We start from the raw sequence: 56,618 nt of genomic DNA, 5'->3' as shown, positions 1-56,618 counted from the left end.
AACTCTCTTCATCTACTATTTTAGAAAAATTCTCATTGCTGGTAAGTTCTTTGAAAATCTGACTTGTAACCAGTAATTTAATCTCTACATATTCAGCTTTATTTTTAATTTTTTTATGTTGAGAGATATTGTCCTGATAAAGTTGCTGTAATTCATCAGTAGTCATCTTTTTCTTTTTCTTAGCAACTCCAAAATTGTTATTAATGAAACCTTTAAGACCTTCATCACGCGAGTCGAGAATTTCGCGAATTTTACCAACATCTTTATGCTTTATCAGACCTTCATCAAAAGCTTTTAGCAATAGTTCTTGACCACCCTCGAAGTCCACTCTTGCAATCTCTACCGCAAAAGATATAGGTATGCATGCTGATTCAACAGCCGATAAAAGTTTGTTTTCACCTTTATTAATAAGCATGGTTAAACTTGTAATCCAGTGCAAAGATAGGCCGGTAGAGCTTGATATCTCCTTATTAGTTAATCCTTGCTCAGTCATTTCTTTTATTCGTTGAAACTGTTCCCCCGCTCTTGGAATTACTCGGGCCATATTTTCGACCAAACTCATGATGTAAGCCTGGTTTTCGTCTATATCCAATATAAAAGCGGGAATTAACTCCTCACCTAATGCAGTCAACGATTCAAGTCTACCTTGACCGCATATTAAAGCGAAATCGTATTTTTTATCAACGATCCTTCGAATCGTTATGGGTTTTCTTAGCCCACTTGCATCAATGCTTTCAGTTATTTCTGCATGACGAAATTTGTTCCTCGACCGAGGTATTACCACCTTAATAGAAGATATTTTAACCATATGAACATTTTGATCTTGCATTTATATGACATCCTTATTATCAGTTGATAGCATATTAAAGAATGGTTTGATATCATCAAAACGATACATTTCAAACAAAAGGTTATTGTTATCTTTGAGTTTTAATTCATTTTCAAAAAAATCTAATGACGGTAATATGTAATAATCAACAGGCTCTGTGTTGAGACTGTTCATTCTTGCAATGATACTAATTTCTGGATTTAGACTCCTGTCCAATCGCACTATCCATCTATGCTTGTTTAAACCTGCTTTTTTACATCGTGAAAGCACTATAGAGAAGCTTAAAGCTTTATTAACTGAAACCAGTTTGTTTTCAAGTATACTCACTTCACTACTTAGAATTTCATTTTGTATTTTGTTAACAATATCACCGTGTTTTTTTCGTAGGTAAGAGTTTATCTCTAAGTATTGATAATCTCGATCAGGGGTATAATCTATTAATTTATAAGCATTGAGAAGACCTCCAAAGCGGTTTGCAATTACACTGCTTGATGGACTACCATCCTCCTCATCTATAATAAAGCCTGATATTTTTCCATGCTTGGAAAGAATTTTTCTCAAACAATCAAGAATTTTTTCATTGCTCATTTTGATAGAACGATTATCAATTATTTCCTTAGCTAATTTGAATTTTTCTTCTGAAATGATGGGTTTAAAAAAGGAACTATACTCAATCCATTCATCTTCAGGGTTTCTGACCTTTTTTGTCTTTAACTTTTGTGATGTTCGGTTGTATGTGTATTTTCCTGTATATCTGCTATTAATAAGAACGGAGTGAATTCGACCACGTGTCCATTCTGTTTTATCGCTGAATCTAAACCCTTCCTGATTAAGTCGTGAAGCGATAAGATACTCATTTAATCCGTCAAAAATGAACATATTGAAAATCTTCTTTATCAGCTCAATTTCTTTTTTTGTTCCAGGAACGAGAACTATTCTGTCTGTTTGAAGGCTCTTTCTCTCACCATGAGCGAGTATCATCTTTGATTTATTATTATTATCAAGTAACTTTCTTTTAAGCCCATATCCGGGTTTTCCTCCTTGATAGTATCCTCTTTTCACCAGGTTTACGTGTCCTGCAAATACCTTTATCGAAAGGTTTTTACTTAAGGCTCCCGCTGCGTACATAAGTGAAGAAAGTATGAATGTTTCAGTTTCACTATTTTCCGGGAGGTTTTCGGCACAATAAATGACATTCACATTGTTCATTTTGAGAAGATATTTATAGTAAATGCCTTCTTGAGGATCCTTGAATCGACCAAAACGACTTACATCGTATACAAGGACTGCATCGATATTAATAACCTTTGTTAGAACATCATTAACAAGTTTATTAAAGTCATGCCTTCCAGTAGTAGTTACACCACTCTTACCTGCATCGTCATAGGTATGTATGATTTCCATATTATGCTCATCAGCATATTTTTTTATGAATCGTGCTTGGTTATCTAAAGAAAACTCCTGGAGATTAGTAGACATCCGTAGATACTGGGCAACCCTAACCTTATGTATCTTATCAGTTTTATCAATCATTTTAGTGCCTTGATGAAACTACTTGAGAAATGAATTGGTTAAAAATTGATCATTTTTCAATCGCTTTCAACCTTTTTTTGTTTTCTGCAAGGCGGATTTTTGAGATATGGAATTAACATTTTCTCGGAAGGAACAAACGATGAGAGGTTTGAGGGTGCTAAAGAGTGGAAAGCTGGATTATCTCTTTGCGCTGGGAGTTAAACGGAACTTTTAAGTTTTGCCGTAAAAATTTTTCTTAAAAAGTATTTTATATGTAGCCTAAAAAAGAAAATTTTATAATTTTTACTTATAAAACAGAATATTAATAGATTTTTATAAGTACTGCTGCATCATCGGCGTATGGGAAGGAAAGTCCTTTTCGGTTGGCTCTTGCATAAGGTTTTAGCTCATCTTTAATGCGGTGAATTTCTGGCGGTCAACGCCCATGAAACCGAAAGGGATTCCAGGCGTGCAGGATAATCAGATGATAACGAATAGGGCAGGGCATATGCCAGCGTGATGCACAGCCGCGATCCTGACCGGGTGTAACCTGACAGGCATCCTGGCAAATGTGGCGGCGGCTGGCGACAAAAAAGTGCCTGTTCTCATGACTCTGATGCGGGGCTGCGAGGCGGCACGCGATTTTTGCGGCAGTTTACGGCCGGCAGGAGGGCACTGCGCCGCATCGGGGAAGGGAGAAGGGTCAGTGCAGCCCGTTCTGCAGCGCCCAGACGGCGGCTTCAAGTCGGGATTTAAGGTTCATCTTCTTCAGCAGATATTTAACGTGAACCTTAACCGTGCTTTCACTGATGGCGAGCTTGCGGGCAATCGCTTTATTGGTCATCCCGTCGCTGATCAGTTGCAGAATATCGCGTTCGCGCCGGGTCAGCTGATTGATGTCGCGCGTCTGAGCAGGCTGCGCTTCACGCAACCGGGCGACCAGAATCGGGGTTAACGCCTCGCTCAGCACAATCTGACCGGCAGCAGCCTGATGCAGCGCTTTCAGTAAGGCTTCCGGTTCCATATCTTTCAGCAGATAACCATCAGCGCCGCGCTTCAGCGCGCTGATTACATCCTCTTCATTATCTGAAACGCTGAACACCACCACCCGGCCAGAAAGAGCTATCTCACGCAGCTGGGTCAGGGTATCCAGTCCGTTCAGACCTGGCATATTAAGATCAAGCAGGATCAGGTCGGGATCATGCTGCTGCGCCAGCGCCAGGCCATCAACACCATTACCCGCTTCGGCAACCACCTGTAGCCTTTCATCCAGCGCAATCAGCTGCTTCAGGCCGTTGCGCAGCATGGGATGGTCGTCGATCAATAAAAGCGTAAATTTCTCTGCCGTCACAATGGCTCCTGTTCCTGTTACATACGCCAGCCCTGAGCGGGCGAAGAGCCTATCTTACCGGTGAAGCGGGGTCGCTATATACCCCCAATGGACTACTCCTTTATTTCCAGTCGGACACCCTTTTACAGAAGGCATGGGCGGCCGTGTTTAAACCTTATGATTTATAAGGGTTATCTCAATTCAGTCAACTACTTAACCGGGGTGAAGAGAGGGCGGCGTGCCTCTGTAACCTGCATTGCCGTTGATTTGTATCAAGCCCGACACCACGCCGGATGCGCAGGATACGCACAATTATTATTCTGCTGATGAGAGATTTATGACCCAATCCACCTCTTTGCAAACCCCGACGCGCGGCGCGTTAATTCAGGACTGGCAACCGGAAAACGACGCGTTCTGGCAGGCGCGTGGTAAACGTATCGCCAGCCGTAACCTGTGGATTTCTGTCTTCTGCCTGCTGCTGGGCTTCTGCGTCTGGATGCTGTTCAGCACCGTTGCGGTTAACCTGAATAAAGTTGGCTTTACCTTCAGCACTGAGCAGCTCTTTTTACTGACCGCGCTGCCGTCGGTTTCTGGCGCGTTGCTGCGTGTGCCTTACTCTTTTGTTATTCCCATCTTTGGTGGACGCCGCTGGACCGCCTTCAGCACCGGCATCCTGATTATCCCCTGCCTGTGGCTCGGCTTTGCCGTACAGGACAGCCAGACCTCATTCACCACTTTTATGGTGATTTCCCTGCTGTGCGGTTTTGGTGGCGCTAACTTCGCATCGAGCATGGGCAATATCAGCTTCTTCTTTCCCAAAGCCCATCAGGGCGGTGCGCTGGGCATCAACGGCGGCCTCGGTAACCTTGGCGTCAGCGTGATGCAGTTTGTCGCCCCGCTGGCGATCTCCTGTGCCATTTTTGGTTTTGCCGATGTGGGGCAGACCACCGTCACCGGCGACAGCATCTGGCTGGAAAATGCCGCCTGGATCTGGGTGCCGTTCCTGGCGATCGGCACGCTGGCGGCCTGGTTCGGCATGAACGACCTGGCGGCGGCGAAATCCTCGCTGCGTGAGCAGTTGCCGGTGCTGAAACGTCCACACCTGTGGGTTATGGCGCTGCTCTATCTGGCCACCTTTGGCTCATTTATCGGTTTCTCTGCCGGTTTTGCCATGCTGACGAAGACGCAATTTCCTGATGTCGTGATCATGCATTACGCCTTTTTCGGCCCCTTTATTGGCGCGCTGGCCCGTTCAGCAGGCGGCATCATTTCTGACCGCTTCGGCGGTACCCGCGTCACGCTTGTCAACTACGTGCTGATGGCGCTGTTTGCTGCGCTGCTGTTCCTCACCCTGCCGGGTGCCGGACATGATGGCTCGTTCGTTGCCTTCTTCGCCGTGTTTATGGGCCTGTTCCTGACGTCCGGTCTGGGCAGCGGCTCCACCTACCAGATGATTGCGGTGATCTTCCGTAAGCTGACGCTGGAACGTATCAAAGCTGAGGGCGGCGACGATGCGCTGGCACAGCGCGAAGCGGCAACAGAAACCTCTGCTGCGCTCGGCTTTATCTCCGCCATTGGCGCGCTGGGCGGTTTCTTTATTCCGCAGACTTTTGGCCTGTCGCTCGCCATGACCGGTTCACCCGCCGGCGCGATGAAAATCTTCCTGGTCTTTTATCTCTGCTGCATCGCGGTGACCTGGCTGGTTTACGGCCGAAAAGCACGCGCCTGATAACGACAAAGCCGGTGTGGCGCACCGGCACAATTTCACTTTCTGTGTCGGGACAGATGCAGAGTCAGCAATGTCACATTAAGCCTTCAGGAGTATTCCGGATGAGCAAGTTTCTTGATCGGTTTCGCTATTTCAAACAGCTGGCCGAGCCCTTTTCCGGCCAGCATGGCCAGACGTTAAACAGCAACCGCGACTGGGAAGATGGCTATCGCAGTCGCTGGCAGCACGATAAAATCGTGCGCTCCACGCACGGTGTTAACTGTACCGGCTCATGCAGCTGGAAAATCTACGTCAAAAATGGACTGGTCACCTGGGAAACCCAGCAGAACGACTATCCGCGTACCCGTCCCGATCTGCCAAACCATGAGCCGCGTGGCTGCCCACGCGGTGCCAGCTACTCGTGGTATCTCTACAGCGCTAACCGCCTGAAATATCCGTTGATGCGCAAGAAGCTGATTCAGCTCTGGCGCGACGCGAAAGCGCAGCACAGCGACCCGGTGGACGCCTGGGCATCCATCATCAGTAATCCTGAAAAGGCCAGAAGCTACAAACAGGCGCGTGGACGCGGCGGTTTTGTCCGCTCCAGCTGGCAGGAAGTCAACGAGATGATCGCCGCCGCGAACATCTGCACCGCGAAGACCTACGGCCCTGACCGCATTATGGGATTCTCACCGATTCCGGCAATGTCGATGGTCTCTTACGCTGCGGGCGCACGTTACCTGTCACTGATTGGCGGCACCTGTCTGAGCTTCTACGACTGGTACTGCGATCTGCCGCCGGCCTCACCGATGACCTGGGGCGAGCAGACCGACGTGCCGGAATCGGCTGACTGGTACAACTCCTCCTACATTATTGCCTGGGGCTCTAACGTGCCGCAGACCCGTACCCCGGATGCGCACTTCTTTACGGAAGTCCGCTATAAAGGGACGAAAACCGTGGCGATCACGCCGGACTATGCTGAAGTCGCGAAGTTGTGTGACCAGTGGCTGAGTCCGAAGCAGGGCACCGACAGCGCGATGGCGCTGGCGATGGGCCACGTGATGCTGAAAGAGTTTCATCTTGATCGCAAAGTTGGCTATTTCCGCGACTACGTGCGCCGTTACACCGATATGCCGATGCTGGTGCTGCTGGAACCCCGTGAGGGCGGTTTTTACGCAGCCGGCCGTCAGCTGCGTGCCAGCGATCTGGTGGATGGGCTGGGTCAGGAGAATAACCCTGAGTGGAAAACCGTCGCGATCAACGAGGCGACCGGGGAGTTGACCGCGCCGCAGGGATCTATCGGCTTCCGCTGGGGCGAAAAAGGCAAATGGAACCTTGAGCAGCGTGATGGGGCATCACATCAGGAAGTTGAACTGCAGCTCAGCCTGCTCGGGAGCCACGATGAGGTGGTCGAGGTCGGTTTCCCTTACTTCGGTGGTATTACCAGCGAGCATTTCAACAGCGTTGCGCTGGACGAAATCCTGCTGCACAAGCTGCCGGTGAAACGCCTGCAACTGGCGGATGGCAGTGAAGCGCTGGTTACCAGCGTCTACGATCTGACGCTGGCGAATTATGGTCTGGATCGCGGTCTGGATGATGCCAACTGCGCGCAAACCTACGACGACATCAAAGCGTACAGCCCGGCCTGGGCGGAGCAGATTACGGGTGTCTCCCGTCAGAACATCATTCGCATTGCCCGTGAATTTGCCGAAAACGCCGAGAAGACCCGCGGTCGTTCAATGATCATCGTCGGTGCCGGTATGAACCACTGGTATCACATGGACATGAACTATCGTGGCCTGATGAACATGCTGATTTTCTGCGGCTGCGTCGGTCAGAGCGGCGGTGGCTGGGCGCACTATGTCGGCCAGGAGAAACTCCGTCCGCAGACCGGCTGGACCCCGCTGGCCTTTGGTCTGGACTGGCAGCGTCCGCCACGTCAGATGAACAGCACCTCCTTCTTCTACAACCACTCCAGTCAGTGGCGCTATGAAACCCTGGCCACCAGCGAATTGCTCTCCCCGCTGGCGGATAAAAGTCGCTACAGCGGCAGCCTGATCGACCTTAACGTCCGTTCCGAACGTATGGGCTGGCTGCCTTCAGCGCCGCAGCTTAACGTCAACCCACTGCACATCGCGGCGCAGGCGAAAGCCGCCGGTCAGTCGCCGCTGGATTACACCGTGGAAAGCCTGAAGCAGGGCACCATGCGGTTTGCCGCTGAACAGCCGGACGATCCGCAGAACTTCCCGCGTAACCTGTTTGTCTGGCGCTCCAACCTGCTCGGCTCATCCGGTAAAGGGCATGAGTACATGCTGAAGTATCTGCTGGGCACGGAAAACGGCATTCAGGGTAAAGATTTAGGCCAGCAAGGCCGCGTGAAGCCGGAAGAGGTGGAGTGGCTGGATCAGGGTGCCGAAGGCAAACTGGATCTGGTGGTCACACTCGACTTCCGCATGTCGAGCACCTGTCTCTACTCCGATGTCGTGCTGCCAACGGCGACCTGGTATGAAAAGGACGATATGAATACCTCGGATATGCATCCGTTTATTCATCCGCTCTCGGCGGCCGTCGATCCTGCCTGGGACTCAAAAAGTGACTGGGAGATCTACAAAGGCATCGCCAAAGCCTTCTCCGATCTCTGCCCGGGTCATTTAGGCGTTGAAACGGACGTCGTTACTCTGCCGGTATTGCATGACTCGCCCGCGGAACTGGCGCAGCCTTTTGAGGCGAAAGACTGGAAAAAAGGCGAATGCGACCTGATTCCGGGTAAAACCGCGCCACACATTATGGTGGTGGAGCGCGACTATCCGGCGACCTGGGAGCGCTTTACCTCGCTGGGACCGTTGCTGGAGACCCTGGGTAACGGCGGCAAAGGTATCAGCTGGAACACCAGCAAAGAGGTCGATTTTCTCAAGCAGCTGAACTACGTCAAAGCGGATGGCCCGGCAGCGGGACGGCCGAATATCGACACGGCGATTGATGCGGCAGAAGTGATCCTGGCGCTGGCACCGGAGACCAATGGTCAGGTGGCGGTGAAAGCCTGGCAGGCGCTGGGCGTAATTACCGGGCGTGACCACACCCATCTGGCGCTCAATAAAGAAGATGAGAAGATCCGCTTCCGCGATATCCAGGCGCAGCCGCGCAAAATTATCTCCAGCCCGACCTGGTCAGGTCTGGAAGATGAACATGTCTCTTACAACGCCTGCTACACCAACGTTCATGAGCTGATCCCGTGGCGAACCCTGAGCGGCCGTCAGCAGCTCTATCAGGATCATGAGTGGATGCGCGCCTTTGGCGAGAGCCTGATGGTCTATCGTCCGCCAATCGATACCCGAGCGGCGAAACCGTTGCTGAACAGCAAACCCAACGGTAACCCGGAGAAGGCGCTGAACTTCCTGACGCCACACCAGAAGTGGGGCATTCACTCCACCTACAGCGACAACCTGCTGATGCTGACACTGTCGCGCGGCGGACCGATTGTCTGGATGAGTGAAGATGACGCCCGTGAGCTGGGTATTGTGGATAACGACTGGATCGAGGCGTTCAACGCCAACGGTGCGCTGACCGCACGTGCAGTAGTGAGCCAGCGTATCCCGGCGGGTATGACCATGATGTACCACGCGCAGGAACGTATCGTGAATATCCCTGGCTCGGAGATCACCAGCCAGCGCGGCGGGATCCATAACTCGGTGACGCGGACCTGCCCGAAACCGACCCATATGATCGGCGGTTATGCGCAGCTCTCCTGGGGCTTTAACTACTACGGCACCGTCGGCTCGAACCGCGATGAGTTCGTGGTAGTGAGAAAAATGAACAACGTTAACTGGTTAGATGGGGAAGGCAACGATGCCTGCCAGGGCAGCCAGCAGGAGATAAAACCATGAAAATTCGTTCACAGGTCGGCATGGTGCTGAACCTCGACAAATGTATCGGCTGCCACACCTGCTCGGTAACCTGTAAAAACGTCTGGACCAGCCGCGAGGGCATGGAGTACGCCTGGTTTAACAACGTCGAAAGTAAACCGGGCGTTGGCTATCCGCACGCCTGGGAAGATCAGCAGAAGTGGAAGGGCGGCTGGATCCGTAAGATCAACGGTAAGCTGGAGCCGCGCATGGGCAGTCGCATCGGTCTGCTGTCGAAGATCTTCGCCAACCCGGATGTGCCCGCGCTGGATGATTACTATGAACCGTTCGATTTTGATTATCAGCATCTGCACAATGCGCCCGCCGGTAAGCATCAGCCGATTGCGCGTCCGCGCTCGCTGATCACCGGTCAGCGGATGAAAAAGATCGAAAACGGCCCGAACTGGGAAGAGATTCTCGGCGGCGAGTTTGCCAAACGTTCGCAGGATAAGAACTTCGATAACATCCAGAAGGAGATTTACGGTCAGTTTGAGCACACCTTCATGATGTACCTGCCGCGCCTGTGTGAGCACTGCCTCAACCCGGCGTGTGTGGCGACCTGCCCAAGCGGCGCGATCTACAAGCGCGGCGAAGATGGCATTGTGCTGATCGACCAGGATAAATGTCGCGGCTGGCGGATGTGCCTCACTGGCTGTCCGTACAAGAAGATCTACTTCAACTGGAAAAGCGGCAAATCAGAAAAATGTATTTTCTGTTATCCGCGCATTGAAGCGGGTCAGCCCACCGTCTGTTCAGAAACCTGTGTCGGCCGTATCCGCTATCTCGGCGTGTTGCTCTATGACGCTGACCGGATTGAACAGGCGGCCGCAGCGGAAAACGAGAAAGATCTCTATCAGAGCCAGCTGGACATCTTCCTTGATCCCAACGATCCGGTGGTGATTGCCCAGGCGCTGAAAGATGGCGTTGCGCAGAGCGTGATCGATGCAGCACAGCGTTCACCGGTCTATAAAATGGCGATGGAGTGGAAGCTGGCGCTGCCACTTCACCCTGAATATCGCACGCTGCCGATGGTCTGGTATGTGCCACCACTGTCACCGATTCAGTCGGCGGTGGATGGCGGGGCGCTGGCGCACACCGGCGTGCTGCCGGATGTGGAGAGCCTGCGCATTCCGGTTGAGTATCTGGCGAACCTGCTGACCGCAGGCGACACCGCACCGGTGCTGCTGGCACTGAAGCGGATGCTGGCGATGCGTCATTACAAACGCGCAGAAAGCGTGGACGGTGAGCATGATATCCGGGCGCTGGAGCAGGTCGGCCTGACCGAAGCGCAGGCGCAGGAGATGTACCGCTATCTGGCGATCGCGAACTATGAAGATCGCTTTGTGGTGCCCTCCAGCCATCGCGAACTGGCGCGTGAAGCCTTCCCGGAAAGCAAAGGCTGCGGTTTTAGCTTTGGCGATGGCTGTCACGGCAGTGACAGCAAATTCAACCTGTTCAACAGCCGCCGTATTGATGCCATCGACGTCAGTAAGAAAACCATTCGTCCGGAGGATGCCTCATGATGACGTTACGGATTCTTTCGCGGCTGCTGGACTACCCGGACGAGGCGCTGTTCACCCACTCTTCCGACCTGATCGCGGCGCTGGATGACGCCAGTGAACTCAGCCTGCAGCAGAGCGCACGGCTGGTGCGGTTTATCAATCAGCTCTGTGCCCGGCCACTGCTCGACGTGCAGGCTGACTACTGCGAACTGTTTGATCGTGGCCGCGCCACCTCGCTGCTGCTGTTTGAACACGTGCACGGTGAATCACGCGATCGCGGTCAGGCGATGGTTGATCTGCTGGAACAGTATCGTGCCGATGGTCTGGAGCTGGACAGCAAAGAACTGCCCGATTTCCTGCCGCTCTACCTGGAGTATCTCGCCTGTAAAAGCGATGAGGCCGCGCGTCAGGGACTGGACGACATCGTGCCTATCCTGGCCTTGCTGGCGGCGCGGCTTGAAGAGCGTCAGAGCCCCTACGCCGATCTCTTCACAGTGTTACTGACGCTGTCCGGTAGCGCGGTTGATCCTGCGGCCCTCAAGCCACAGGTGGCGCAGGAAGCGCGCGACGATACGCCGGCAGCACTGGATGCTGTCTGGGAGGAGGAGCAGATTAAATTTCTCGGCGAACAGGGCTGCGCCTCGGCGCAGCAGGCGATGCATCAGCGTCGCTTCGCCGATGCGGTCGCGCCGCAGTATCTGGACATCGCCGCGGCGACGGCGCGTACCACAGGAGAATCAGCATGAATTTTATTAACACTTTCTTCTTCGATATTTACCCCTATCTCGCCGGAACGGTCTTCCTGGTGGGAAGCTGGCTGCGCTATGACTACGGGCAGTACAGCTGGCGTGCCGGTTCCAGTCAGATGCTGGACAAAAAAGGGATGCGTCTCGCTTCCAACCTGTTCCACATCGGCATCATCGGTATTTTCTTTGGTCACATCGTCGGGATGCTGACGCCACACTGGATGTATGAATCCTTCCTGCCGATCGACGTGAAGCAGAAACTGGCGATGATCGCTGGTGGCCTGTTCGGGGCGATGACCCTGCTGGGCGGTGGACTGCTGCTGAAGCGCCGCCTGACCAATCCACGGGTGCGGGCGACCAGTAGCGTCGGTGATATTCTGATCATGACCCTGCTGGTGGCGCAGGCGACGCTGGGCCTGCTGACCATTCCCTTCTCCGCCCAGCACATGGACGGCAGTGAAATGATGAAGCTGGTGGGCTGGGCGCAGGCGGTGGTGACCTTCCACGGTGGCGCTTCGCAGCATCTCGACGGCGTGGCGTTTATCTATCGCGTGCACATGGTGCTGGGAATGACACTGTTCCTGCTGTTCCCGTTCTGCCGCCTGGTGCATATCTGGAGCGCGCCGGTTGAGTATCTGACCCGTCGCTATCAGCTGGTGAGAAACCGCCGCTAAGCGCATGATGGCTGCGGGACAGAGAGAGACCCGCAGCCATTTTAGCCCACGGCTGCCTTGACGTTTTTTTAAGATTTTGCCCTGTATGTCATTGCGCTGAACGTCTACTATTACCGCATCTGAAATTACCCCTCGTTTATGGATAACCGATGCGCCTCAAGTTAGCCTTCCTTGCGTTCATCCCGCTTCTGGCCTCCTGCAGCAGCAAACCTGAAGTCCCGTCCCAGCAGAAGATGCTGGCTGCGCCACAGGGCGGTTTTTTACTGCAGCCGTCGCACAGCGGACAGGCGATGTTTGGCGACTTTGCCGGTAACCCGGCAGCAGAGCAATTTATCGATAAGATGGTGGAGAAGCATGACTTTGACCGTCAGCAACTGCACAACATCATCGGTCAGGCCAAACGACTGGATTATGTGCTGCGACTGATGGACCGTCAGGCACCAAGCTATACGCCAGCGCCAGGCCCTAATGGCGCCTGGATCCGCTATCGCAACAAGTTCATTACGCCCGATAACGTGCAAAATGGGGTGGCGTTCTGGAATCAGTATCAGGATGCCCTGCAACGCGCACAGCAGGTTTATGGCGTGCCGCCAGAAATTATTGTGGGCATCATTGGCGTGGAAACCCGCTGGGGTCGCGTGATGGGGAAAACGCGGATTCTGGATGCGCTTGCGACCTTATCCTTTAATTATCCGCGCCGCGCAGAGTACTTCAGCAGCGAGCTGGAAACCTTTCTGTTGATGTCGCGCAAAGAGCAGGATGACCCGCTGGCGCTGAAAGGCTCCTTTGCCGGGGCGATGGGCTATGGTCAGTTTATGCCCTCCTCTTACAATGATTATGCAGTTGATTTCAACGGTGACGGCCATGCAAACCTGTGGGATCCGGAGGATGCTATCGGCAGCGTGGCGCACTATTTTCAGAAGCATGGCTGGCGCAGCGGCGAAAACGTGGCGGTACCGGCCAGCGGTCAGGCACCGATGCTGGAAGATGGCTTCAAAACCCGTTACAGCGTGAGCATGCTGGCGGCGTCAGGATTGTCACCACAGGGCTCGCTGGACGATAACGATCAGGTCAGTCTGCTACGCCTGGATTTGGGCACCAGCTACCAGTACTGGTACGGCTTACCCAATTTCTATGTTATTACCCGCTACAACCACAGTACCCATTATGCGATGGCGGTGTGGCAGTTGGGTGAGGCGGTGAGCAAGGCACGTCAGGGCGGCCTGTTATAAAGGCTGTCCTTGTTAACTGTAAGGTTATATGATGGCGCCCTTTTTCAGGCCACACAGCCACTGATATTTCTGGAGTCATTATGTCTTTACCTGCCTGCCCGGCTTGTCATGCCGATTACACCTGGCAAGATGGCGATAACCTTAACTGCCCCTCCTGCGGTCACATCTGGACCGAGGGAGAAGGTGACAGCAGCAACGCAACACTGGAAGTGCGTGATGCCAACGGCAATCTGCTGGCAGATGGCGACAGCGTCACGGTGATCAAAGATCTCAAGGTGAAGGGCAGTTCTTCATCGCTGAAGATCGGCACTAAAGTGAAAAGCATTCGTCTGGTTGAAGGGGACCACAATATCGATTGTAAAATCGACGGTTTTGGCCCGATGAAATTAAAATCTGAGTTTGTGAAAAAGAACTGAGATCGGGGGCGCAGAGATGCGCCCGCTTTCCTGCTTAGCTGAACAGCTTATCAATTGCAGCACACTGTTCCGCATTCAGCGTGCCACCGTAGTTTCGTGAGCCGCTGCTCATCGAGTCATAGCGCCGTGCCACGGCCGTTTTAATCGTCGTCACGAAATCATCTCCGATACTGTAAATCGCCATCAAACGGCCGATCTGTTGCTGCAGGCGCGTCAGCTCCGGCAGATTGCCACTTCGCCACGCCTTCATCATCTGCGCAAAGTACTCCGGCACAATATTATTCAGTCCTGAAATTACGCCGGCTCCGCCCGCCAGCAGGTTCGGGAGCAGGTACTCGTCATACCCCGACAGTACGGCAAAATCGCTACGCACCTTGCGGGTCTCTTCAATCATCATCCGGTTATGCGACAGGCAATCCACCGTATCTTTAATGCCGGCGAAGTTGGGCAGCTTTGCAGCCAGGGCGGCAATCAGCGCGGGCGTCAGATCGCAGCCGGTGCGTGCCGGAAAGTTGTAGGCAAACCATTTACCACCCAGCTGCGCGTCCAGTGCTTCGAAGTAGTGCATCAGCTGGTTTTGCGTCTGGCCGTAATAGTAGGGCGGCAGCACCATCACCGCGTCAAAGTCATTTTTCCAGGCGGCTTCAGCCAGCTCCAGCATGTCAGGAATGCAGGTTGCCGAGACGTTCGCCACCATCTTCAGCGATGACAAGGGTCTGGCTTCCTGAATCAGTTGTAAGCGTTCCTGCTGCGTCAGTGAGGCGAACTCGCCAATGCTGCCCATCACCAGTATGGTATCGATACCGGAGTCATTGAGGCGGGAGAAATGTCGCCCGAGCGCATCAATATCGACCGCACCCTGCGCATTGAACGGGGTGACTGAAGGGCACCAGACACCGGCAAAGGGCGATTCTTCACTCATAGATGACTCCTGAAACGGATGTTAAAAAAATGAAACAGTGTTTTAACTTAATGACTCCGGCCGGTCTCTGCCAGCGCATGATTCAAAAATGAGCAACGGGTCGCACTTTTTCCTCTTTCATCCGTCTCAGTAAGCGGATGCATCTGATAACTGAGCGAGAGGTCATGATGAAAGAGTGGGATCCTGTGCTGTACCGTAAGTTTGAAGCGGAACGAACCCGTCCAGCCCGCGAACTTCTGGCGCGCCTCAGCCTGGAACAGGTTGAGCAGGTGACCGATCTGGGATGCGGGCCCGGTAACAGCACCGAGCTGCTCGCCGATGCCTGGCCACTGGCGCAGATTACCGGGCTGGACAGTTCCGCCACGATGTTAACTCAGGCCGCTGAACGCCTGCCGCACTGTCGTTTTATCCAGGCGGACATCCGCAACTGGCAGGCGGATGTGCCGCAGCAGGTGGTCTACGCCAACGCCTCTCTGCAATGGCTGGCTAACCACGCAACGCTGTTTCCCCATCTGGTCAGCCAGCTGGCGCCCGGTGGCGTGCTGGCGATCCAGATGCCTGATAACCTTAATGAGCCGTCACACCGGTTGATGCGCGAGGTGGCGGCAACGGATCGCTGGCGTTCACGCATCAATGCCGGTGCCGCTGAACGTACACAGCTGCTTTCCACGGGCGAGTATTACGATTTGCTGACGCAGGCAGGCTGTGAGGTGGATATCTGGCGTACCACCTATTATCACGTGATGGCCGATGCACAGGCGATTATCAGCTGGCTGCAGGCGACCGGTTTACGGCCTTTCCTGGCAACGCTGGATGAGACCGAACAGACGGCGTTTCTGACCGATTATCACAAGCGTCTGCTCGCGGCTTATCCGGCTCAGGCCGATGGTCAGGTGTTGCTCGCCTTCCCGCGTCTTTTTATGGTTGCGGTGAAAAATCGGTAAGCGCAGTGGAATGCTGGCCGCAAAAACAGCGTAATAATGGTGAGTGACCTTGAAAAAGCGGTTTTTCTGCACCACCTTCAACCCACAGCCAAAGGGAGAATCGCAATGGATGATCAGCAATTGCAGGCGCTTAGTGCGCAGATAGGTGAGAAGCTGAAGCAGCGCAATGCCACCGTAACCTGTGCGGAATCCTGCACGGGGGGATGGATTGCCAAAGTCTTTACCGATATCAGCGGCAGCTCCGCCTGGTTCGAGCGGGGTTTTGTGACCTACAGTAATCAGGCCAAACAGCAGATGGTCAGTGTTCAGGCTGCTTCGCTGTTGCAGTATGGTGCGGTAAGTGATGTGGTGGTGCGGGAGATGGCGCTGGGTGCCCGCAGGGCGGCCCATGCTGACTACGCGATCTCCGTCAGCGGTATTGCCGGTCCGGATGGCGGCAGTGAAGAAAAACCGGTGGGCACGGTGTGGTTTGGCTTTGCCGGGCCGCAGGATAACGTATTGACTTTTCAGCAGCATTTTAGCGGCGATCGTGATGCCGTACGCCGCCAGTCGGTGGCATGGGCCCTGCAGAAACTGTATGGCGAATTTCTGACAAATTAAACTTGATACTGTATGACTATACAGTATAATTGTCGGCAACATAAAGAGTACAGGCACCCTGAGTGCGTGTTTACCCGGCTTGATTAGGAGTTGAAATGGCGATTGATGAAAACAAACAGAAGGCTTTAGCTGCCGCGCTTGGCCAGATTGAGAAGCAATTTGGTAAAGGCTCCATCATGCGCTTGGGTGAAGACCGCTCAATGGATGTGGAAACTATCTCTACCGGCTCGCTGTCGCTGGATATCGCATTAGGCGCAGGCGGTCTGCCAATGGGCCGTATCGTTGAGATCTACGGACCTGAGTCTTCAGGTAAAACCACGCTGACTCTGCAGGTTATCGCATCTGCACAGCGTAAAGGTAAAACCTGTGCCTTTATCGATGCCGAGCATGCGCTTGATCCGGTTTACGCCAAGAAACTGGGCGTAGACATTGATAACCTGCTCTGCTCTCAGCCAGACACCGGTGAGCAGGCGCTGGAAATCTGTGATGCGCTGGCGCGCTCTGGTGCCGTTGACGTGATCATCGTCGACTCCGTCGCGGCGCTGACGCCTAAAGCGGAAATCGAAGGTGAAATCGGTGACTCACACATGGGCCTCGCGGCACGTATGATGAGCCAGGCGATGCGTAAACTGGCCGGTAACCTGAAGCAGTCCAATACCCTGCTGATTTTCATCAACCAGATTCGAATGAAAATTGGTGTGATGTTTGGTAACCCGGAAACCACCACTGGTGGTAACGCGCTGAAGTTCTACGCCTCTGTCCGTCTTGATATCCGCCGTATCGGTGCAATCAAAGAGGGCGATAACGTGGTCGGCAGTGAGACCCGCGTTAAAGTGGTGAAAAACAAAATCGCCGCGCCATTCAAACAGGCTGAGTTCCAGATCATGTACGGCGAAGGTATCAATACCTTTGGTGAGCTGGTCGACCTGGGCGTGAAGCACAAGCTGATTGAAAAAGCGGGTGCATGGTACAGCTACAATGGCGACAAGATTGGTCAGGGTAAATCGAATGCCGGCAACTTCCTGAAAGAGAATGCTGCTGTGGCAAACGAGATTGATCTGAAGTTACGTGAGATGTTGCTCAACGGCGCGGATGAAAAACTCGCAGCAGCCGACAAGGCTGCTGAGAAAGAAGACGCGGCCGAAGCGAACGAAGACTTCTAATCTCTGATGCGGGAGGGGCGAAAGCCTCTCTCGTAGTTTTTATCCCCCTCTATTGCCTTTCTTGCCTTCCCTCTGTCCTGTTCTGTCGCCATAATCTCCCTCTGTTTGTACAAGGTGCGCAGTATGACTGAACCCTCTCAGCCCCAACCTAATGTCGTCTCTTACTCCCGTCTGCTTGACCGTGCGATGCGTATTCTGGGTCAGCGCGATCACAGCCGTGCAGAGTTAGCGCGTAAACTGCAACAATCAGCGCAGCGTGCTGCGTGGGCGCAGAAAAAAGAGCCCGAAATTGTTACTGAAGCGTTGCTGGAACAGGTTCTTAACTGGTGTCAGGAAAGCGGCTGGTTAAACGACGAGCGTTTCACAGAACGATTTATTCAGAGCCGGAGCCGTAAGGGCTTTGGATCGCAGCGCGTGCGCCTTGAACTGGCCCAGAAAGGCATCGACCGTGAAGCCATTGATCTTGCAATGGAAGAGACAGAGGTAGACTGGGCGGCGTGTGCGGCTCAGCTGGCTGAACGGAAATTCGGACACCCGCTGCCCACAGAGTGGAAAGAGAAAGCGAAAGTACTACGCTATCTGCAGTCAAAGGGTTTTATGAGCGAAGATATCCAGTCCATTTTCAGAAATTTTGATGACTAAAAGCCGATGTAATTTTACTTCCCACTGAAGAAAATTTATCTTATTCCCACTTTTTGTTCCGCTAATCAGGCACCACCAGAATGTGGTCGCGCCGATCAGAGGGAACGTTCGTTAGCGTGATTCCAGGATATATATGAGCAAGAGCACTGCTGAGATCCGTCAAGCGTTTCTCGACTTTTTTCATAGCAAGGGACATGAGGTTGTAACCAGCAGCTCCCTCGTACCGAATAACGATCCAACGTTGTTGTTTACTAACGCCGGGATGAACCAGTTTAAAGATGTGTTCCTCGGTCAGGACAAACGCGATTACACACGTGCGACCACGTCACAGCGCTGCGTACGCGCAGGCGGCAAACACAACGATCTTGAAAACGTCGGTTACACCGCACGTCACCACACCTTCTTTGAAATGCTGGGTAACTTCAGCTTTGGTGACTATTTCAAGAGAGAGGCGATTGGTTTTGCCTGGGAACTGCTGACGAGCGAGCAGTGGTTCAGCCTGCCAAAAGAGCGTCTGTGGGTGACGATCTATGAAACCGACGATGAGGCCTTTGATATCTGGGCGAATGAAATCGGTGTGCCACGTGAACGCATTATTCGCATCGGCGACAACAAGGGCAGCGCGTATGCGTCAGATAACTTCTGGCAGATGGGCGATACCGGTCCTTGTGGTCCGTGCAGTGAGATTTTCTACGATCACGGCGATCACATCTGGGGTGGCCCGCCGGGCAGCCCGGAAGAAGATGGTGACCGTTACATTGAGATCTGGAACATCGTCTTTATGCAGTTCAACCGTCAGGCTGATGGCACCATGCTGCCACTGCCAAAACCGTCGGTTGATACCGGAATGGGCCTTGAGCGTATTTCTGCCGTTCTGCAACACGTCAACTCCAACTATGAAATCGACCTGTTCCAGAAACTGATTGAGGCCGTGGCACAGGTTACCGGTGCCACTGACCTCAGTAACAAATCGCTGCGTGTCATTGCCGACCACATTCGCTCCTGTGCTTTCCTGATTGCCGATGGCGTCATCCCGTCTAATGAGAACCGTGGCTACGTGCTGCGTCGTATCATTCGTCGTGCCGTACGTCATGGCAACATGCTGGGCGCCAAAGAGGCCTTCTTCTATAAGCTGGTTGCGCCACTGGTTGAGGTCATGGGTGCCGCAGGCGAAGAGTTACAGCGCCAGCAGGCTCAGGTTGAGCAGGTGCTGAAAAGCGAAGAAGATCAGTTTGCCAGAACCCTGGAGCGCGGACTGGCGCTGCTGGACGAAGAACTGGAAAAACTGCAGGGCGACACGCTGGATGGCGAAATCGTCTTCCGTCTCTACGATACCTTTGGTTTCCCGGCTGATTTAACGGCTGACGTCTGTCGCGAACGCAATCTGAAGATCGACGAAGCCGGCTTTGAGCGGGCGATGGAGCAGCAGCGTCAGCGCGCACGTGAAGCCAGCGGTTTCGGCGCTGACTACAGCAACGTTATTCGTATTGATGCCGCCTCATCCTTCAAAGGCTACGACCAGCTCGATTTAGCTGCCACGGTGAAAGCGCTCTATGTTGCAGGCGAGGCGGTTGATGAAGTGACCGCGGGTCAGGATGCCGTGGTCGTGCTGGATGAAACGCCATTCTATGGCGAATCGGGTGGTCAGGTAGGCGATACCGGTCTGCTGAAAGGGAAGAATGCTGAATTTAGCGTCCAGGATACACAAAAATATGGTCAGGCAATCGGTCATGTCGGTAAGCTGACCGCAGGGCAGTTGCGTATCGGTGATCGCCTTGAGGCGCAGGTTGATGCGGCACGCCGTGCGCGCATCCGTCTTAACCACTCTGCTACCCACTTACTGCATGCCGCCTTGCGTCAGGTTTTAGGTGAGCATGTGGCGCAGAAAGGCTCGCTGGTTAACGACAAGTACCTGCGTTTCGATTTCTCGCATTTCGAAGCGATGAAACCTCAGGAGATTCGTCAGGTCGAAGATATCGTCAATGCGCAAATTCGTCGCAACCTGCCGGTTGAAACTGAAGTGATGGATCTGGATGCGGCGAAGTCTAAAGGGGCAATGGCACTGTTTGGCGAGAAATATGATCAGCGCGTGCGCGTTCTGACCATGGGTGATTTCTCTGTTGAGCTGTGTGGTGGCACCCATGCTGCGCGCACGGGTGACATCGGGCTGTTCCGTATTCAGGCGGAGTCAGGTACCGCAGCCGGTATTCGTCGTATCGAAGCGATTACGGGTGAAGGCGCGCTGGCGCAGGTCAATGCGCAGAGCAGCCAGCTGCAGGATCTTGCGCAGCTGGTCAAAGCGAACAGCAGCAACCTGAATGAGAAAGTGCGTGGTCTGGTCGATCATGTACGGGCTCTGGAGAAAGAGTTGCAGCAACTGCGCGATCAGCAAGCCGCGCAGGAGAGCGCTTCACTGAGCAGCAATGCTATCGACATTAAGGGAGTGAAACTGCTGGTCAGTGAGCTCAACAATGTTGAACCTAAAATGTTGCGTACCATGGTTGATGATCTTAAGAATCAGCTGGGGTCGGCGATTATTGTGCTGGCAACGGTTACTGAAGGTAAGGTGTCGCTGATTGCGGGTGTGACCAAAGATCTGACTGACCGTGTTAAAGCGGGGGAGTTGATTGCCGGTCTGGCTCAGCAGGTTGGCGGGAAGGGCGGTGGCCGTCCTGATATGGCACAAGCTGGTGGTAACGATGCGGGTGCTCTGAAAGGCGCATTAGCAGGGGTTGAAGACTGGGTCAGCAGCCGTCTGTAAGTGAATTAAAACAAGGCATCGTAAAAAGCGTCAGAACGGTTGTTCCGGCGCTTTTTAATACGATGCTAAAGCAGCAAATGACAAAGTCAGGTTGATGTAGTGTATTTCGGCTAAACTAACTATCAGCAGAATGTATTGGCGCATCGATGTGCATTGGTGTATTTCTCATACACATTGTGCAGCGTTAAATGATGGATAATGCCGGGAGCCTGTACAAGCCCGACTCTTTTAATCTTTCAAGGAGCAAAGAATGCTTATTCTAACTCGTCGAGTTGGTGAAACCCTCATGATCGGTGATGAGGTAACTGTAACGGTGCTGGGTGTTAAGGGTAACCAGGTTCGTATCGGTGTTAACGCGCCGAAAGAAGTGTCTGTGCATCGCGAAGAGATCTATCAACGCATCCAGGCTGAAAAAACGCAACAAACCAGCGTTTAACGGATTCAGCGTCTCGCACTCGTGCGAGGCGCTACCGCTTTCTGTAAAAATCCTGCCTTTTCTTTCTACCTGTTCCTCCTCTGTTTTGTTAACGTCATCAGCTTTCATTGTTGATAATTCACTCTTTTTGTCGCCATTTTGTCCCAATTGTGTGTGATTTGCTCAATCAAACAAAGTTTCGGAAAAATTGTTTGACTTAAAAGTCCGGGAAAGTAATATGTGCGCCACGCAGTGCCGATGAGCAGAAACAACGTTCAGACGCACAGTTCGAAAGAAAGCGTAAGGTGAGGTGGCCGAGAGGCTGAAGGCGCTCCCCTGCTAAGGGAGTATACGGTCAAAAGCTGTATCGAGGGTTCGAATCCCTCCCTCACCGCCATTTTCGATGCATCCATAGCTCAGCTGGATAGAGTACTCGGCTACGAACCGAGCGGTCGGAGGTTCGAATCCTCCTGGATGCACCATCGAAAAAAAGAAACAAAGCGAATTAGCAACTCCTTTCATGGTGAGTAGTTAGCACCCTGCGTTGTACAAGAATTTGATTTATGCATCCATAGCTCAGCTGGATAGAGTACTCGGCTACGAACCGAGCGGTCGGAGGTTCGAATCCTCCTGGATGCACCATATTCTTCCCGAATATGGACAGTGCCTCAGTGTGTCATGACGTAATTATCGTTCAGGCCGCACTAAGGAGGATAACGTTGCATCAGCAACGGCCCGCAGGGCGAAGCGCAAGCTGAGTAATCCTCCTGGATGCACCATTCTTCGTAACATCCTCAGGTTGGTTTCTGAAAGTCCATAAAAAAGTGTGACCCCCAAAAGATAGACCCCAATGCATCCATAGCTCAGCTGGATAGAGTACTCGGCTACGAACCGAGCGGTCGGAGGTTCGAATCCTCCTGGATGCACCATCTTCTCGAATGTTGGCAGTTCCTCAGTGTGACATGACGCAATAAGCGTTCCGGCCGCACGAAGAGGGATAACGTTGCATCTGCAACGGCCCGCAGGGCGAAGCGCAAGCTGAGTCATCCTCCTGGATGCACCATCTTCTTCTTTAGTTTCAAAATCCCTCAAAGTATCATGGCGCGATGATCGCTAAGACCTCAATAAACACCATAGCGTTACTTCCGTAACCGCCCGTACAGCAAACGCTGAGTGAGTATCCTGAAAAAACCTCTGCAGTTTCTCTCTGGCTTCACACGCACGCTTTTCCTGTTTAATCTGCCCCATTGATTCATCATCCTGACTTAAGCGATCCGAAACGCCTGTTTCCCGCATCAACGTCTTCTGTTTTGCTCCCCATGCCCGTCCGCTGCCGCTTGTCTGCCAGAAGAATGTTAAAAAAACGCTGGAATTTCGTACGTTTATCGCTGGTCGTGCACGATAACCTTTATCTGAAAACAAAAATTGTTAATGCTTTCAAAGCATTTGCTGTTCATCCCCCTGGCGACAACCTGTCCACATTAGGCTAAAGTAATGTCTCATTTGATGAATGTCCGGAGTGACAATGTACGATCAATATGACGCCCTGATTTTCGATATGGACGGCACGATTCTTGATACTGAGCCGACACATCGAAAAGCGTGGCGCCAGGTACTGACGCGTTATGGATTAACGCTGGATGAAGCACGTATTATCGACTTCAATGGCGCACCAACCTGGCGGCTGTCGCAGTTCATCATTGAATCCAATCAGTCGTCACTCGACCCTCATCTTCTTGCCGCAGAAAAAACCGCTGCCGTGAAAGCGATGCTGCTGGAAAACGTGAAGCCACTGCCTTTAATGGAGGTGGTGAAAGCGTATTACGGGCGGCGTCCGATGGCGGTCGGTACCGGAAGCGAACACAGCATGGCAGAGGCGTTACTGACGCAGCTGGGCGTACGTGAGCTCTTTTCGGCCGTCGTCGGTGCTGACGACGTTCAGCGTCATAAACCTGAGCCTGAAACCTTCTTACGCTGCGCTGAGCTGATGGGTGTAACGCCGGCACGTTGTGTGGTGTTTGAGGATGCGGACTTTGGTATTCAGGCAGCGAAGGCAGCAGGTATGGCTGTGGTGGATGTCCGCTTACTGTGAGTGACGTTCTTACCTATGCCTCGATGTTCGGCAGCAGCTTTTTAAGTGCAACGCTCCTGCCGGGAAGTTCTGAAGCACTGCTGATAGCACTATTGATAGCAAAAAAGACATCAGTTTACGGGTTGCTTTTGGCCGCATCACTGGGAAACACCTTGGGCGGCTTAACCAACATTCTTATTGGTCGCTTGCTGCCGTTAAAACGTCAGGGGCGATGGCATGACACAGCAATGACGTGGTTGCACCGACTGGGACCTGCAGCACTGTTATTCAGCTGGCTGCCAGTGATAGGTGATCTGCTCTGCGTTCTGGCAGGCTGGTTACGTTTCGCCTGGCTACCTGCGATGCTGTTTCTCGCTGTCGGCAAAACACTGCGTTATATCGTTATCGCGACTGCCACATTACAGGGTATGCAATGGTGGCATTGATTCGCACAGATTCGAGGCTACGGTTAACATTATGCTGAACAAAAATAAATTATTATCACAGCGGGGGGGTAATGTGATCCCGGACGTATCTAAAGCGCTCTCCTGGCTGGAAGCGCATCCCAATGCCCTTAAAGGTATTGGCCGTGGCATCGAGCGTGAAACGCTGCGTGTACAGGCAAATGGCGAGCTGGCAAAAAGCGGCCACCCGGAATCTCTGGGGTCGGCGCTGAAACATGACTGGATCACCACTGACTTTGCCGAAACGTTGCTGGAATTTATTACGCCAGTGGATCACAGCATTGATCATATGCTGGCATTCCTGCGCGATATCCATCGTCACGTTGCCCGTGAACTGGGTGATGAACGCATGTGGCCATTTAGTATGCCGTGCGTGATTGACGATGCGGACAATATTGAGCTGGCGCAATATGGCACGTCCAATATCGGTCGGATGAAGACGCTCTACCGCGAAGGGCTGAAAAACCGCTACGGCGCGTTGATGCAGACCATCTCCGGCATTCACTATAACTTCTCACTGCCACTCTCATTCTGGCAGGAGTGGGCTGACGTGAAAGATAAGGAAAGCGGAAAAGAGACGATCTCGGCGGGCTATCTGCGGCTGATCCGCAACTATTATCGCTTCGGCTGGGTGATCCCCTATCTGTTTGGCGCATCGCCTGCTATCAGCTCCAGCTTCCTGCAGGGCCGTGAGAGCGCGCTGCCGTTCGAAACCAACGACAAAGACACGATGTGGCTGCCGTATGCCACCTCACTGCGTCTGAGCGATTTAGGCTACACCAATAAATCGCAGAGCTCTCTGGGCATCACGTTTAACTCGCTGGAAGGCTATGTCACCGCGCTGAAGAAAGCGATTAAGACGCCGTCAGAAGAGTATGCAGCGATGGGCACTAAAGATGCCGACGGTAACTGGCTGCAGCTCAACACCAACGTGCTGCAGATTGAAAACGAGCTCTATGCGCCAATCCGGCCTAAGCGTGTGACACGCTCGGGTGAAGCGCCTTCTGATGCGCTGCTGCGTGGTGGTATTGAGTACATTGAAGTGCGCTCGCTGGATATTAATCCGTTCTCTGCGATCGGCGTAGATGAGAATCAGGTTCGCTTCCTCGACCTGTTCCTGATCTGGTGTACCCTGGCCGATGCGCCGGAAATGAGTGCAGATGAGTTGCAATGCACCCGTATAAACTGGAATCGGGTTGTGCTGGAAGGGCGTAAACCGGACCAGAAAATTGCCGTAGGCTGCGGAGAAGCGGAACATTCGCTGGTTGAAGTGGGCAAAACCCTGTTTGCCGATCTGCGTCGGGTTGCTGAAGTGTTAGACAGTCATAATCAGGACAGCACGGAATATCAGCAGGTTTGCGATCAACTGGTAGCATCGTTCGACGATCCTGAGCTAACCTACTCGGCGCGCATCCTTCAGGCAATGAAGGACAATGGTGTAACCGGAACCGGCGTGGCGCTGGCTGAACAGTATCGCCATCTGCTCTGCGAAGAGCCGCTGGAAGTGCTGACAGAAGAAGATTTCACGCGTCAGGCGCAGGCGTCTGTTGCTGCACAGCAGCAGCTGGAAGCGAATGATAAGCTGGATTTTGAAGCGTATCTGGCGAGCCGGGAAGGGTAGAAAAGAAAAAGGCCACATCAATGTGGCCAAATTAACATCTCTGTTGTCAGGGATGATGATAACAAATGCGCGTCTTTCATATATTCAGACGTTGGGCGAACAGAAAAGTTTCATCGTTTTAAAAAAAATTCTCAGAACAGGAGGTGACGTATGCCACTACTGGACAGTTTTACCGTTGATCACACCATCATGGGCGCACCGGCAGTACGCGTGGCGAAAACCATGAAGACTCCGCATGGCGATACGATTACCGTTTTTGACCTGCGTTTTTGCCGCCCGAACATTGATATTCTCACTGAGCGTGGCATTCATACGCTGGAGCATCTCTTTGCCGGATTCATGCGTGATCACCTGAATGGTGACGGTGTGGAAATCGTCGATATCTCGCCAATGGGTTGCCGCACTGGCTTCTACATGAGCCTGATTGGTACACCAGACGAGCAGCGCGTTGCCAAAGCGTGGAAAGGGGCGATGGAAGATGTTCTGAAAGTGAAAGATCAGAACCAGATCCCTGAGCTGAATGAATACCAGTGTGGTAGCTACAAGCTACACTCACTGGATGAAGCGCAGCAGATCGCCCGCAATGTGCTGGCGCATGAGATCGGCGTTAACCGCAACGAAGATCTGAAACTGCCTGCTGAAAAGCTGAAAGAACTGCACATCTAGTCAGGGATTTGCTGCTAAAAAAAACGCCGCATCATGTCGATTGCGGCGTTTTTTTATCGCTTCAGGACCCTACCGATTTTTTCAGTGGCGTCTTTGGCGTGATACGCACCTGTTTAATCATATTGTCCTGCACATCCAGAATATCGATGTTGTAGTGACCGATCTGAACACGTGTGGCGATGACAGGGATCTCTTCCAGCGCTTCAAGCAGCATGCCATTAATGGTTCGGGCTTCCTGCTCTGGCAGCTGCCAGTTAAACGCCTTGTTAATTTCACGCACACTGGCGCTGCCTTCAATTAGTACGGATCCATCATTCTGCGGCATCACTTCTTCTGCCAGTGACGGAGACATGGAGGTGGTGAAGTCACCGACAATCTCCTCCAGAATGTCCTCTATCGTTACCAGCCCTTTGATGTCGCCATATTCATCCACCACCACGCCCGCTTTCTCTTTGTTGCGCTGAAACTTTACCAGTTGGGTGTTCAGCGGCGTTCCTTCCGGAATGTAGTAGATCTCATCGGCGGCGCGCAGCAGCATCTCTTTGGTGAACTCTTTTTTCTCCGTCATCATACGCCAGGCTTCGCGCACCCGCAGCATGCCGACGCAGTCATCCAGCGAGTCCCGGAATAGCACTATGCGGCCGTGTGGCGAGTGGCTTAACTGGCGAACGACTGACTTCCAGTCATCGTTGATGTTAATACCGACGATCTCATTACGCGGAACCATGATGTCGTCAACACTGACTTTCTCCAGGTCGAGCACCGATAAAAGCATGTCCTGATTACGACGTGATATCAGATTACGCGATTCATAAACGATGGTGCGCAGCTCTTCTTTACTCAGCGCGGAGTTAACCGAGCCATCGGTGCGAATGCCTGCCAGCCGCATCAGCAGCCGGGTAATGGTATTCAGTAACCAGACCAGGGGGAGCATGACGTACTGCAACGGACCCAGCAGAAAACTACTGGGATAGGCGACCTTTTCCGGATAGAGCGCCGCTATGGTTTTCGGTAATACTTCGGCAAACACCAGCACAACGAAGGTCAGTACACCGGTGGCTATTGCGACGCCGGCATCGCCGTAGAGGCGCATCCCGACGATGGTGCTGAGGGCAGAGGCAAGAATGTTGACCAGGTTATTACCGATCAGCACCAGACTGATCAACCGGTCAGGGCGACGCAGCAATTTTTCGACGCGACGGGCAGCACGGTGACCATTTTTAGCCTGATGGCGCAACTTATAGCGATTGAGGGTCATCATGCCGGTTTCGGAGCCAGAAAAATAAGCCGAAACCAGCACCATGATGATCAGCGTAATAATCAGCGTGGTGGTTGAAACATTCTCCAACGCAGAACTTCCTTTTTAACGAGAGGTGGGGACAAGCAGATGCTGCAGGATGCGACTGCCGAAGTAAGCCATGGTTAACAGCACCGCACCGCTGCAGTTAAACCAGACGACGCGGCGACCACGCCAGCCTTCATGATAGTGCCCCCAGAGCAAAACGATATAAACAAACCACGCGATGATGGAGAGCACGGCTTTATCGACGTTTTCTTCGCTGAAGAGATCCTGCATATAAAACAGCCCGGTGCAGAGCACCAGCGTCAACAGCACGACGCCCACCTGGGTGATGTGAAACATCTTACGTTCGATGGTCAGCAGCGGCGGCATATCCTGTGTGAATGCCAGGCGCTTGTTTTTTAACTGATAATCGATCCACGCCAGCTGCAGTGCATAGAGTGCGGCAATAATCAGCGTCGCATAAGCGAACAGCGACAGACCGATATGGATCATCATGCCTGGCGTGGTTTCCAGATGGGTGATGAACGCATTGGGCACAAAAGTGGCGAAGGCCAGATTGATCAGCGCGAAGCTGTAAACAATCGGCAGCAGCAGCCAGCCACGGTTGCGTGACGCCACAATGGTCATGATGGCGCAAATCAACAGGCTGACCAGCGAGCCTATGTTGAGCAGGCTTAAATTCTGTCCGCTATCAACAGCAAATATGCGTTGCTGCAAGGCCACCGCGTGTGTCACCAGCGCCACGCAGGCAGAGAGCATCGCCATTCGCCGCCAGCCGCCGTTACGTTTCAACAGGCTGGGAATGATCAGGGCAAGACTTAAGGAGTAGGCGAATAGCGCCACTATCGCGAAAACGAACATAGATCCTTTCAGGTTCAGTCAGATAAAGAAAAAGGCAGTATAGCGCCAGCCGAAGCAGGCTCCAAACGATCTGAGGGGCAATTGCAGAGATCGCTGAGGCTTCGTGTTATAATCCGCCGCATTCTGCCGATCAGGCGCCTCGCGATCTTTTTTTTAGTGAGAGACCATGTTTGATAATTTAACCGATCGTTTGTCGCAAACCCTGCGAAACATCAGCGGCCGCGGAAGGCTGACTGAAGAGAACATCAAAGAGACCCTGCGTGAAGTGCGCATGGCACTGCTTGAGGCTGACGTTGCGCTGCCGGTGGTGCGTGACTTCATCAACCGTGTGAAAGAGAGCGCGGTCGGCCATGATGTGAATAAAAGTCTGACTCCAGGTCAGGAATTTATCAAAATCGTTCGTAACGAGCTGGTTACGGCGATGGGTGCAGAGAACAATGCTCTCGACCTGGCTGCTCAGCCGCCAGCCGTGGTGCTGATGGCGGGTCTGCAGGGTGCCGGTAAAACAACCAGCGTCGCTAAGCTGGGTAAATTCCTGCGCGAGAAGCACAAAAAGAAAGTCTTAGTGGTTTCTGCCGACGTCTATCGTCCAGCGGCAATCAAACAGCTGGAAACGCTGGCACAGCAGGTGGGTGTGGATTTCTGCCCGTCCGATCTCAGTCAGAAGCCGGTTGATATCGTTAACAATGCGCTGCGTGAAGCTCGCCTGAAGTTTTACGATGTACTGCTGGTGGATACCGCCGGTCGTCTGCACGTTGACGAAGCGATGATGGACGAAATCAAACAGGTTCATGCCGCGATCAATCCGGTAGAAACGCTGTTTGTGGTCGATGCCATGACCGGTCAGGATGCGGCAAACACGGCTAAAGCTTTTAATGAAGCGCTACCGCTGACCGGTGTTATCCTGACCAAAGTCGATGGTGATGCACGAGGCGGTGCGGCGCTGTCGATTCGTCATATCACCGGTAAGCCGATTAAATTTATGGGTGTCGGTGAAAAAACCGATGCACTTGAGCCGTTCTATCCGGAGCGTATTGCTTCGCGTATCCTCGGCATGGGTGACGTGCTGTCACTGATCGAAGATATCGAAAGCAAGGTTGACCGCGATCAGGCTGAGAAACTGGCTAAGAAGCTGAAAACCGGCGACGGTTTTGATCTCAACGACTTCCTTGAGCAGCTGAAGCAGATGCGCAACATGGGCGGCATGGCCAGCCTGATGGGCAAACTGCCCGGTATGGGACAGTTGCCTGACAATGTGAAGTCACAGATGGATGACAAAGTGCTGGTGCGCATGGAAGCGATCATCAACTCGATGACACGCAAAGAGCGTGAGAAACCAGAGATCATCAAAGGCTCACGCAAGCGTCGCATTGCGACCGGCTCCGGTATGCAGGTGCAGGACGTTAACCGCTTATTGAAGCAGTTTGACGACATGCAGCGTATGATGAAGAAAATGAAGAAGGGGGGTATGGCGAAAATGATGCGCGGCATGAAGGGTATGATGCCGCCAGGTTTTCCTGGCCGCTAAAGCGTTCCACAAAAAAGCCCGAAATGGCACGGTTTAGGTTGCTTTTTTCGCCAAAATGAGTAAAATTTTCGGGCTTTTTATACAGCACCCGGACCCCGTTCCTCGATGGGGGCCGGGTGTTTTATTAACTGAAGAGGATGTTATGGTAACAATTCGTTTGGCACGTCACGGCGCTAAAAAGCGTCCGTTCTATCAGGTCGTCGTCACTGACAGCCGCAATGCACGCAACGGTCGTTTTATCGAGCGCGTTGGTTTCTTCAACCCGATCGCATCTGGTCAGGCTGAAGGTCTGCGTCTTGATCTGGATCGTATCGAGCACTGGGTTGGCCAGGGCGCAACGCTTTCTGATCGCGTTAACGCGCTGGTCAAAGAAGCTAAGAAAGCAGCTTAATCTGTCACGGTGGTAAGCATGAGCAGACAAATTGCCGCACAGCCTCCTGTTAACCCGATTGTATTGGGTAAGATGGGAGCCGCCTACGGTATTCGCGGCTGGCTCAAAGTGTTTTCCTCCACTGAAGACGCTGAAAGCATCTTCAACTACCAACCCTGGTTCATCCAGCGCGCCGGTAAATGGCAGCAGGTCGAACTGGACGGTTGGAAGCACCACAATCAGGACCTGATCATCAAAGTTAAAGGCATTGAAGATCGGGATGCGGCGGCTCAGTTAACCAATTGCGAAATTCAGGTTGACTCGACGCAGTTGCCATCGCTGGAAGAGGGCGACTACTACTGGAAAGACCTTATGGGCTGCCAGGTGGTTAACCTCGAAGGCTACGAGATGGGTAAAGTCATCGATATGATGGAAACCGGCTCGAACGACGTTCTCGTCGTTAAGGCAAACCTGAAGGATGCATTCGGTGCTCAGGAGCGGTTAATTCCGTTTCTTGATGAACAGGTTATCAGGAAAGTCGATCTCTCTACTGGCATCATTGAGGTAGATTGGGATCCTGGTTTTTGATCTCCGAATCGAACGGTAACGTAACGGCGAATACAATGTGGATTGGTGTTATTAGCCTGTTTCCAGAAATGTTTCGCGCTATTACCGATTACGGGGTAACTGGCCGGGCTGTAAAAAACGGTCTGCTCAGCATTCAGAGCTGGAGTCCTCGTGACTTCACGCACGACCGGCACCGTACCGTGGATGATCGTCCTTACGGCGGCGGACCGGGAATGCTGATGATGGTACAACCCTTACGGGATGCCATCTCCGCAGCGAAAGCAGCGGCAGGTGATGGGGCCAGGGTGATATATCTTTCACCTCAGGGTCGCAAACTGGACCAACAGGGCGTTTGCGAACTGGCGGCACGGGACAAGTTAATTCTGGTCTGTGGCCGTTATGAAGGGATTGATGAGCGCGTAATCCAGACCGAAATTGATGAAGAATGGTCAATCGGTGATTACGTTCTCAGCGGCGGGGAACTGCCAGCGATGACGATGATTGACGCAGTCGCCCGGTTTATTCCTGGCGTGCTCGGCAAGCAGGCGTCAGCCGATGAGGATTCGTTCTCGGAAGGTTTGCTGGATTGTCCGCACTATACCCGACCTGAAGTGTTAGATGGCGTGGAGGTCCCGGCAGTATTACTGTCAGGCAACCATGCTGATATTCGCCGCTGGCGTCTGAAGCAGTCGCTAGGCCGTACCTGGCTGAGAAGACCTGAACTTCTGGAAAACCTGGCTCTGACTGAAGAGCAAGCAAGGTTGCTGAATGAGTTCCAGCGGGAATCTCAGCAGCAACAAAACGATGATGTGGAAGAGTAAGCTCTTCCCCGACTATCAGTTTACCCAGGATATGAGATTTAATTATGAGCAACATTATCAAGCAAATTGAACAAGAGCAGATGAAACAGGACGTACCTTCCTTCCGCCCGGGTGATTCCGTGGAAGTGAAAGTATGGGTCGTTGAAGGTTCTAAAAAACGTCTGCAGGCATTCGAGGGCGTGGTTATCGCTATCCGTAACCGCGGTCTGCACTCTGCATTCACTGTTCGCAAAATTTCTAACGGCGAAGGCGTTGAGCGTGTATTCCAGACTCATTCACCTGTAATTGACAGCATCGCTGTTAAACGTCGTGGCGCTGTGCGTAAAGCCAAACTGTACTACCTGCGTGAGCGTACTGGTAAGTCTGCTCGTATTAAAGAGCGTCTTAACTAAGGTATCGCTAACGCGACATCTAAAAGTTAATAGCAAACAAGGGGTTAGCATGATGCTAACCCCTTTTTTTTGGGCCTTGTCCACGGATTGGCTACGCAGAATTATTTTGTAGTCAAATGTAGGCATTAAAAAACCCGCCGAAGCAGGTTAGAGCCAGAGTTGGCCTTGGGACGTTTTGGGGCCTCCACGGGCAGGGTGGGGCGGTACAGGATTTACTCTACCTGGGCACATGATTATATCGGTTACAGTTTCTAAGGATTTGAAGGTGCAGCCGCAGTTGATGTTCTGGCACTGGTTGTAACGTTCTTTTGTGTTCTCAGAGAGCACAACACTGCTGCGAGTGTGTGCAGCGTGAGAGCACTTTGGACAATTCATCATTTAGGATTCGCCCTGTTGAATATTTAACTTGATCATACCTATTGGTTATCCAAAAGGATAATTAATTTTACTATTGCAGGGTTTGGTCCTCAATTTTAACTTCAAGTTCGATACGTGTCGTATATCCGCTGTCAGCGGTCAGGCTATGCGTCAGCGTTGTGATGATCCATTCCCCCGCATCAATCTGCTGCTTGAACCCGTTTACCTTCACCGGCATTTCCGTGTAAAGCTCTGCGCGTCCCTTCGCCAGCTGGATTGAGAAGGTTGCAACACCACGCTGCAGGCGTTCCCACTGCATTTTGGCCGCCCGTTCGGCGTTGCCCCGGTTCGCGTAAGTGCGGCTCAGTACCAGCACGTTCTCGTCCGTGCCGATAAGGTAATCCCCTTGCTTCGCCTCCGGTTCCTTCTTTTTCTTCGCCGTGGTTTTACGTCGCCTGCGCTTCACCTTAGCCACCGGCTTCTTTGCCGGTTCGCGGGTATGCAGCCAGCTGGCAATCACGCCGGTGTATGCGTCCCGGTCCGCCAGGGTGAAGCGGTGGCGGTCCCCGTCCCTGCGCTGAAGGGTGATAACCGGCAGCGCTTTGCCGCTTGCCGTTTTCCCCTGCCCCTGGCGGATAAACAGCAGATTACCGTCTTTGACGCAGGCCACCGCACCGCACTGTTTAGCCAGACGCATCAGAAAGCTGGCGTCTGATTCGTTGGTCTGATCAAGATGGTCAATTTCTGTCGAGGCCATGTCCTCACCCATCGCCGTCTTCAGCTTATGCCGCCCGGCGATATCCCGGACAATTTCGCCCGCTGTGGTTTTGTGCCAGGACTTCTCCCGCTTCGTGTTCAGGGTCTGCCGGAAGTCCGCGCTGCGCGCCCGCAGCGTCAGGCGGTCAGGCGTGCCGCTGTGCTCGATTTCATCAACCACATAGCTGCCTTTCGGAAAAAGTGCCTCACCCTGCCAGCCCAGCGCCAGCGACAGCACGACGCCCCGGCGCGGCAGCTGCAGCTGGCCGTCCGCGTCGTCCAGCTCGATGTCCAGCTGATCCGCCTCAAAGCCCCGGTTGTCAGTGAGCGTCAGGCTCAGCAGGCGCTTTTCCAGCTTCTGCGTGATGTCTGCGCCGTCCATCGTCAGCCGGAACGCCGGTGAGTTCTGCTGGCCGTTAATCCACGGGCTGGTCATCATGAAAATAATCCTCCCGCTGCGGCGCTCACCTTTCCGGCGGCGGTGGCTGCTGCGCCCTGCATGGCAGACAACTGATCGCTGAGGCTGCCAAACATCTCGCCCAGCGATTCATCGGTGCGCTTCAGCGTCAGCGTGAATTCAATGCGGCGGCACACACCGCTGCTGAAGAACTCCGCTTTGGTCTGGCTCAGGCTTTCAATCACGAACATGCCGTAAATCGTCCCGCTGCCCTCGATAAGCGGCCACGCGCGGCCCAGCTCCGCAATCTGCTCCAGCGCGAACAGCGACAGCCTGCCGCCGGTAATCTCCGGCAGCAGCACGCCGGAAAGCGTCAGCGTGTCGTTGTCCGGGCCTAAAAACTGCAGCGACGGCCTCACGCCCACGCGACTGTTTGACGGGAAACGCCAGCTGCGCTGATACTGCAGTTCCTGATAGGGCACCGTTTTTAGCATGAAAACAAATAAGCCCAGCGTCATCATCATTCCTCAAATCCTCCCCTGTCCCGGTAACTGCTGCGGGCGCGGGCCTGCGCCTGCCGCTCTTTTGCCTCCAGCCTGCGCATCACCTCATCAACCAGATCCTGCTGGCTCTGTCCCGGCTGCTGCACGATGGTGAAGGAGGCGTGAATCTGCGGCGCAGCTGCTTGTGCAGCACTGCCACTCATGCGCGGTGCTTCCTGCCGGTACGCCTGAACTGGCAGGCTCAGCGGGTGCAGGGGCTTTGTCTCCGCCGTCGCTGCGCCGCCCAGCGTAAGCGCCGCCAGTGCCGCCAGCCGTGCGGTGCTCCGGCGGCTGGTCACGTTCGCCGGACCGCTGACCAGCTCCGGCCCGTTTTCACCGGCCACACCAAACTTGCCGGACGGGATAAAGCCGCCGCTGTCGTACATGCCCGCAAATCCGGGGAACCCGCCCGGCGGCAGGGATACACCGCCGCCCGTTTTTACTGTTGCCGGTCGCGGCAGCTGCGGCCCGCCGGACTTATCGCCGCCCGGCTTCAGAAAGTCCGGCAGGTAGTCGGTCAGTGACGACAGCTTGTTTTTGATGGCGTCCCACTTCTGGCTGATGCCCGCCATCAGGCCGTCAATCATCTGTGAACCGGCCTCCTGAAACCGCGCGGGCAGCGCCTTCGCGTCGGCGACAATCTCGCCCCACTTTGTGCTGATGTAGGTGCGGATCGCGGTCCAGACGCTGCTGACCTTTGTGCTGATACCGTCCCACAGCGCGGCAAGTTTCGGCCCCAGCGTGTCCCAGTTCTGCCAGATAAGCAGCGCCCCGGCGGCAATCAGCCCGATAACGGCTAAAATCGGGTTTGCGAACATCAGCCGCCCCAGCCACAGCACGCCGTTCCCCACGATGCCGATGGCGCTTTTAATCAGTCCGAAGGCGCTGAATGCTTTGATACCTAACACGCTGAAGCTGAGCCGCAGCAGCGCAAGCGGTCCCAGCACTGCCGCCAGGCCGATCATGAACGTGCCCAGCATCAGCACCACCGCCGATATGACCGCCGCTGCTTTCACCAGCGTGCCCGCCAGCTCTTTATTGTTTTCTACCCAGCGGCGGGTCACGCCAGTTACTTTCTTCACCATATTCATGATGTCCATCAGCGGCGTGCGCAGTGAATCGCCCAGGCCGCTCATGGTGTTTGACACCCCGGTTTTAGTCAGCATCCACTGCGCCGAAAGCGAGTCCTTGTTAATGTCAGATTCTTTCTGCATCGAACCTTTTGCAGCATCCCCCTGTGTCAGTGCCAGCTGCCTGCGCAGCTCCGGCATGTTATTGACAAGCTTTGCCGCTGCAGGGCCGAACTCCTTGCCAAAGAGCATCGTCAGCGCGGGCACTCTCTTGCTGTCCGGCAGTTTTTTAACCTTTTCCAGCACGCGCATGATGGTGCCCATAGCATCCGTGGTCATCTGCTTTTCAATCTTTGCCGGATCGAGTTTCAGCAGGTCCATGCCGTCCATAAACCGGTTACTCTGCATCGTGGCTATAGACAGCTCGCGCACCATGGCATTAGCGGAACTGGCCGCAATCTCTGAGGTGGCACCCAGCGTAAGGAATGTTGAACCCAGCGCCGCCACCTGTCGGAAGTTCATCCTGTCGGCCACACCACCCATACGCTGTAGCACATCAATGATGTCCGCCCCTTTGGACATGGCGTTATCGTCCAGGTAGTTCAGCGCGTCGCCCAGCTGCTCAATGTTGCGCGTGGGGATTTTGTAAAGCTGGGCAATCTTGCCCAGCCCTTCGGCCAGCTCACCGGCGGGCAGTTCAAACGCTGTGGACGCCTTCGCCGCCGTGTTGGCAAAGGCCATCAGATCGCGCTTCTGGTCCTCATAGGAATCGTTCTGGTTAGTCACGCCCATGCGCGCGCCACCTTCAACCAGCGCGGCGTAGTCAATCGCGCCGTTTTCCATTGGCAGTTGCTCACTGGCGGCCTTAATGGCGGCCTGCATGTCATAGAACTGCCTCGTGCGGTTGCCGCTGTCGTCGCGAAGCCCGTTAACCTGCTTTGCCACGCCCTTCATGGCGTCTTCCATTGCCGCTGATGCATGCACGGAGGCCAGCACCGGTGCGCCCATTGCCAGCCCGGCAGCAGACGTTGCCGCACCGGCTCCTGCCACGCGATCGCGCACCTCAAGCGATCGAGAATATCGCTCACGTACCGCGCTCAGCTTTGCCTGTCGCTCTCCCAGCTTTTTAAGCGACAGCTGCTGCCGGTCAATGGCGGCGCGCGCCTCATCCGACTGACTTTTCAGCTCGCGCTGTGCCTGGCTCAGTTTCTTCGTGTCGATACCGGCAGCGCCCAGCGCCTCACGCTGACGCTGCACCGACAGGCGTAGCCCGTTATAAGTCTGCTGCAGCTGGCTGGCGCGGTTTTTTGCCTGCTCCAGCACGCGGGCCTGCGCGGCGGTAGCCGATATTCACGTCCTGCAGCAGCGGGTTCTGCACGCGGTTTGAGGTTTTCTCACGCTTCAGGCCGTTGAAGCCGATCATGATGCGGTCCAGCGCCTGACGCTTCACGATGGCGTCACGGATGCGCACCTGGAAATCGCTGAACTTCGCCCACATGTCCAGCTTTGAATAAGGCAGCGCGGTGTCAAAGTTGGTCTGCGTGCATTTGTAGCCGTCGCCGTCGATGTAGGTCGGATCGGTCGGCTCGCGCTCTTTCTGGGTGGTATCGGTGGTGCCCGCAATGGTGGTGCCGATCCCCAGCCCCAGCCGTTCGCCGCTCTGCTCACTGACCGGCATGATGTTGATGGCCTGCAGGAACGCGGAAGACTCCTGAATTTTGCTTTCCAGCGTCTGCGACACGGACGGCTCAATGGTGAATTTGCTGTTCAGCGCGGACAGGTCAATCTTGTTGATTTCTGCCAGCACCGACATGTAAGCATTCAGCTTAAAACGGGTAGTATTTTTCATCGCTTCGCTTTCTCTGTTCGTTAAAAAGGTTTGCCGCCGCTGTATCAGCAGTCGGTGCGCACTTCGCCGCCGCTGCCGTTACCCTGCGTGCGCGGGCGGACCTGCTGGCGGCCATCTTCCCGGCTCAGCTGCTGCTGCAGTTCGGTAAAGTCCGCCTGCAGCTTTTCGCGCTTCAGCACTTCCTCACCCAGCGCACTGCTGAAATGTGATTTCAGGCTGTCGGCCTGTTCGCTTAGCGCCGTTTCAATACGTGCGCTCAGGTCCTGCTGCTCCGTGGCGATCAGCTCAACGGCCTGATGAACGTCGCTGAATCGGGCCGCGTCGGTCTGCTGCTGTTTGCTGAACATCGCTTTGATGCGGGTAAACAGGGCGGGCTTTTCGTCGGCCACGTCCTCAAACTCGATCAGGGTTTCTTCAGCGGCAGAGAAAACGTTGTCAGGATGCTGCTTGCGGTTTGCCAGCGGGTTCGCCCCGGCGCTGGCGCTGAACTGCAGCATTTCCGTGCCGAGGCTGGCCGGATCGTCGGTCACGGCCAGGCCAATCAGATAGGCCGCACCGGTGTCCGCGAATTCAGGGCGGATTTCCATAGAGGTGAAGATTTTCTGCATGGTGCCGGTCAGTGTGACCAGCTCATCAGTCGGGTTGATCAGGGCATACAGCCCCAGCTTGCCTTTCAGCGGGCCGTTACTGATTTCTTCGGCGTCCAGCTTCTCTACCACGCCGAAGCGACGAAACGGGCTGTCAGGCGTATAGCCCTTGATGTGCTCCATGTTGATCACGGCGGTGTACAGCTCAGGGCTGTAATTTGCCGCCATCTGTTCAAGCCAGCTGCGCTCGATGGTGCGCCCGTCCGTGGTGGCACCTTCCACCCCGATACGAAAACGCTTTGCTTTCTTTGCCATTGTCCAGGCTCCGGTCAGTAAAACTCTGTGAGGCTCTATGGTTGCGGCGGCAGGGGTATCGAAACAACGCGCGGACGTTGTGCGGGAAACCACACAATGCGGGATGGCGGAAAAGGAAGCGGCGGGGCCGTATTTTGGCTGCATGAACATGACACCCGCCCCCGACGACCTCGATCCCCGCAGGCAGGCTTTACTGCTGTACTTTCAGGGATACCGGAATGCCCCCTGAAATGTTCAGTTTTTCATCAGGGGGACAGTTATTGCCACGAGTCCAAGGGGCGCGAGCGCCCTGGTCGGCTGTCGCCTCCTGAACGTCAACGGCCTTACGGACCATTTTCCACTTCGTTGCGTGCGTGCAGATGCGGCCCGCCACTAACGGGGACCAGATGCCATAAATGCGGGTGCCGTGATCGCCGTAAGGGGTTGGCTCGTCGTTAAGCTCGTAAGCAGTTCTGACGATGTGATGTTTACGCGGAACCAGAACGCCGCCCTGCTTCATGATGTAGGTGGCAAAACAGCCAACATCTGCAGCGGCCAGCACTGCGTCCAGCTGCGCATTTTCAAGCACCGGCGCACCGGCTTTTTTATCGCTCTGATTTCTCAGCGCCTGACGGGCAAGCACACGCAGTTCCCGGTAAGCCTGGCGGCCCGGAATGCCAAAGAAACGGAACTGCTGAACACGGTGAAGTGATGCCCACGCGCCCACGTTCTCTGCGTTGTCACGCAGTGATTTACCGGTTTCTGCACTGATTTCATCCGATAGTCCGCGCCCATCGATATTCTTGCTGACGTATTTAGCGATATAGCTGGTCGGTGTTCCCTTACGCGGATCAATAAGCAGCGCCTTAAATCGCGGCTCTGTATTGCCGCCAAGCTCTTCACGGTCTTCACGGATGGCGAACTTTTTCAGCAGAGCAGTGACTGAGCGGCGCTCCTTTTTGCGCATAAAGCACAGCATGTGCCAGTGCACGGTGCCATCATGATGTGGCTCTGCAACCCGCACGCCATACCAGCGCATACCGGTTTTGTGCATGGCCTTACGGAAAGAGGCAAACGTATCGACCAGATAATCACTGCTCTGGCGAACCGTGGCCGTGGTCCACTTCGGATTCGGCCTGCCGTTGCTCAGGGTGGCGTGGAAGCGCGACGGACAGGTGATGGTGTAGAACATGGCGCAGTCGCCGCGCATTTCCGCGATAAGCTCAAGCCCCTTAACACAGGCCATCATCTCAAGGCGGCGGTTAGCGGGATTGCTGTTACTGGCGTTAACCACATCTTCCATATCCAGCGTATCGCCTTCATCGCTAACCAGCTCATGCGAACGGAAGAACTCCAGAGACTTCCTACGCTGCTCACGCTTATGGATCACCGCCTCAAAGCTGACGTAAGGAGACGCTTTTTTGTTGACCAGGCAGACTGCGCGCAGTTGCTCTTCACGCCATTCACAGCGAAGCTGCCACAGCTTGCGATACCACCAGTCCGCGCAGAGCATACGGGCCAGCGAGGGCGGGATCAGATCATAGGGCACGGGCTTGCGACGGCGCTTTTTGCGGCGCAGTTGTTCAAAGGCCGGGGGGATTACGTCCAGGCGCATCGCTTCCGCAGCAACAAGCTCCCATGCCTGGCGGACCTGCTCTGGCTTCACGTCGTCACTGACGAACAGATGGCCGCTGGCTTTATCAAGACACATGCTCATGTGCGCAGCGACCAGCGTTGATAAACGCTTGACCTGATTCTGGTTCATTTCAGGCAACGCCAGCAAGCCATCCAGCCCGTCGTGACCGGCCATAAACCGGAAGGAGGCAGAAACCTGGCTTTCTCGCACGCGGGCCAGCCTTTCAAGGCATGGGCGGATGGTTTCGCGCAGGTAACGGGAATAAGCCTTAGGCCTGCCGAGATTGTGGAAAAACTTAACGCGCTCCATGAGAGGCTTACTGATGTGCGAAGGCTGGGCGCTGACATCGGCCACGATAACCAGATCGGGATTGTGTTGCTGCTGTTCGCGGGCCATCTTTGCCCGGCTGACAATTCTGTCCTGCACAATTTCGCGCTGGACAGGATCGCGGGACTCGTTGAAAAAATAGCGGTCCCAAACCTCATCACTCATTGCCTCACGGCGCAGCTGCTCCTGCTCGTTATCTGCAGCATAAAGACTGATCAGGTTTGAAAGCGCGGACACCGGCGCAACTTCCGCCGGGTCCAGCTGTGGATTGATTGCCTTCTTAGGGGCATTCCACGGATATGCAAACTCAGCGGACATTAAACCGCCTTCAGTATTGCAGCAAGGCGGGTGATAAGCTGCGCCTGAGCATCTTCTGGTGATTCCGGTCCACCAAGAGCGCCGTAACTCGCAAACAGATCTGCAACTTCACTGCCAATTAGCTCACTCAGCAGCACTTCATGAGAAGGGGTATCCTCAACCACGTAATTACAGGTGTAATCAAATTCACTTCCCGCTGGTGCCTGGCGTTTGTCTACCATCACTGCACAGCCACACACGCGGCCCCAGCTTACCGTTTCTACTTCTTTGTCCCATCCATCAAAGAGAAAATCGCCAATCATGCTTTCTGCGGCATTTTTAGCTTTTTCAGCCGTGTCGTAAGTTTCATAGCCATGCTCACTGCTGTAAGCAAAAAACTCTGGCGCACGAATATTAATAGTCATGATGCAATCCTTTTTTGTTGTGATACTGGTGTGCGAATAGCGATGATTTCCGATGCGCGCTTGCCTTCACCGGCAGCAACGCCAACGGAGCGGGCGGCAGTGACTTTGGTCAGGCAAAATTCGCGGTAGATGCTGCGGGTAAAAAGTGTGTCGCTGTTTGAAACGATGACCGGGTTACGCTCAGAGATACCCAGCAGGATGCAGGCCAGCGAGTGCTGATCATCGTCGCTGAACCCATCGGTGTGATAAGCGGTGAATGTGCCGTGATACGGCGGATCGCAGTACACGACATCACCGGCATGGACCATACTCAGGGTTTCGTTATACCCCAGACATTCAAATGTCGCGCGCTGAGCCTTTACGGCAAACGCTTCGATTTCGGCCAGCGGGAAATATGGCTCTTTATAATTGCCGTAGGGGTTATTGAATTCACCGCGCTTGTTATATCGGCAAAGGCCACGATAGCCGTGGCGATTCAGGTAGAGGAATTGCGCTGCACGTTCCAGCAATGACAGCGACGCGCTGAAATTGAAGTCATTGCGAACCTTATAATAACTCTCTTCAGTTTTGTTCTGATTGAAGAGCGAGGCCGCCACAACAATAAACGGGCGCGTATGCTCTTTGACCTGGCGATAGAGGTTAATCAGATCGGGATTAACATCCGCCACCAGATAGGCCGGGTAATCCGTATTCATCATGACCGCACATGAACCGGCAAACGGCTCAACCAGACGATCACCGGCGGGCAGGTGCTTAATCAGTTCAGGCATCAGACCGGACTTGCTGCCGGCCCATTTCAGGATGGTTTTCATAATGCCGCCCCTTTGTAATGCACGCTTTTCAGCTCACTGATTTCTTTGCAGGTCACGCAGAGGGAAACGCCCGGCAGTGCGCGGCGGCGCTTCTCCGGGATTTCTTCGCCGCACGACAGGCAGAAAAACTCACTCGCCCCTGCCGGGCGGTGAGTAGCGTTAGCCAGATTGCGCGCCAGTTCTTCCTGCACGCGCTGCTGTATCATATCCATTGAATCGGCCATCAGTGCAGCTCCTGCGCCTGGTTCTCAAAGCGTTCCGCCTCTTTGTCCAGCAACTCGATGATTTCCGCTGCGGACATTTCATTTTTACGGGCATGAATTGCCAGTGCGGCCAGCCGGATAGAAACGGACAGCGCATCATCACTAAGCTGTTCGGTTTTGGCCTTACTCAGCAGGACGGCCAGCGCGTCCTCATCGGCTTTAAAATTACGGGTCTCGATATTTCGCATTTCTCTTTCTCCTGAATTCGGGCAAAAAAATGCCCGGCGGGTTTACGCCATTTAATTTCGTTGGGTTAATTAATTAGGTAACGTCAGATTCTTTGGAAATAAACTCACGACTGCCTTTAAGTGATTCATCGCGCTAATCAGCGCCGTTAATTCGTCACTCGTCAGTTCACTGAAATCAACGCTGTGACGTTCTTTGCTGATATTTGCCAGGAAGAATATTGCGCTCAGTGCGCGGCCATTTTGTTCAGCCTGGTGATCGCGCTTATTACGCATATCTGCGATAAAGCGTTTGAGTTCGTGGCTGCAATCGCCGTACATCATGGTACGAAGCGCAGAGATATGATTAAGCGCACTTGCACGCTGCCCCGCGTTCATCTGAACAGTGATACTCTCAGCTTTGTAACCCATGATTCTTTCCTCTTACCGGTTAATTCTGCCAGCAGTTCGGCCTGTGAAATTGCCGGATGCCAGCGCTTACCTGCTTTAGTCTCTAACCACCCATGCCCTGAAGCTGCTAACTGCTGTGGTGGTGACTGATTTTTTAAAAGCCTCACAAATATCGGCATAAATCATTCTTCCCCTTTTTAACTTCTCTTACGTTTTCACCCCGAAAGCGATCACCATTTACCAGGGTAAAAAATCCACTGCCATCGCCAGATATTGACGGGTATTAGAGCGCGACATCTTCCGCATCCACTGACATATCGTTTCCGCGATAGCGAAAGTAATAAGTAAATCCTTCGCCCATAGTCTTAGCTCATGCCAATTGACGAACCGAGCGCACCAGCAATGTCTACAGTTGATGCGATGGTGGGGTTTGAATGAATACGCGCCTGTACAGCCAGAGCCGCCAGCATCATGCAACGAATGCCGGTATTAGCAGCTTCAACAATCCCGCGACGGCATGAGGTGGTAATGCTGGCGTGATTAGCAGCACTGGCAGCAAGCGTCCCGACCTGGGCGGAAGCATTGAGCACGTAAGCCGGAAATTTTTCAGCGGCATGTTCATTGACAGGAACACACGGCAGACAGTGCAGCTGCGCCAGCATCCCATCCATCAGCGTTGCGTCCTCGGTCAGATCAGTAAGCAGCAGCACTTCAGGAACGGTCAGCTGATGCACCTGATCAGGATTCAGTTTGTTACGAAGAGTCTGCACTTTCATGCCCGCTTGCTGGGCCAGCTTCACCATATTGTGGGACAGCGCAAACTTGCGGCAGGCGTCGTTATAGTGGCTATGGGTGGAAGTCTTAAAATCAAACATGGTCATTCCTATGCTCAACTTAAATAATTAAGTTGTTACGCAGCGACGTAGCGGCAGTTGACACCTTGAGCGAGCAAACGCGCGCGGAAGGCAACCATGTTGATGCGTGCAGCACCACCAATTTTTTTACGTGGCATAACAAGCAGATCACCGTCTTCAACCATCTGTTTCACGGTGCGAAGGCTGTAGCCATAAGCCTGTGCGAACTGTTCATAGGTCATCAGATCGGGGCCGCTAGGTATTGTAATTTGATTGGTCATCGGGGATTATCTCCAGTTGGTAGCTTTTGTAGTGCATTGGCGTGCATTTTGGCTTACGGGGTGGATGATATGATCCAATTGAGTGATTGTAAAGTAACCCCTATGGAATATTTGAGGGAATCATGTCTAACGCTTTAGGTGATGCAAAAGAGATTTTAGAAAGAATCCTTAGTTCTTATGGTGTTAGATCAAGACCTGAGCTTGCTGAACTTTTGCAGATCCCCTTACCAACTATCAATAATTGGGTTGCAAGAAGCAGCTTGCCCGGTGACTACATTATCCAGTGCGCTATAGATACTGGTGCGGACTTAAAGTGGCTAATTTCAGGCGAACTTGAAAATGTAAGATTAAAGGCAGCTCCGCATGATTTTACAAAAGGTAAAGAATTGCACGAGCAGCTTTTAGCTAATGGCGGAAAGCAAGTGGTTCAGAGGATTCTGCATGCTTACGGGTTTACCATGCAGAAAGAACTTGGAGACTTGTTAGGGATTCCCTCCGGCACAATGAGTGCGTGGGTTCGTCGCGACTATTTCCCAGGCGACGTTGTCATAACCTGTGCGTTGGATACTGGCGTTTCTCTAAGATGGCTTGCTACTGGCATTGGTGAAATGACTGCGCGGAACAATTGTGAACAAATGTCATCCAGTGAAATTGTAACGATTGAAAAATATTCCCTCTTTAACGGTGAGCTAAACAAGACAGGCTTATGGGTATGCGACCCTAGTCTGATTGCAGAAACGGTGAATAACCCAGCGTTAGTGGAAAAGGGGAGTAATAAATGGATTGTAGATCTAGAAGTGAAAGCTATAGGTAATGGATTATGGTTAATAAATATTGATGGAGTGAATGATGTTTATACAGTATCCCGAATTCCAGGAAACAAGATAAATATTAAAAATTCATCATCTAATTTTGATTGTAAGATAGAAGATGTTGAATGCGTCGGAATGGTTTATCTCACACTGATGGAAAATAACTAAGTCATTATGAAAATTAAAATAGCTCTCACAATTTGCTGTTTTGCTGCCTTTGCTCACTCTGCTTGGGCTGCTCCTGAGATGTTCAAAGATTCGAAAGCCATGATGGAAGATCACAATGACTATCCACCAGAGAACGGCTCTTATAAGGTTCTGAGCAAAAAACCTTTGCATGTACAAATTTTACCTACCATCTTCAAAGGTGACGTTGAAAGAAATATTAAGTATGAGGCTAATAAAGCAGCTGTCTACGCTGCTTACCGAGTGTTGTTTCAGACTCCAGCTAATACGATCAAAGTAACTGTGCTACCTAGAGAATTAGATGTTCAAACCCATAAATATACACCTGCTCCTAAATACGCATTCACTTTTTCTCTTAGCAGAGAAAAAGCTTTAAAACTTTCAAGCCAATATGCTGGCATTGACAATTCAGATGATTTATTCCAGAACGATGGTTATCAGTGGGCTGAGTCATTCCGCGCTTGTTGCTATTCCGACAGAGGAAATCCCGGTTTAGCCGCATTTGTTCAAGAATTGAAAAACAGCAGGTGATTTGGTGGCAATAAAGAAACTTGTTTCTGGTGAATGGATAGCTGATTTTTATTTAGATGGGCGCGGCAGTCGACGTGTCAGGAAAAGCTTTGCGACAAAAGGTGAAGCGGTAGCTTTTGAAGATTACACGCGCGCTGAGGCCGGAAACAAACCGTGGATAAAAGAGAAGGAGGATCGCCGCAAGCTTAGTGAGCTGATAAATCTCTGGGATTCTCTGCATGGGCAGTCGCTCAAGGCCGTCAAATCTCGTAAGGCTAAATTAGATATTGTGTGTGCCGGACTAGGTGATCCGATAGCCTCTCAATTGACGGCAAAAGATTGGGCGCATTATCGTGACCAGCGCTTGAAAGGTAAAATTTCTAATGGCTATCACGACGATGAATCAAAGTGGAAAGTAAAGCCTATTACTGTCAACAGAGAGCAAAACTATCTTGCCGCTGTTTTCAATGAACTGAAGCGATTAGGGGAATGGACTTTACCTAACCCACTGGAAGGTGTCAGGACGTTCCGGGAAGACGAAAAGGAAATGTCCTGGCTTACCTTAAGGCAGATCACAGAACTTCTGAATGGCTGCGAGCTTTACGGAAAGCCAGACTTAAAGATGATATGCAAAGTTTGCCTGGCTACTGGCGCGCGCTGGACTGAAGCGGAAACCTTGACCCGTTCACAGCTATCACCTAATAAACTTTCATTCTTTAAAACTAAAGGCGGTAAAAACAGAACGGTTCCTATCCAGGCATGGCTTTATGACGAGCTAAAGGAACGGCAGGGCAGGATGTTTAAGCCATGCTATCAGGATTTCAAGAAGATGCTGGCTACTACTACTATCCAGCTTATAGAAGGTCAGAAGACCCATGTGCTACGGCACACTTTTGCCAGCCATTTTATGATGAACGGTGGCAACATTCTGGTGCTTCAAAGAATACTCGGTCACGCTAACATCCGTGAAACCATGAAGTATGCTCATTTTGCTCCAGACCATTTAGAAGAAGCGGCGGCGCTTAATCCTCTGACAAGTTTAATGTCCACAAATTGACTACCCAGCTTGTACGTGCTCGCATTTGGTTGCACCAGATATATAGCTAACTAACTGTTTTATAAATAAATAGCTTATGTATCAATGGTGTCTTGAAAAAGCGTCTTAACTAAGGTATCGCTAACGCGACATCTAAAAGTTAATAGCAAACAAGGGGTTGGCATCTGCCAGCCCCTTTTTTTATGTCACTGCCAGCCTTGCTGCCTATAGGTAACAGGCGTCCGGCCGCTGAAAATGATAAATCGCGGTATTAACCGGCCCCTCCTCTAATACGATCAGGCCATAGCGACAGCCAATGAACTGACCACCGCACTTCTCAGCCACGCCCCGACTGGCCAGGTTATCCTCTGCTGCCAGAATCTCAATCACCCGGGTCTCTGGGCGTGAAAACCCCAGCGGCAGCAACGCGGCTACCGCGCGGCTGGCGATTCCCTGACGCTGGGCATCACTGCGAACCCAGTAGCCAATTGCGCTGATGTCACCCGGATGACGGGCAAAGCGTATTCCTGCGCCCCCCAGCAGCTGGTCATGCTGATCAACGATGGCAAACTCTTCCGCTTCCTCTTTCATCCGTTGCCAGTGGGTAAAGCGGATCCAGCTTTCTGCTTCATGCGGCTGATAATCGTGATGCGCCCAGACCATCCACGGGATAAGGCTGTCCAGAGAGGCGTTAACCGCAGTGGTAAACGCAGATACGTCGCTGAGCTCAAAAGGTCGCAGATAAATATTTTGTGGTGATGGGCGCATAACTCTCTCAGCGCGAACAGAATGATTTTTTTATTCTGCATGTGGGTAGCAGAAAAGCAATAACCTTGACTGTAAACTTATTTTTACATATGAGTTTGGTTTTTTGTGGGCAGGGCTTGAATTATTTCTATGATTTTATTGGGTATTTTAAGTGTATTTCGCGCCTTGCTTGATCCGTGGTAATAAAGGTGTACATATAATATTGCGCTATGTATTGTCTGTGATACAGTATTTGCATTCCTCAGTGAGGAGTCCATGACTGCCAATACGAGCCAAAGGATCGCCATCATGCAAAAAGACGCGCTGAACAATGTGCATATCGCCGGTGAACAGGTATTAATCACGCCTGAAGAGCTGAAAGCGAAGTTTCCACTGACCACCGAACAGCAGGATCAGGTCGCGGCGTCGCGCCAGACCATCTCTGACATTATTGCCGGCCGCGATCCGCGTCTGCTGGTAGTGTGCGGACCCTGCTCAATTCACGATACCGAAGTGGCACTGGAATATGCTCGTCGTCTGCAAACCCTTTCCGAACAGCTGAAAGATCAGCTGTTTATCGTGATGCGCGTCTATTTTGAAAAACCTCGTACCACCGTCGGCTGGAAAGGGCTGATCAACGATCCTTTCATGGATAACTCGTTTGATATGGAAGCGGGTCTGCACATTGCGCGCCAGCTGCTGGTGAACCTGGTTGAAATGGGTTTGCCTCTGGCCACTGAAGCGCTGGATCCTAATAGCCCGCAATATCTGGGCGACCTGTTCAGCTGGTCTGCCATTGGCGCCCGTACCACTGAATCGCAGACGCACCGTGAAATGGCCTCGGGCCTGTCGATGCCGGTAGGCTTTAAAAATGGCACCGATGGCAGTCTGGGAACGGCAATCAACGCCATGCGTGCAGCCGCAATGCCACACCGTTTTGTCGGGATTAATCAGGCCGGTCAGGTCTGCCTGCTGCAGACTCAGGGCAATCCGGATGGTCACGTGATCCTGCGTGGCGGCAAAGCGCCGAACTACGGTCCTGAAGATGTCGCGCAGTGTGAAAAAGAGATGCTCAAGGCGGGACTGCGTCCAGCCTTAATGATAGATTGCAGCCATGGTAATTCGAACAAAGACTACAGCCGTCAGCCTGGCGTAGCGGAATCCGCTATTGCGCAGATCAAAGACGGGAACCGTTCAATCATTGGTTTGATGCTGGAAAGCCATATCAATGAAGGTAACCAGTCTTCTGAGCAGCCACGCAGCGAAATGAAGTATGGCGTTTCCGTAACCGATGCATGCATCAACTGGGAAGTGACCGAAACGTTGCTGCGTGAAATGCATCAGGATCTGCAGGGAGTGCTGTCGGCGCGTCTGTCACAAGAGGTGTAAGAGCAATGGTGGCTGAACTGACCGCGTTACGCGATCAAATTGACAGTGTAGATAAAGCGCTGCTTGACCTGCTGGCTAAGCGACTGGAACTGGTGGCCGAGGTAGGTGAGGTGAAGAGCCGTTACGGCCTGCCTATCTATGTGCCTGAGCGTGAAGCGTCGATGCTGGCTTCGCGTCGCAAAGAGGCCGAAGCACTCGGCGTACCACCGGATCTGATTGAGGATGTGCTGCGTCGCGTGATGCGGGAATCCTATACCAGCGAGAATGACAAAGGTTTTAAAACCCTCTGTCCTGAACTGCGCCCGGTGGTCATTGTCGGTGGTAAGGGCCAGATGGGCCGGCTGTTTGAAAAAATGCTCGGGCTATCTGGCTATACGGTTAAAACGCTGGATAAAGAGGACTGGCCTCAGGCTGAGACTCTGCTAAGCGATGCCGGAATGGTGATCATTAGCGTGCCGATTCACCTGACCGAGCAGGTGATTGCCCAACTGCCACCACTGCCGGAAGATTGTATTCTGGTCGATCTGGCGTCGGTCAAAAACCGGCCTCTGCAGGCGATGCTGGCTGCCCATAACGGGCCTGTGCTGGGTCTGCATCCGATGTTTGGCCCGGACAGCGGCAGCCTGGCAAAACAGGTGGTGGTCTGGTGTGATGGACGACAACCGGAAGCGTATCAGTGGTTCCTGGAGCAGATTCAGGTCTGGGGTGCGCGTCTGCATCGTATCAGCGCTGTTGAGCATGACCAGAATATGGCATTCATTCAGGCGCTGCGTCACTTTGCTACCTTCGCTTATGGTCTGCATTTAGCCGAAGAGAACGTCAATCTGGATCAGCTGCTGGCGCTCTCGTCGCCAATTTACCGGCTGGAACTGGCGATGGTGGGGCGGTTGTTCGCTCAGGATCCGCAGCTCTATGCGGATATCATCATGTCTTCAGAGAGTAATCTGGCGCTGATAAAACGCTATTACCAGCGGTTTGGTGAAGCGATTGCACTGCTGGAGCAGGGCGATAAGCAGGCGTTTATCGCCAGCTTTAACCGGGTTGAACAGTGGTTTGGCGATCACGCAAAACGTTTCCTGGTCGAAAGCCGAAGCCTGCTGCGATCGGCCAATGACAGCCGCCCATAAATGACAGCCATCCATCAATGAAAAAGGCATCCAGTTGGATGCCTTTTTTTCTTCTTTTATTCGCCAGGTTCAGCGGGCACCACATTTTCGCTGGGGTAACAGCCCAGTACCTTCAGAGAGCGGGTCATGGTCTGTAATTCCTGCAGCGCCTGCTGCATCCGCTCCGATTGCAGGTTGCCCTGAACATCAATGTAAAACATCTCTTCCCACGGATTACCATTAATCGGGCGGGACTCCAGCTTGCTCATAATCAGGTTGTGCTGACGCAGTACCAGCAGCGCGTCGACCAGCGCACCCGCCTGCTGGCCGGTTGCCATAATCAGCGTGGTTTTCGCTGGCACCTGGTCAGAAACCTCGATTGCTTTGCGGGCCAGCACGATAAAGCGGGTGTGGTTCTGCTGCTGATTCGCCAGATTACGTTCCAGCACCTGCAACTGATAGAGTTCGCCACCGGCTTCACTGCCCAGCGCCGCCACCTTAGGTGAGTTGAGCGCAGCCACTTTCTCCATCGCTGCCGCGGTACTCTCGGTATATTCGATTTTCCAGTGCGGGAAACGATTAATAAACTGGCTGCACTGCTGGAACGGTTGAGGATGGCTGTAAACCGTCTCAATCTGCTGAAGATCGGTGGGGCCATTCACCAGCACGCAGTGGTCGATAGGCAATGTCAGCTCGCCCACGATTGAGAGGCTGGTCTGTTGCAGCAGATCGTAGACATCGTTGATAGAGCCTGAACTGGTATTCTCAATCGGCATCACGGCGTAATCAGCTACGCCATTTTCGACCTGTTTGATGATGTCGTGAAACTTCAGGCAGCCACACTCCACCATGCTATCGAAATGGCGCGACGCGTAGTTACGTGCTGCAAGATGCGAATAAGAGCCTTTCGGGCCCAGGAAGGCGATACGGGCGGCATGCGCATGGGGATGGTTGAGGTTTTTTTGCAGCAGCGCTTGCTGAGTCAGCACGGAATCTTCAATTACCAGCTGGAACAGACGGGTGATGTAGTGCGCATCCAGGTTGTGTGCCTTACCCAGCACGATAAGATTTTCCAGTAGCGCGCGTTCGCGCTCCACATCCCGAATCGGGCGATGCGTCGCCAGTTTCGCTTGTGCAACTTCCACTGCCAGCAAACGACGCTCGGCCAGCAGCGTCAGAAGTTTTTTATCCACGGCGCTGATTTTATCGCGTAGCGCCAGCAATGGATTATCGGGATTCATAGGGCTCACCTGTATGCTATCCAAAAAAAAAGCCTCCCGGTTGGGAGGCTTCGGTGTTCGTCTTCGCTTTCATTTTCACACGACGAATGGCCTCCCGTTCAGGGGAAGGTAAAAAAGAAAGCGAAGAAAAACAGATCAGATTTCATTGTAATGTCCGAAAAGAGAGTGACCTGAGAGTAACCGTACTGCTTAAAAGCTGTCAATAAAAAACGCGCCCGCAGGCGCGTTAAGAAACAGCGTTAAGAAAATCAGGACTCTTCGTCGGCGGGAATGATGTCTTTCACGCTGGCACTGGCGCGGCGTGCTTCAGACTTGTGCTGAACTTTATTCAGCTGACGCTCGAGCTTGGCAATCAAATCGTTGATAGCGGTATACATATCATCGTGCTTGGCGCTGGCCACCAGAGTCCCGTTAGGTGTGTTAATAGTGGCGTCAGCCACGAATTCTTTGGGCTCTTTGGAAAGGACAATATGCGGATTAATCAGGTCGGTTTGCCATTTTTCGAGCTTGGCGAGACGGTCTTCGACATGGCTTCGGATTGCCGGAGTGATGTCCATTTGTTTACTGGTAATGTTCAGAATCATCGTTCTTACCTCTCTGTCATTTCCGTCTTGGTCTTCTCAGCATAGCGCGAAAAAGCGTTCAATGTGGGATTTCGATCACGAAAAAATGTCACTTTTTGTCAGTCACAACATTCTGTGAGAAAGGCAGAGAAACTGGCCGAAATGGCTTGAAGCGAAACGATTAACACGGCATGCTTGATGAGTTAGCTCGCTGAGATCAGATCCAAATCTGACTGTTCTGTGAGCAAAAAAAAGCAGCCCTGAGAGGCTGCTTTTTTTATGGCTGGAAATCTGTCTGACTATCAGCTTTTGTTAGCTGCAATGATTTTCGCCACTTTATCGGCTTCAGCGTTCAACTGCAGATTGCGGTAAGCATTCTCCATCAGCGGCAGAGCATCGTGTGTTGCCTGCGTATCCGGATAATCGCGCATCATACCTTCGACACGGTTAACAACCGCGACATAAGCCTCACGCTTAGTATAGAATTGCGCCACTGACAGCTCATATTTAGCCAGACGGTCTTTCAGATAGACCAGGCGTTTCTGAGCATCAGCCGCATACTGGCTGTTCGGGTAACTCCGCAGCAGCTGGGAGAAGTCGCGGAAAGCATCACGAGCGTGCGTCGGATCGCGGTCAGAACGATCAATACCAAAGAAGCCCTGCAGCGCGGAGTCATCCAGCGCCATGTCCGTCAGACCTTTCATATAGATGACATAGTCAATGTTCGGATGCGTGGGGTTCAGACGCATAAAGCGAGCAATGGCAGCCTGCGCCAGGGGCAGATCGGCATTTTTATAGTACGCGTAGATTAAATCCAGCTGCACCTGCTGCGAATAAGGACCGAACGGATAACGATTATCCAGCGCTTCCAGTTGCTTAATCGCAGCTTTAAAGTTACCGTCCTGCAGCTTTTGCTGCGCTGTAGCATAGATTTCAGAAGGCGGGCTGTCCGGTACCGCGTCATTTGAGCCGGAACAACCAACAAGTGCCAGGCTCAGTGTGGCAGCAGCCACCAGATGTTTCATACGCGTCATGACGAAGTGATTATCCTCAAATGTTATGGCGGAAGCTGTCCGTATAGCTCCCGGTAATGACCAGGTACGATAGCACATTATATTAAACGGCATCGCCGTGAAAACCCAACGTTAACGAAGAAGCTGTATATGGCACAACAAGTTCAACTCACCGCAACGGTATCCGAATCACAACTCGGACAACGTTTAGATCAGACTTTGGCGGAATTGTTCCCTGATTATTCACGTTCTCGCATAAAAGAGTGGATCCTCGATCGTCGCGTTACTGTAAACGGCGTCATGGTCGATACACCCAAAGAAAAAGTGCTGGGCGGCGAGCTGGTCGCGATTGACGCTGAGATCGAGGAGGCGCAGCGCTGGGAACCGCAGAATCTGCCACTCGACATCGTTTATGAAGATGAAGACATTATTGTCATCAACAAACCACGCGACTTCGTGGTTCACCCTGGCGCCGGTAATCCGGATGGCACGGTATTAAACGCTTTACTTCATCACTATCCGGCGATTATGGATGTGCCGCGCGCGGGCATCGTACACCGCCTGGATAAAGACACCACCGGTTTAATGGTGGTCGCGAAAACCGTTCCGGCTCAGACGCATCTGGTGGACTCGCTGCAGCGTCGCGAAATCACCCGTGAATATGAAGCGGTTGCGATTGGCAATATGACTGCGGGCGGCACCGTTGAGCAGCCTATCAGCCGTCACTCAACTAAACGCACTCACATGGCGGTACACCCAATGGGTAAACCGGCGGTCACTCATTACCGCATCATGGAGCACTTCCGGGCCCATACCCGTCTGCGCCTGCGTCTGGAAACCGGTCGTACTCACCAGATCCGTGTGCATATGTCTCACATCAGTCATCCGCTGGTGGGCGATCCGCTTTACGGTGGCCGTCCGCGTCCGCCAAAAGGCGCGTCAGAGGCATTTATTACTACGCTGCGCGGTTTCGATCGTCAGGCACTGCACGCCACGATGTTGCGCCTCTATCACCCTATCAGCGGGATTGAAATGGAATTCCATGCTGCGCTTCCGCAGGACATGGTTGATCTAATCGCGGCGTTAAAAGCAGACACTGAAGAATTTAAAGACCAGTTGAATTGGTGATGAATCTGATTACTCCTCAATGGCCCGCTCCGTCACGCGTTCGGGCCTGCTCGACGCAGCGACAGGGCGGCATCAGCACATCGCCCTGGGATGCACTGAATGTTGGCGGGCACGTGGGGGATAATCCGGATGCGGTGGCGGGTAACCGGCAGTTGCTGATGGAAGAGGCGGGTTTGCCTGCCATGCCGCAGTGGCTGGATCAGGTTCATGGCACTGAGGTTGTGCGTCTGGCTGCAGGGGGAAGTACGCCATTACGTGCTGATGCCTGTATTACCGATCAGCCCGGCGTCGTCTGCGCCATCATGACCGCTGACTGTCTTCCGGTCCTGTTCTGTTCGCAGGATGGCACGGAAGTGGCGGCGGCACATGCAGGCTGGCGCGGACTTTGTGCGGGTGTACTGGAAAATACGCTGGCGCAGTTTCGTTCGCCACCTGATCAGATTCATGCCTGGCTTGGACCGGCAATCGGACCTGATGCGTTTGAGGTCGGTGCCGAAGTGCGTCAGGCCTTTATGGCTCAGGATCCCCGGGCTGTGCAGGCTTTCCGTCCATCAGGTGACCGCTTTTACGCCGACATCGGCCTGCTGGCGCGGATGCGACTGCAGGCAGCGGGCGTGAATTCAGTCAGCGCCAGCAGCCGTTGTACCTTTACGCAGCGCGACGATTTCTTCTCTTTCCGCCGCGATGGGATCACCGGGCGTATGGCAACTTTGATCTGGCTGTTATAACCTTACGCCATAAGACGGTCCAGTTAGCGTATTTTTTACTCAAATCTCAGGTCATTAACCTTGAAATTTTGAGGGATGACCTCATTTAATCTCCAGTAGCATTTTGACCTGTAATGGGAGGAATTATGCGTCTGGATCGTCTTACTAACAAATTTCAACTGGCTCTCGCCGACGCGCAGTCCCTCGCTCTGGGACACGACAATCAATTCATTGAACCTCTGCATCTGATGAGCGCATTGCTCAAACAGGAAGGCGGATCGGTTTCACCTTTACTGACTTCGGCCGGTGTCGACGTTACGCCATTTCGCGCTCAGGTTGAGCAGGCTATTGATCGCCTGCCACAAGTTGAGGGCAGCGAAGGCGATGTACAACCCTCATCTGACCTCGTCCGGGTATTAAACCTGTGCGACAAGCTGGCGCAGAAGCGCAACGATAACTTTATTTCATCCGAATTATTTGTTCTGGCCGCGCTGGAATCACGGGGCTCACTGGCCGATCTGCTCAAAGCAGCGGGCGCAACGCGTGAAAAAATCACCAGTGCGATTGAACAGATGCGGGGAGGAGACAACGTGAACGATCAGGGGGCTGAAGATCAGCGCCAGGCTTTAAAAAAATACACTATCGACCTGACCGAGCGGGCAGAGAAGGGCAAACTCGATCCGGTCATCGGTCGTGATGAAGAGATTCGCCGCACCATCCAGGTTCTGCAGCGCCGTACCAAAAATAACCCGGTACTGATTGGTGAACCTGGCGTAGGTAAAACCGCGATTGTCGAAGGGCTGGCGCAGCGCATCATCAATGGTGAAGTGCCTGAGGGTCTGAAAGGACGTCGGGTACTGGCACTGGATATGGGTGCGCTGGTGGCCGGGGCGAAATATCGCGGTGAATTCGAAGAGCGTCTGAAAGGCGTACTGAGTGACCTGTCGAAACAGGAAGGCAACGTCATTCTGTTTATCGACGAGCTGCACACCATGGTGGGAGCCGGTAAAGCGGACGGTGCGATGGACGCCGGCAATATGCTTAAACCTGCGCTGGCGCGTGGTGAACTGCACTGTGTGGGTGCCACTACGCTTGATGAGTATCGCCAGTACATTGAAAAAGATGCCGCGCTGGAGCGTCGTTTCCAGAAAGTCTTTGTGGCTGAGCCAAGTGTGGAAGATACCATCGCCATTCTGCGTGGTCTGAAAGAGCGTTATGAACTGCATCACCATGTGCAGATCACTGACCCGGCGATTGTCGCGGCGGCGACCCTGTCTCATCGTTATATTGCTGACCGGCAGCTGCCGGATAAAGCGATTGACCTGATCGATGAGGCAGCTTCCAGCATTCGTATGCAGATGGACTCGAAGCCGGAGTCACTGGATCGCCTGGAGCGCCGTATCATTCAGCTGAAGCTGGAGCAGCAGGCGCTGAAGAAAGAGGCGGACGATGCCAGCATCAAGCGTCTTGAGATGCTGGAAACCGAGCTCAACCAGAAAGAGCGCGAATATGCCGAGCTGGAAGATGAGTGGAAGACAGAGAAAGCCTCGCTGTCCGGCACGCAGAACGTTAAAGCGGAACTTGAGCAGGCGCGTCTGAATTTAGAGCAGGCACGTCGCCAGGGTGACCTCGCTCAGATGTCAGAGCTGCAGTACGGTAAAATTCCGGCACTGGAAAAACAGTTAGCCGCAGCGACTCAGGCGGAAGGCAAGACCATGAAGTTACTGCGTAACCGGGTAACCGATGTGGAGATTGCCGATGTGCTGGCACGCTGGACCGGTATTCCGGTCGCACGAATGATGGAAGGTGAGCGCGATAAGTTACTGCGCATGGAGCAGGACTTACATGGCCGGGTCATCGGACAGGATGAAGCGGTTGAGGCGGTATCAAATGCTATTCGCCGTAGTCGCGCAGGCCTTTCTGATCCAAACCGGCCTATCGGTTCCTTCCTGTTCCTGGGGCCAACCGGGGTCGGTAAGACCGAACTGTGTAAAGCGCTGGCTAATTTCCTGTTCGACAGTGACGATGCGATGGTTCGTATCGACATGTCTGAATTTATGGAAAAACACTCAGTATCACGGCTGGTGGGTGCACCTCCGGGCTACGTCGGCTATGAAGAGGGCGGTTATCTGACCGAAGCTGTGCGCCGTCGGCCTTATTCGGTCATCCTGCTGGATGAAGTAGAGAAAGCGCATCCTGATGTCTTCAACATTCTGCTGCAGGTGCTGGATGATGGGCGTCTGACGGATGGGCAGGGCCGGACGGTCGATTTCCGTAACAGCGTGGTGATTATGACCTCCAACCTGGGATCAGATTTAATCCAGGAGCGGTTCGGCAATCTCAGTTACCCGGAAATGAAAGATATCGTGATGGGTGTGGTCGGACAGCATTTCCGTCCTGAGTTCGTCAACCGTATTGATGAGGTGGTGGTGTTCCATCCGCTGGCTGAGAAACATATTGCGTCCATTGCGCAGATTCAGCTGCAGCGGCTGTACAAACGTCTGGATGAACGGGGTTATCAGCTGCACATCTCTGATGATGCGATCAAACTGCTGGCGGAGAACGGGTATGATCCGGTCTACGGTGCACGTCCGCTGAAACGTGCGATACAGCAGCAGATCGAGAACCCGCTGGCTCAGCAGATCCTTGCCGGTTCGCTGGTGCCAGGCAAAACCATCGAAATGGATGTGGAGAACAACATCATTACTGCACATCAGTAAGGTGTGGAATGAAAAACGGGCCTCTGGCCCGTTTTTTTTTGCCCTTTTGAGGGGTTTTTGCTTATTTAATACTCCTTTTGAGTGCGAAATGAACGGTCAGTAAAAAAGTCTCAATTTGCACTTGCGCTATCTGAGCCGTTCCCTATAATGCGCCTCCACTGACACGGCAAACCGGA

General features: G+C 53.0%; 54 protein-coding genes, 4 tRNA genes, 3 pseudogenes and 1 other annotated feature (1 of these 62 running past the window's edge). Of the genes and pseudogenes, 35 read left to right on the top strand and 26 right to left on the bottom strand.

The window, feature by feature from the left end:
- The 3 genes from FOV68_RS22275 to narL form a co-directional block, all read right to left on the bottom strand.
- Positions 1–829: the 5' portion of a ParB/RepB/Spo0J family partition protein gene (locus FOV68_RS22275; RefSeq protein WP_143991566.1), read on the bottom strand. It extends 44 nt beyond the left edge of the window; only the first 829 of its 873 coding nucleotides appear in the window; the start codon lies at positions 827–829; its stop codon lies off the left edge, out of view.
- A complete protein-coding gene (locus tag FOV68_RS22270; protein WP_143991565.1) occupies positions 830–2,362 on the bottom strand; it encodes a recombinase family protein in 1,533 nt (510 codons plus the stop codon).
- 682 nt (positions 2,363–3,044) lie between these two features.
- Positions 3,045–3,692 carry a two-component system response regulator NarL gene (narL, locus tag FOV68_RS22265; RefSeq protein ID WP_143991564.1) on the bottom strand — a complete coding sequence of 216 codons (648 nt, stop codon included), beginning with the start codon at positions 3,690–3,692 and terminating at the stop codon, positions 3,045–3,047.
- Between the two features lie 316 nt (positions 3,693–4,008).
- Here narL and FOV68_RS22260 point away from each other — a divergent pair, with 316 nt between their 5' ends.
- The 7 genes from FOV68_RS22260 to FOV68_RS22230 all read left to right on the top strand — a co-directional run bounded on the left by FOV68_RS22260 (position 4,009) and on the right by FOV68_RS22230 (position 13,851).
- Positions 4,009–5,400, top strand: coding sequence for a NarK family nitrate/nitrite MFS transporter (locus FOV68_RS22260; RefSeq protein ID WP_115387246.1), 1,392 nt, complete (start codon positions 4,009–4,011; stop codon positions 5,398–5,400).
- 101 nt (positions 5,401–5,501) lie between these two features.
- Positions 5,502–9,263, top strand: coding sequence for a nitrate reductase subunit alpha (locus tag FOV68_RS22255; RefSeq protein WP_143991563.1), 3,762 nt, complete (start codon positions 5,502–5,504; stop codon positions 9,261–9,263).
- Positions 9,260–10,804: a nitrate reductase subunit beta gene (narH, locus tag FOV68_RS22250; protein WP_109652253.1), complete on the top strand. Its 1,545-nt coding sequence runs from the start codon at positions 9,260–9,262 to the stop codon at positions 10,802–10,804. The genes FOV68_RS22255 and narH overlap by 4 nt, the downstream gene beginning before the upstream one ends.
- Positions 10,801–11,529 carry a nitrate reductase molybdenum cofactor assembly chaperone gene (narJ, locus tag FOV68_RS22245; RefSeq protein ID WP_143991562.1) on the top strand — a complete coding sequence of 243 codons (729 nt, stop codon included), beginning with the start codon at positions 10,801–10,803 and terminating at the stop codon, positions 11,527–11,529. The genes narH and narJ overlap by 4 nt, the downstream gene beginning before the upstream one ends.
- On the top strand, positions 11,526–12,203 hold the full coding sequence (gene narI / locus FOV68_RS22240) for a respiratory nitrate reductase subunit gamma (RefSeq protein WP_010248521.1): 678 nt from the start codon (positions 11,526–11,528) through the stop codon (positions 12,201–12,203). The genes narJ and narI overlap by 4 nt, the downstream gene beginning before the upstream one ends.
- A gap of 149 nt (positions 12,204–12,352) precedes the next feature.
- On the top strand, positions 12,353–13,435 hold the full coding sequence (gene mltB, locus FOV68_RS22235; protein WP_143991561.1) for a lytic murein transglycosylase B: 1,083 nt from the start codon (positions 12,353–12,355) through the stop codon (positions 13,433–13,435).
- Between the two features lie 80 nt (positions 13,436–13,515).
- Positions 13,516–13,851 carry a zinc ribbon domain-containing protein YjdM gene (locus FOV68_RS22230; protein ID WP_010248517.1) on the top strand — a complete coding sequence of 112 codons (336 nt, stop codon included), beginning with the start codon at positions 13,516–13,518 and terminating at the stop codon, positions 13,849–13,851.
- 34 nt (positions 13,852–13,885) lie between these two features.
- On the opposite strand, the gene FOV68_RS22225 is transcribed toward FOV68_RS22230, so the two are convergent.
- Positions 13,886–14,773 carry a dihydrodipicolinate synthase family protein gene (locus FOV68_RS22225; protein WP_069025317.1) on the bottom strand — a complete coding sequence of 296 codons (888 nt, stop codon included), beginning with the start codon at positions 14,771–14,773 and terminating at the stop codon, positions 13,886–13,888.
- 167 nt (positions 14,774–14,940) lie between these two features.
- On the opposite strand from FOV68_RS22225, the gene tam reads away from it, so the two are divergent.
- The 14 genes from tam (at position 14,941) to luxS (ending at position 26,120) form a co-directional block, all read left to right on the top strand.
- Positions 14,941–15,717 (top strand): trans-aconitate 2-methyltransferase, encoded by a 777-nt coding sequence (tam, locus tag FOV68_RS22220; RefSeq protein ID WP_083070216.1) that lies wholly within the window; start codon positions 14,941–14,943, stop codon positions 15,715–15,717.
- A gap of 105 nt (positions 15,718–15,822) precedes the next feature.
- Positions 15,823–16,317 carry a nicotinamide-nucleotide amidase gene (pncC, locus tag FOV68_RS22215; protein ID WP_010672121.1) on the top strand — a complete coding sequence of 165 codons (495 nt, stop codon included), beginning with the start codon at positions 15,823–15,825 and terminating at the stop codon, positions 16,315–16,317.
- A 95-nt stretch (positions 16,318–16,412) separates the two neighbouring features.
- Positions 16,413–17,480, top strand: a complete 1,068-nt coding sequence (gene recA, locus FOV68_RS22210; RefSeq protein WP_010248510.1) for a recombinase RecA — start codon at positions 16,413–16,415, stop codon at positions 17,478–17,480.
- Between the two features lie 123 nt (positions 17,481–17,603).
- A complete protein-coding gene (locus FOV68_RS22205) occupies positions 17,604–18,122 on the top strand; it encodes a regulatory protein RecX (RefSeq protein WP_031594179.1) in 519 nt (172 codons plus the stop codon).
- 133 nt (positions 18,123–18,255) lie between these two features.
- On the top strand, positions 18,256–20,883 hold the full coding sequence (gene alaS, locus FOV68_RS22200) for an alanine--tRNA ligase (protein WP_115387249.1): 2,628 nt from the start codon (positions 18,256–18,258) through the stop codon (positions 20,881–20,883).
- Between the two features lie 250 nt (positions 20,884–21,133).
- On the top strand, positions 21,134–21,319 hold the full coding sequence (gene csrA, locus FOV68_RS22195; RefSeq protein WP_008927091.1) for a carbon storage regulator CsrA: 186 nt from the start codon (positions 21,134–21,136) through the stop codon (positions 21,317–21,319).
- A gap of 283 nt (positions 21,320–21,602) precedes the next feature.
- Positions 21,603–21,695, top strand: a tRNA-Ser gene (locus FOV68_RS22190).
- Between the two features lie 8 nt (positions 21,696–21,703).
- Positions 21,704–21,780, top strand: a tRNA-Arg gene (locus FOV68_RS22185).
- 83 nt (positions 21,781–21,863) lie between these two features.
- Positions 21,864–21,940, top strand: a tRNA-Arg gene (locus tag FOV68_RS22180).
- 210 nt (positions 21,941–22,150) lie between these two features.
- Positions 22,151–22,227, top strand: a tRNA-Arg gene (locus tag FOV68_RS22175).
- A 596-nt stretch (positions 22,228–22,823) separates the two neighbouring features.
- Complete coding sequence (gene yqaB / locus FOV68_RS22170; RefSeq protein WP_143991560.1) at positions 22,824–23,390, top strand: fructose-1-phosphate/6-phosphogluconate phosphatase; 567 nt, start codon at positions 22,824–22,826, stop codon at positions 23,388–23,390.
- Positions 23,387–23,815 carry a YqaA family protein gene (locus FOV68_RS22165; RefSeq protein WP_010248498.1) on the top strand — a complete coding sequence of 143 codons (429 nt, stop codon included), beginning with the start codon at positions 23,387–23,389 and terminating at the stop codon, positions 23,813–23,815. The genes yqaB and FOV68_RS22165 overlap by 4 nt, the downstream gene beginning before the upstream one ends.
- A gap of 31 nt (positions 23,816–23,846) precedes the next feature.
- A complete protein-coding gene (gene gshA / locus FOV68_RS22160; protein WP_031594175.1) occupies positions 23,847–25,454 on the top strand; it encodes a glutamate--cysteine ligase in 1,608 nt (535 codons plus the stop codon).
- A 150-nt stretch (positions 25,455–25,604) separates the two neighbouring features.
- Positions 25,605–26,120 (top strand): S-ribosylhomocysteine lyase, encoded by a 516-nt coding sequence (luxS, locus tag FOV68_RS22150; protein ID WP_009086888.1) that lies wholly within the window; start codon positions 25,605–25,607, stop codon positions 26,118–26,120.
- 61 nt (positions 26,121–26,181) lie between these two features.
- On the opposite strand, the gene FOV68_RS22145 is transcribed toward luxS, so the two are convergent.
- Positions 26,182–27,468, bottom strand: a complete 1,287-nt coding sequence (locus FOV68_RS22145) for an HlyC/CorC family transporter (protein WP_031594173.1) — start codon at positions 27,466–27,468, stop codon at positions 26,182–26,184.
- A 15-nt stretch (positions 27,469–27,483) separates the two neighbouring features.
- Positions 27,484–28,284 carry an inner membrane protein YpjD gene (locus FOV68_RS22140; protein ID WP_031594172.1) on the bottom strand — a complete coding sequence of 267 codons (801 nt, stop codon included), beginning with the start codon at positions 28,282–28,284 and terminating at the stop codon, positions 27,484–27,486.
- Between the two features lie 166 nt (positions 28,285–28,450).
- Here FOV68_RS22140 and ffh point away from each other — a divergent pair, with 166 nt between their 5' ends.
- The 5 genes from ffh to rplS all read left to right on the top strand — a co-directional run bounded on the left by ffh (position 28,451) and on the right by rplS (position 31,962).
- A complete protein-coding gene (gene ffh / locus FOV68_RS22135; protein ID WP_010248486.1) occupies positions 28,451–29,812 on the top strand; it encodes a signal recognition particle protein in 1,362 nt (453 codons plus the stop codon).
- A 142-nt stretch (positions 29,813–29,954) separates the two neighbouring features.
- Positions 29,955–30,203: a 30S ribosomal protein S16 gene (gene rpsP / locus FOV68_RS22130; RefSeq protein WP_003849041.1), complete on the top strand. Its 249-nt coding sequence runs from the start codon at positions 29,955–29,957 to the stop codon at positions 30,201–30,203.
- Between the two features lie 18 nt (positions 30,204–30,221).
- On the top strand, positions 30,222–30,770 hold the full coding sequence (gene rimM / locus FOV68_RS22125; RefSeq protein ID WP_010248480.1) for a ribosome maturation factor RimM: 549 nt from the start codon (positions 30,222–30,224) through the stop codon (positions 30,768–30,770).
- Between the two features lie 35 nt (positions 30,771–30,805).
- On the top strand, positions 30,806–31,570 hold the full coding sequence (gene trmD, locus FOV68_RS22120; protein ID WP_010248477.1) for a tRNA (guanosine(37)-N1)-methyltransferase TrmD: 765 nt from the start codon (positions 30,806–30,808) through the stop codon (positions 31,568–31,570).
- A gap of 44 nt (positions 31,571–31,614) precedes the next feature.
- A complete protein-coding gene (gene rplS / locus FOV68_RS22115; RefSeq protein ID WP_003849035.1) occupies positions 31,615–31,962 on the top strand; it encodes a 50S ribosomal protein L19 in 348 nt (115 codons plus the stop codon).
- A gap of 147 nt (positions 31,963–32,109) precedes the next feature.
- Here the strand turns inward: rplS and FOV68_RS22110 are convergent, their stop codons facing one another.
- From FOV68_RS22110 to FOV68_RS22085, 6 genes and pseudogenes are all read right to left on the bottom strand, one after another.
- Positions 32,110–32,340, bottom strand: coding sequence for an ogr/Delta-like zinc finger family protein (locus FOV68_RS22110; protein WP_074399310.1), 231 nt, complete (start codon positions 32,338–32,340; stop codon positions 32,110–32,112).
- 70 nt (positions 32,341–32,410) lie between these two features.
- Positions 32,411–33,514, bottom strand: coding sequence for a phage late control D family protein (locus FOV68_RS22105; protein WP_143991559.1), 1,104 nt, complete (start codon positions 33,512–33,514; stop codon positions 32,411–32,413).
- The gene (locus FOV68_RS22100) at positions 33,511–33,996 is read right to left on the bottom strand and encodes a phage tail protein (protein ID WP_010248695.1); all 486 of its coding nucleotides are present in this window, start codon (positions 33,994–33,996) and stop codon (positions 33,511–33,513) included. The genes FOV68_RS22105 and FOV68_RS22100 overlap by 4 nt, the downstream gene beginning before the upstream one ends.
- A pseudogene (locus tag FOV68_RS22095) lies at positions 33,993–36,425 on the bottom strand (phage tail tape measure protein); the annotation flags it as partial. The gene FOV68_RS22100 and the pseudogene FOV68_RS22095, both read right to left, overlap by 4 nt.
- Positions 36,424–36,933: pseudogene (locus FOV68_RS22090) on the bottom strand (P2 family phage major capsid protein); the annotation flags it as partial. The pseudogenes FOV68_RS22095 and FOV68_RS22090, both read right to left, overlap by 2 nt.
- Before the next feature lie 44 nt (positions 36,934–36,977).
- Positions 36,978–37,835, bottom strand: coding sequence for a GPO family capsid scaffolding protein (locus tag FOV68_RS22085; RefSeq protein ID WP_143991558.1), 858 nt, complete (start codon positions 37,833–37,835; stop codon positions 36,978–36,980).
- Positions 37,836–37,977: 142 nt separating this feature from the next.
- On the opposite strand from FOV68_RS22085, the pseudogene FOV68_RS24615 reads away from it, so the two are divergent.
- Positions 37,978–38,058 (top strand): annotated as a pseudogene (locus FOV68_RS24615) (hypothetical protein); the annotation flags it as partial.
- Here the strand turns inward: FOV68_RS24615 and FOV68_RS22080 are convergent.
- The 9 genes from FOV68_RS22080 to FOV68_RS22035 all read right to left on the bottom strand — a co-directional run bounded on the left by FOV68_RS22080 (position 38,026) and on the right by FOV68_RS22035 (position 43,284).
- Positions 38,026–40,095 carry a replication endonuclease gene (locus tag FOV68_RS22080; protein WP_143991557.1) on the bottom strand — a complete coding sequence of 690 codons (2,070 nt, stop codon included), beginning with the start codon at positions 40,093–40,095 and terminating at the stop codon, positions 38,026–38,028. The pseudogene FOV68_RS24615 and the gene FOV68_RS22080 sit on opposite strands and share 33 nt — an antisense overlap.
- Entirely contained in the window at positions 40,095–40,499 is a 405-nt protein-coding gene (locus tag FOV68_RS22075) for a hypothetical protein (protein WP_143991556.1), read from the bottom strand. The genes FOV68_RS22080 and FOV68_RS22075 overlap by 1 nt, the downstream gene beginning before the upstream one ends.
- The gene (locus tag FOV68_RS22070; RefSeq protein ID WP_143991555.1) at positions 40,496–41,311 is read right to left on the bottom strand and encodes a DNA adenine methylase; all 816 of its coding nucleotides are present in this window, start codon (positions 41,309–41,311) and stop codon (positions 40,496–40,498) included. Before FOV68_RS22070 ends, FOV68_RS22075 begins: the two co-directional genes overlap by 4 nt.
- Positions 41,308–41,535: a TraR/DksA family transcriptional regulator gene (locus tag FOV68_RS22065; protein ID WP_143991554.1), complete on the bottom strand. Its 228-nt coding sequence runs from the start codon at positions 41,533–41,535 to the stop codon at positions 41,308–41,310. The genes FOV68_RS22070 and FOV68_RS22065 overlap by 4 nt, the downstream gene beginning before the upstream one ends.
- Positions 41,535–41,762: a DUF2732 family protein gene (locus tag FOV68_RS22060; protein ID WP_143991553.1), complete on the bottom strand. Its 228-nt coding sequence runs from the start codon at positions 41,760–41,762 to the stop codon at positions 41,535–41,537. The genes FOV68_RS22065 and FOV68_RS22060 overlap by 1 nt, the downstream gene beginning before the upstream one ends.
- A 69-nt stretch (positions 41,763–41,831) precedes the next feature.
- On the bottom strand, positions 41,832–42,170 hold the full coding sequence (locus FOV68_RS22055) for a DUF5347 family protein (protein WP_033786606.1): 339 nt from the start codon (positions 42,168–42,170) through the stop codon (positions 41,832–41,834).
- Complete coding sequence (locus FOV68_RS22050) at positions 42,134–42,328, bottom strand: phage filamentation protein Fil family protein (RefSeq protein ID WP_143991552.1); 195 nt, start codon at positions 42,326–42,328, stop codon at positions 42,134–42,136. Before FOV68_RS22050 ends, FOV68_RS22055 begins: the two co-directional genes overlap by 37 nt.
- Positions 42,329–42,514: 186 nt before the next feature.
- Positions 42,515–43,024 carry a phage regulatory CII family protein gene (locus tag FOV68_RS22040; RefSeq protein WP_143991551.1) on the bottom strand — a complete coding sequence of 170 codons (510 nt, stop codon included), beginning with the start codon at positions 43,022–43,024 and terminating at the stop codon, positions 42,515–42,517.
- A 35-nt stretch (positions 43,025–43,059) separates the two neighbouring features.
- Positions 43,060–43,284 carry a hypothetical protein gene (locus FOV68_RS22035; RefSeq protein WP_045139711.1) on the bottom strand — a complete coding sequence of 75 codons (225 nt, stop codon included), beginning with the start codon at positions 43,282–43,284 and terminating at the stop codon, positions 43,060–43,062.
- A gap of 122 nt (positions 43,285–43,406) precedes the next feature.
- On the opposite strand from FOV68_RS22035, the gene FOV68_RS22030 reads away from it, so the two are divergent.
- The 3 genes from FOV68_RS22030 to FOV68_RS22020 are packed head-to-tail and all read left to right on the top strand — an operon-like array spanning position 43,407 to position 45,849.
- Positions 43,407–44,264 (top strand): phage repressor protein CI, encoded by an 858-nt coding sequence (locus FOV68_RS22030; RefSeq protein WP_143991550.1) that lies wholly within the window; start codon positions 43,407–43,409, stop codon positions 44,262–44,264.
- 6 nt (positions 44,265–44,270) lie between these two features.
- Positions 44,271–44,813 (top strand): hypothetical protein, encoded by a 543-nt coding sequence (locus FOV68_RS22025; RefSeq protein ID WP_143991549.1) that lies wholly within the window; start codon positions 44,271–44,273, stop codon positions 44,811–44,813.
- 4 nt (positions 44,814–44,817) lie between these two features.
- Entirely contained in the window at positions 44,818–45,849 is a 1,032-nt protein-coding gene (locus tag FOV68_RS22020) for a tyrosine-type recombinase/integrase (RefSeq protein ID WP_143991548.1), read from the top strand.
- A 204-nt stretch (positions 45,850–46,053) separates the two neighbouring features.
- Here the strand turns inward: FOV68_RS22020 and FOV68_RS22015 are convergent, their stop codons facing one another.
- Positions 46,054–46,596 carry a GNAT family N-acetyltransferase gene (locus FOV68_RS22015; RefSeq protein ID WP_031594469.1) on the bottom strand — a complete coding sequence of 181 codons (543 nt, stop codon included), beginning with the start codon at positions 46,594–46,596 and terminating at the stop codon, positions 46,054–46,056.
- 288 nt (positions 46,597–46,884) lie between these two features.
- On the opposite strand from FOV68_RS22015, the gene FOV68_RS22010 reads away from it, so the two are divergent.
- Both FOV68_RS22010 and tyrA read left to right on the top strand, forming a co-directional pair.
- Entirely contained in the window at positions 46,885–47,964 is a 1,080-nt protein-coding gene (locus FOV68_RS22010) for a 3-deoxy-7-phosphoheptulonate synthase (RefSeq protein WP_031594468.1), read from the top strand.
- Positions 47,965–47,969: 5 nt separating this feature from the next.
- Positions 47,970–49,091, top strand: coding sequence for a bifunctional chorismate mutase/prephenate dehydrogenase (gene tyrA / locus FOV68_RS22005; RefSeq protein ID WP_010248465.1), 1,122 nt, complete (start codon positions 47,970–47,972; stop codon positions 49,089–49,091).
- Between the two features lie 56 nt (positions 49,092–49,147).
- Here tyrA and pheA read toward each other — a convergent pair whose 3' ends face one another.
- The 4 genes from pheA to bamD all read right to left on the bottom strand — a co-directional run bounded on the left by pheA (position 49,148) and on the right by bamD (position 51,908).
- On the bottom strand, positions 49,148–50,311 hold the full coding sequence (gene pheA, locus FOV68_RS22000; RefSeq protein WP_010248448.1) for a bifunctional chorismate mutase/prephenate dehydratase: 1,164 nt from the start codon (positions 50,309–50,311) through the stop codon (positions 49,148–49,150).
- 22 nt (positions 50,312–50,333) lie between these two features.
- Positions 50,334–50,458 (bottom strand) — a sequence feature (Phe leader region).
- Positions 50,410–50,457 carry a pheA operon leader peptide PheL gene (pheL, locus tag FOV68_RS24190; RefSeq protein WP_193586062.1) on the bottom strand — a complete coding sequence of 16 codons (48 nt, stop codon included), beginning with the start codon at positions 50,455–50,457 and terminating at the stop codon, positions 50,410–50,412. It overlaps the preceding feature by 48 nt.
- A gap of 101 nt (positions 50,459–50,559) precedes the next feature.
- Positions 50,560–50,895 carry a ribosome-associated translation inhibitor RaiA gene (gene raiA, locus FOV68_RS21995; RefSeq protein WP_003849030.1) on the bottom strand — a complete coding sequence of 112 codons (336 nt, stop codon included), beginning with the start codon at positions 50,893–50,895 and terminating at the stop codon, positions 50,560–50,562.
- 281 nt (positions 50,896–51,176) lie between these two features.
- The gene (gene bamD, locus FOV68_RS21990) at positions 51,177–51,908 is read right to left on the bottom strand and encodes an outer membrane protein assembly factor BamD (RefSeq protein ID WP_010248444.1); all 732 of its coding nucleotides are present in this window, start codon (positions 51,906–51,908) and stop codon (positions 51,177–51,179) included.
- A gap of 129 nt (positions 51,909–52,037) precedes the next feature.
- Here bamD and rluD point away from each other — a divergent pair, with 129 nt between their 5' ends.
- The 3 genes from rluD (at position 52,038) to clpB (ending at position 56,442) form a co-directional block, all read left to right on the top strand.
- Positions 52,038–53,015 carry a 23S rRNA pseudouridine(1911/1915/1917) synthase RluD gene (rluD, locus tag FOV68_RS21985; protein ID WP_010248442.1) on the top strand — a complete coding sequence of 326 codons (978 nt, stop codon included), beginning with the start codon at positions 52,038–52,040 and terminating at the stop codon, positions 53,013–53,015.
- Positions 53,015–53,743: a purine nucleoside phosphorylase YfiH gene (gene yfiH, locus FOV68_RS21980; RefSeq protein ID WP_143790309.1), complete on the top strand. Its 729-nt coding sequence runs from the start codon at positions 53,015–53,017 to the stop codon at positions 53,741–53,743. Before rluD ends, yfiH begins: the two co-directional genes overlap by 1 nt.
- Positions 53,744–53,856: 113 nt before the next feature.
- Entirely contained in the window at positions 53,857–56,442 is a 2,586-nt protein-coding gene (gene clpB, locus FOV68_RS21975) for an ATP-dependent chaperone ClpB (RefSeq protein WP_186289770.1), read from the top strand.
- The last annotated feature ends 176 nt before the right edge of the window (positions 56,443–56,618 follow it).

The organism is Pantoea sp. paga (assembly GCF_007558755.1).
Taxonomy (GTDB): domain Bacteria; phylum Pseudomonadota; class Gammaproteobacteria; order Enterobacterales; family Enterobacteriaceae; genus Pantoea; species Pantoea agglomerans.
Note: the sequence above shows the minus strand (reverse complement) of the source record. Positions and strands in the feature narration are given on the sequence as shown.

Excerpts from the sequence above, each read along its gene's own strand:
- FOV68_RS22270 (WP_143991565.1), bottom strand. The coding sequence starts at position 2,362 with ATGATTGATAAAACTGATAAGATACATAAGGTTAGGGTTGCCCAGTAT.
- FOV68_RS22260 (WP_115387246.1), top strand. The coding sequence starts at position 4,009 with ATGACCCAATCCACCTCTTTGCAAACCCCGACGCGCGGCGCGTTAATT.
- FOV68_RS22255 (WP_143991563.1), top strand. The coding sequence starts at position 5,502 with ATGAGCAAGTTTCTTGATCGGTTTCGCTATTTCAAACAGCTGGCCGAG.
- narH (WP_109652253.1), top strand. The coding sequence starts at position 9,260 with ATGAAAATTCGTTCACAGGTCGGCATGGTGCTGAACCTCGACAAATGT.
- narJ (WP_143991562.1), top strand. The coding sequence starts at position 10,801 with ATGATGACGTTACGGATTCTTTCGCGGCTGCTGGACTACCCGGACGAG.
- narI (WP_010248521.1), top strand. The coding sequence starts at position 11,526 with ATGAATTTTATTAACACTTTCTTCTTCGATATTTACCCCTATCTCGCC.
- mltB (WP_143991561.1), top strand. The coding sequence starts at position 12,353 with ATGCGCCTCAAGTTAGCCTTCCTTGCGTTCATCCCGCTTCTGGCCTCC.
- FOV68_RS22230 (WP_010248517.1), top strand. The coding sequence starts at position 13,516 with ATGTCTTTACCTGCCTGCCCGGCTTGTCATGCCGATTACACCTGGCAA.
- FOV68_RS22225 (WP_069025317.1), bottom strand. The coding sequence starts at position 14,773 with ATGAGTGAAGAATCGCCCTTTGCCGGTGTCTGGTGCCCTTCAGTCACC.
- tam (WP_083070216.1), top strand. The coding sequence starts at position 14,941 with ATGAAAGAGTGGGATCCTGTGCTGTACCGTAAGTTTGAAGCGGAACGA.
- pncC (WP_010672121.1), top strand. The coding sequence starts at position 15,823 with ATGGATGATCAGCAATTGCAGGCGCTTAGTGCGCAGATAGGTGAGAAG.
- recA (WP_010248510.1), top strand. The coding sequence starts at position 16,413 with ATGGCGATTGATGAAAACAAACAGAAGGCTTTAGCTGCCGCGCTTGGC.
- FOV68_RS22205 (WP_031594179.1), top strand. The coding sequence starts at position 17,604 with ATGACTGAACCCTCTCAGCCCCAACCTAATGTCGTCTCTTACTCCCGT.
- alaS (WP_115387249.1), top strand. The coding sequence starts at position 18,256 with ATGAGCAAGAGCACTGCTGAGATCCGTCAAGCGTTTCTCGACTTTTTT.
- csrA (WP_008927091.1), top strand. The coding sequence starts at position 21,134 with ATGCTTATTCTAACTCGTCGAGTTGGTGAAACCCTCATGATCGGTGAT.
- yqaB (WP_143991560.1), top strand. The coding sequence starts at position 22,824 with ATGTACGATCAATATGACGCCCTGATTTTCGATATGGACGGCACGATT.
- gshA (WP_031594175.1), top strand. The coding sequence starts at position 23,847 with ATGCTGAACAAAAATAAATTATTATCACAGCGGGGGGGTAATGTGATC.
- luxS (WP_009086888.1), top strand. The coding sequence starts at position 25,605 with ATGCCACTACTGGACAGTTTTACCGTTGATCACACCATCATGGGCGCA.
- FOV68_RS22140 (WP_031594172.1), bottom strand. The coding sequence starts at position 28,284 with ATGTTCGTTTTCGCGATAGTGGCGCTATTCGCCTACTCCTTAAGTCTT.
- ffh (WP_010248486.1), top strand. The coding sequence starts at position 28,451 with ATGTTTGATAATTTAACCGATCGTTTGTCGCAAACCCTGCGAAACATC.
- rpsP (WP_003849041.1), top strand. The coding sequence starts at position 29,955 with ATGGTAACAATTCGTTTGGCACGTCACGGCGCTAAAAAGCGTCCGTTC.
- rimM (WP_010248480.1), top strand. The coding sequence starts at position 30,222 with ATGAGCAGACAAATTGCCGCACAGCCTCCTGTTAACCCGATTGTATTG.
- trmD (WP_010248477.1), top strand. The coding sequence starts at position 30,806 with ATGTGGATTGGTGTTATTAGCCTGTTTCCAGAAATGTTTCGCGCTATT.
- rplS (WP_003849035.1), top strand. The coding sequence starts at position 31,615 with ATGAGCAACATTATCAAGCAAATTGAACAAGAGCAGATGAAACAGGAC.
- FOV68_RS22110 (WP_074399310.1), bottom strand. The coding sequence starts at position 32,340 with ATGATGAATTGTCCAAAGTGCTCTCACGCTGCACACACTCGCAGCAGT.
- FOV68_RS22105 (WP_143991559.1), bottom strand. The coding sequence starts at position 33,514 with ATGATGACCAGCCCGTGGATTAACGGCCAGCAGAACTCACCGGCGTTC.
- FOV68_RS22100 (WP_010248695.1), bottom strand. The coding sequence starts at position 33,996 with ATGATGATGACGCTGGGCTTATTTGTTTTCATGCTAAAAACGGTGCCC.
- FOV68_RS22085 (WP_143991558.1), bottom strand. The coding sequence starts at position 37,835 with ATGGCAAAGAAAGCAAAGCGTTTTCGTATCGGGGTGGAAGGTGCCACC.
- FOV68_RS22080 (WP_143991557.1), bottom strand. The coding sequence starts at position 40,095 with ATGTCCGCTGAGTTTGCATATCCGTGGAATGCCCCTAAGAAGGCAATC.
- FOV68_RS22075 (WP_143991556.1), bottom strand. The coding sequence starts at position 40,499 with ATGACTATTAATATTCGTGCGCCAGAGTTTTTTGCTTACAGCAGTGAG.
- FOV68_RS22070 (WP_143991555.1), bottom strand. The coding sequence starts at position 41,311 with ATGAAAACCATCCTGAAATGGGCCGGCAGCAAGTCCGGTCTGATGCCT.
- FOV68_RS22065 (WP_143991554.1), bottom strand. The coding sequence starts at position 41,535 with ATGGCCGATTCAATGGATATGATACAGCAGCGCGTGCAGGAAGAACTG.
- FOV68_RS22060 (WP_143991553.1), bottom strand. The coding sequence starts at position 41,762 with ATGCGAAATATCGAGACCCGTAATTTTAAAGCCGATGAGGACGCGCTG.
- FOV68_RS22055 (WP_033786606.1), bottom strand. The coding sequence starts at position 42,170 with ATGGGTTACAAAGCTGAGAGTATCACTGTTCAGATGAACGCGGGGCAG.
- FOV68_RS22050 (WP_143991552.1), bottom strand. The coding sequence starts at position 42,328 with ATGCCGATATTTGTGAGGCTTTTAAAAAATCAGTCACCACCACAGCAG.
- FOV68_RS22040 (WP_143991551.1), bottom strand. The coding sequence starts at position 43,024 with ATGTTTGATTTTAAGACTTCCACCCATAGCCACTATAACGACGCCTGC.
- FOV68_RS22035 (WP_045139711.1), bottom strand. The coding sequence starts at position 43,284 with ATGACCAATCAAATTACAATACCTAGCGGCCCCGATCTGATGACCTAT.
- FOV68_RS22030 (WP_143991550.1), top strand. The coding sequence starts at position 43,407 with ATGTCTAACGCTTTAGGTGATGCAAAAGAGATTTTAGAAAGAATCCTT.
- FOV68_RS22025 (WP_143991549.1), top strand. The coding sequence starts at position 44,271 with ATGAAAATTAAAATAGCTCTCACAATTTGCTGTTTTGCTGCCTTTGCT.
- FOV68_RS22015 (WP_031594469.1), bottom strand. The coding sequence starts at position 46,596 with ATGCGCCCATCACCACAAAATATTTATCTGCGACCTTTTGAGCTCAGC.
- FOV68_RS22010 (WP_031594468.1), top strand. The coding sequence starts at position 46,885 with ATGCAAAAAGACGCGCTGAACAATGTGCATATCGCCGGTGAACAGGTA.
- tyrA (WP_010248465.1), top strand. The coding sequence starts at position 47,970 with ATGGTGGCTGAACTGACCGCGTTACGCGATCAAATTGACAGTGTAGAT.
- pheA (WP_010248448.1), bottom strand. The coding sequence starts at position 50,311 with ATGAATCCCGATAATCCATTGCTGGCGCTACGCGATAAAATCAGCGCC.
- raiA (WP_003849030.1), bottom strand. The coding sequence starts at position 50,895 with ATGATTCTGAACATTACCAGTAAACAAATGGACATCACTCCGGCAATC.
- bamD (WP_010248444.1), bottom strand. The coding sequence starts at position 51,908 with ATGACGCGTATGAAACATCTGGTGGCTGCTGCCACACTGAGCCTGGCA.
- rluD (WP_010248442.1), top strand. The coding sequence starts at position 52,038 with ATGGCACAACAAGTTCAACTCACCGCAACGGTATCCGAATCACAACTC.
- yfiH (WP_143790309.1), top strand. The coding sequence starts at position 53,015 with ATGAATCTGATTACTCCTCAATGGCCCGCTCCGTCACGCGTTCGGGCC.
- clpB (WP_186289770.1), top strand. The coding sequence starts at position 53,857 with ATGGGAGGAATTATGCGTCTGGATCGTCTTACTAACAAATTTCAACTG.